Annotated in this window: 45 protein-coding genes and 1 riboswitch (2 of these 46 only partly in view); of the genes, 34 read left to right on the top strand and 11 right to left on the bottom strand. The window is 66.4% G+C overall.

Features of this window, described 5'->3' with window-relative positions; translation table 11 throughout:
- From ODR01_RS15530 to ODR01_RS15500, 7 genes are all read left to right on the top strand, one after another.
- Positions 1–77, top strand: partial view of an ABC transporter substrate-binding protein gene (locus tag ODR01_RS15530; RefSeq protein WP_316978598.1) — the 3' portion only. Its footprint begins 1,096 nt before the window's first position; the window shows 77 of its 1,173 coding nt (coding positions 1,097–1,173); its start codon lies off the left edge, out of view; the stop codon is at positions 75–77.
- A 55-nt stretch (positions 78–132) separates the two neighbouring features.
- Positions 133–1,056, top strand: coding sequence for a branched-chain amino acid ABC transporter permease (locus ODR01_RS15525; RefSeq protein ID WP_316978597.1), 924 nt, complete (start codon positions 133–135; stop codon positions 1,054–1,056).
- Between the two features lie 2 nt (positions 1,057–1,058).
- A complete protein-coding gene (locus ODR01_RS15520) occupies positions 1,059–2,048 on the top strand; it encodes a branched-chain amino acid ABC transporter permease (protein WP_316978596.1) in 990 nt (329 codons plus the stop codon).
- Positions 2,041–2,787 (top strand): ABC transporter ATP-binding protein, encoded by a 747-nt coding sequence (locus tag ODR01_RS15515; RefSeq protein WP_316978595.1) that lies wholly within the window; start codon positions 2,041–2,043, stop codon positions 2,785–2,787. The genes ODR01_RS15520 and ODR01_RS15515 overlap by 8 nt, the downstream gene beginning before the upstream one ends.
- Entirely contained in the window at positions 2,787–3,497 is a 711-nt protein-coding gene (locus ODR01_RS15510) for an ABC transporter ATP-binding protein (protein WP_449441452.1), read from the top strand. The genes ODR01_RS15515 and ODR01_RS15510 overlap by 1 nt, the downstream gene beginning before the upstream one ends.
- 11 nt (positions 3,498–3,508) lie before the next feature.
- Positions 3,509–4,351 (top strand): alpha/beta hydrolase, encoded by an 843-nt coding sequence (locus ODR01_RS15505; protein ID WP_316978594.1) that lies wholly within the window; start codon positions 3,509–3,511, stop codon positions 4,349–4,351.
- A gap of 114 nt (positions 4,352–4,465) precedes the next feature.
- Positions 4,466–5,986, top strand: a complete 1,521-nt coding sequence (locus ODR01_RS15500; protein WP_316978593.1) for an MmgE/PrpD family protein — start codon at positions 4,466–4,468, stop codon at positions 5,984–5,986.
- Between the two features lie 12 nt (positions 5,987–5,998).
- Here ODR01_RS15500 and ODR01_RS15495 read toward each other — a convergent pair whose 3' ends face one another.
- The 3 genes from ODR01_RS15495 to ODR01_RS15485 are packed head-to-tail and all read right to left on the bottom strand — an operon-like array spanning position 5,999 to position 9,139.
- Positions 5,999–7,087, bottom strand: coding sequence for an ABC transporter substrate-binding protein (locus ODR01_RS15495; RefSeq protein ID WP_316978592.1), 1,089 nt, complete (start codon positions 7,085–7,087; stop codon positions 5,999–6,001).
- Positions 7,084–8,493: a sensor histidine kinase gene (locus ODR01_RS15490; protein ID WP_316978591.1), complete on the bottom strand. Its 1,410-nt coding sequence runs from the start codon at positions 8,491–8,493 to the stop codon at positions 7,084–7,086. Before ODR01_RS15490 ends, ODR01_RS15495 begins: the two co-directional genes overlap by 4 nt.
- The gene (locus ODR01_RS15485) at positions 8,471–9,139 is read right to left on the bottom strand and encodes a response regulator transcription factor (protein ID WP_316978590.1); all 669 of its coding nucleotides are present in this window, start codon (positions 9,137–9,139) and stop codon (positions 8,471–8,473) included. Before ODR01_RS15485 ends, ODR01_RS15490 begins: the two co-directional genes overlap by 23 nt.
- Positions 9,140–9,459: 320 nt before the next feature.
- Here ODR01_RS15485 and ODR01_RS15480 point away from each other — a divergent pair, with 320 nt between their 5' ends.
- The 3 genes from ODR01_RS15480 (at position 9,460) to ODR01_RS15470 (ending at position 14,549) form a co-directional block, all read left to right on the top strand.
- Positions 9,460–10,038, top strand: a complete 579-nt coding sequence (locus tag ODR01_RS15480) for a UbiX family flavin prenyltransferase (RefSeq protein WP_316978589.1) — start codon at positions 9,460–9,462, stop codon at positions 10,036–10,038.
- A gap of 301 nt (positions 10,039–10,339) precedes the next feature.
- Positions 10,340–12,916 (top strand): diguanylate cyclase, encoded by a 2,577-nt coding sequence (locus tag ODR01_RS15475; protein WP_316978588.1) that lies wholly within the window; start codon positions 10,340–10,342, stop codon positions 12,914–12,916.
- A gap of 121 nt (positions 12,917–13,037) precedes the next feature.
- Positions 13,038–14,549 (top strand): ATP-binding protein, encoded by a 1,512-nt coding sequence (locus ODR01_RS15470; protein WP_316978587.1) that lies wholly within the window; start codon positions 13,038–13,040, stop codon positions 14,547–14,549.
- A 12-nt stretch (positions 14,550–14,561) separates the two neighbouring features.
- Here the strand turns inward: ODR01_RS15470 and ODR01_RS15465 are convergent, their stop codons facing one another.
- Complete coding sequence (locus ODR01_RS15465; RefSeq protein WP_316978586.1) at positions 14,562–17,075, bottom strand: GGDEF/EAL domain-containing response regulator; 2,514 nt, start codon at positions 17,073–17,075, stop codon at positions 14,562–14,564.
- A gap of 577 nt (positions 17,076–17,652) precedes the next feature.
- Between ODR01_RS15465 and ODR01_RS15460 the strand changes: the two genes are divergently transcribed.
- On the top strand, positions 17,653–18,546 hold the full coding sequence (locus ODR01_RS15460) for a crotonase/enoyl-CoA hydratase family protein (RefSeq protein ID WP_316978585.1): 894 nt from the start codon (positions 17,653–17,655) through the stop codon (positions 18,544–18,546).
- 50 nt (positions 18,547–18,596) lie between these two features.
- Here ODR01_RS15460 and ODR01_RS15455 read toward each other — a convergent pair whose 3' ends face one another.
- Positions 18,597–21,164 (bottom strand): ATP-binding protein, encoded by a 2,568-nt coding sequence (locus tag ODR01_RS15455; protein WP_316978584.1) that lies wholly within the window; start codon positions 21,162–21,164, stop codon positions 18,597–18,599.
- 247 nt (positions 21,165–21,411) lie between these two features.
- Here ODR01_RS15455 and ugpQ point away from each other — a divergent pair, with 247 nt between their 5' ends.
- Positions 21,412–22,152: a glycerophosphodiester phosphodiesterase gene (gene ugpQ / locus ODR01_RS15450; RefSeq protein WP_316978583.1), complete on the top strand. Its 741-nt coding sequence runs from the start codon at positions 21,412–21,414 to the stop codon at positions 22,150–22,152.
- On the opposite strand, the gene glpD is transcribed toward ugpQ, so the two are convergent.
- Positions 22,056–23,633 (bottom strand): glycerol-3-phosphate dehydrogenase, encoded by a 1,578-nt coding sequence (glpD, locus tag ODR01_RS15445; RefSeq protein ID WP_316978582.1) that lies wholly within the window; start codon positions 23,631–23,633, stop codon positions 22,056–22,058. The two genes, ugpQ and glpD, sit on opposite strands and share 97 nt — an antisense overlap.
- A 189-nt stretch (positions 23,634–23,822) precedes the next feature.
- Between glpD and ODR01_RS15440 the strand changes: the two genes are divergently transcribed.
- The 3 genes from ODR01_RS15440 to ODR01_RS15430 are packed head-to-tail and all read left to right on the top strand — an operon-like array spanning position 23,823 to position 26,907.
- Positions 23,823–25,259 carry an NAD(P)/FAD-dependent oxidoreductase gene (locus ODR01_RS15440; RefSeq protein ID WP_316978581.1) on the top strand — a complete coding sequence of 479 codons (1,437 nt, stop codon included), beginning with the start codon at positions 23,823–23,825 and terminating at the stop codon, positions 25,257–25,259.
- Positions 25,256–26,518 carry an NAD(P)/FAD-dependent oxidoreductase gene (locus ODR01_RS15435; RefSeq protein WP_316978580.1) on the top strand — a complete coding sequence of 421 codons (1,263 nt, stop codon included), beginning with the start codon at positions 25,256–25,258 and terminating at the stop codon, positions 26,516–26,518. Before ODR01_RS15440 ends, ODR01_RS15435 begins: the two co-directional genes overlap by 4 nt.
- Before the next feature lie 17 nt (positions 26,519–26,535).
- Positions 26,536–26,907 (top strand): DUF1667 domain-containing protein, encoded by a 372-nt coding sequence (locus ODR01_RS15430; protein ID WP_316978579.1) that lies wholly within the window; start codon positions 26,536–26,538, stop codon positions 26,905–26,907.
- Here the strand turns inward: ODR01_RS15430 and ODR01_RS15425 are convergent.
- Positions 26,904–27,674: a DeoR/GlpR family transcriptional regulator gene (locus tag ODR01_RS15425; RefSeq protein ID WP_316978578.1), complete on the bottom strand. Its 771-nt coding sequence runs from the start codon at positions 27,672–27,674 to the stop codon at positions 26,904–26,906. The genes ODR01_RS15430 and ODR01_RS15425 overlap by 4 nt on opposite strands.
- Before the next feature lie 344 nt (positions 27,675–28,018).
- Between ODR01_RS15425 and glpK the strand changes: the two genes are divergently transcribed.
- From glpK to ODR01_RS15375, 10 genes are all read left to right on the top strand, one after another.
- Positions 28,019–29,527, top strand: a complete 1,509-nt coding sequence (gene glpK, locus ODR01_RS15420; protein WP_316978577.1) for a glycerol kinase GlpK — start codon at positions 28,019–28,021, stop codon at positions 29,525–29,527.
- 208 nt (positions 29,528–29,735) lie between these two features.
- The gene (ugpB, locus tag ODR01_RS15415) at positions 29,736–31,055 is read left to right on the top strand and encodes a sn-glycerol-3-phosphate ABC transporter substrate-binding protein UgpB (protein WP_316978576.1); all 1,320 of its coding nucleotides are present in this window, start codon (positions 29,736–29,738) and stop codon (positions 31,053–31,055) included.
- A 61-nt stretch (positions 31,056–31,116) separates the two neighbouring features.
- A complete protein-coding gene (gene ugpA, locus ODR01_RS15410; protein ID WP_316978575.1) occupies positions 31,117–31,998 on the top strand; it encodes a sn-glycerol-3-phosphate ABC transporter permease UgpA in 882 nt (293 codons plus the stop codon).
- Entirely contained in the window at positions 31,998–32,843 is an 846-nt protein-coding gene (gene ugpE / locus ODR01_RS15405) for a sn-glycerol-3-phosphate ABC transporter permease UgpE (protein WP_316978574.1), read from the top strand. The genes ugpA and ugpE overlap by 1 nt, the downstream gene beginning before the upstream one ends.
- A gap of 24 nt (positions 32,844–32,867) precedes the next feature.
- On the top strand, positions 32,868–33,956 hold the full coding sequence (locus ODR01_RS15400) for a sn-glycerol-3-phosphate import ATP-binding protein UgpC (RefSeq protein WP_316978573.1): 1,089 nt from the start codon (positions 32,868–32,870) through the stop codon (positions 33,954–33,956).
- 207 nt (positions 33,957–34,163) lie between these two features.
- A complete protein-coding gene (locus tag ODR01_RS15395; protein WP_316978572.1) occupies positions 34,164–35,843 on the top strand; it encodes a methyl-accepting chemotaxis protein in 1,680 nt (559 codons plus the stop codon).
- 401 nt (positions 35,844–36,244) lie between these two features.
- A complete protein-coding gene (locus ODR01_RS15390) occupies positions 36,245–37,933 on the top strand; it encodes a methyl-accepting chemotaxis protein (RefSeq protein WP_316978571.1) in 1,689 nt (562 codons plus the stop codon).
- A 344-nt stretch (positions 37,934–38,277) separates the two neighbouring features.
- On the top strand, positions 38,278–38,865 hold the full coding sequence (locus ODR01_RS15385; protein ID WP_316978570.1) for a PDC sensor domain-containing protein: 588 nt from the start codon (positions 38,278–38,280) through the stop codon (positions 38,863–38,865).
- An 82-nt stretch (positions 38,866–38,947) separates the two neighbouring features.
- Positions 38,948–40,603 (top strand): methyl-accepting chemotaxis protein, encoded by a 1,656-nt coding sequence (locus tag ODR01_RS15380; protein ID WP_316978569.1) that lies wholly within the window; start codon positions 38,948–38,950, stop codon positions 40,601–40,603.
- Between the two features lie 83 nt (positions 40,604–40,686).
- Positions 40,687–41,370: an RraA family protein gene (locus tag ODR01_RS15375; protein ID WP_316978568.1), complete on the top strand. Its 684-nt coding sequence runs from the start codon at positions 40,687–40,689 to the stop codon at positions 41,368–41,370.
- A 5-nt stretch (positions 41,371–41,375) separates the two neighbouring features.
- On the opposite strand, the gene ODR01_RS15370 is transcribed toward ODR01_RS15375, so the two are convergent.
- Together ODR01_RS15370 and ODR01_RS15365 are read right to left on the bottom strand one after the other, a co-directional pair.
- The gene (locus ODR01_RS15370) at positions 41,376–42,248 is read right to left on the bottom strand and encodes an energy transducer TonB (protein ID WP_316978567.1); all 873 of its coding nucleotides are present in this window, start codon (positions 42,246–42,248) and stop codon (positions 41,376–41,378) included.
- Between the two features lie 19 nt (positions 42,249–42,267).
- On the bottom strand, positions 42,268–44,334 hold the full coding sequence (locus ODR01_RS15365; protein ID WP_316978566.1) for a TonB-dependent receptor: 2,067 nt from the start codon (positions 44,332–44,334) through the stop codon (positions 42,268–42,270).
- Between the two features lie 210 nt (positions 44,335–44,544).
- A riboswitch (cobalamin riboswitch) is annotated at positions 44,545–44,759 on the bottom strand.
- Between the two features lie 228 nt (positions 44,760–44,987).
- On the opposite strand from ODR01_RS15365, the gene otnI reads away from it, so the two are divergent.
- Positions 44,988–45,767 (top strand): 2-oxo-tetronate isomerase, encoded by a 780-nt coding sequence (gene otnI / locus ODR01_RS15360; RefSeq protein WP_316978565.1) that lies wholly within the window; start codon positions 44,988–44,990, stop codon positions 45,765–45,767.
- Positions 45,768–45,803: 36 nt separating this feature from the next.
- On the top strand, positions 45,804–46,682 hold the full coding sequence (gene glxR, locus ODR01_RS15355; RefSeq protein WP_316978564.1) for a 2-hydroxy-3-oxopropionate reductase: 879 nt from the start codon (positions 45,804–45,806) through the stop codon (positions 46,680–46,682).
- 69 nt (positions 46,683–46,751) lie between these two features.
- Here glxR and ODR01_RS15350 read toward each other — a convergent pair whose 3' ends face one another.
- The gene (locus tag ODR01_RS15350) at positions 46,752–47,786 is read right to left on the bottom strand and encodes a LacI family DNA-binding transcriptional regulator (RefSeq protein ID WP_316978563.1); all 1,035 of its coding nucleotides are present in this window, start codon (positions 47,784–47,786) and stop codon (positions 46,752–46,754) included.
- 400 nt (positions 47,787–48,186) lie between these two features.
- On the opposite strand from ODR01_RS15350, the gene xylA reads away from it, so the two are divergent.
- The 5 genes from xylA (at position 48,187) to ODR01_RS15325 (ending at position 53,540) form a co-directional block, all read left to right on the top strand.
- Complete coding sequence (gene xylA / locus ODR01_RS15345) at positions 48,187–49,500, top strand: xylose isomerase (RefSeq protein WP_316978562.1); 1,314 nt, start codon at positions 48,187–48,189, stop codon at positions 49,498–49,500.
- A gap of 112 nt (positions 49,501–49,612) precedes the next feature.
- A complete protein-coding gene (xylF, locus tag ODR01_RS15340) occupies positions 49,613–50,665 on the top strand; it encodes a D-xylose ABC transporter substrate-binding protein (protein ID WP_316978561.1) in 1,053 nt (350 codons plus the stop codon).
- Between the two features lie 85 nt (positions 50,666–50,750).
- The gene (locus tag ODR01_RS15335) at positions 50,751–51,983 is read left to right on the top strand and encodes a sugar ABC transporter permease (protein ID WP_316978560.1); all 1,233 of its coding nucleotides are present in this window, start codon (positions 50,751–50,753) and stop codon (positions 51,981–51,983) included.
- Between the two features lie 12 nt (positions 51,984–51,995).
- The gene (locus ODR01_RS15330) at positions 51,996–52,772 is read left to right on the top strand and encodes an ATP-binding cassette domain-containing protein (protein WP_316978559.1); all 777 of its coding nucleotides are present in this window, start codon (positions 51,996–51,998) and stop codon (positions 52,770–52,772) included.
- Positions 52,773–53,540 (top strand): SDR family NAD(P)-dependent oxidoreductase, encoded by a 768-nt coding sequence (locus ODR01_RS15325; protein WP_316978558.1) that lies wholly within the window; start codon positions 52,773–52,775, stop codon positions 53,538–53,540.
- Between the two features lie 44 nt (positions 53,541–53,584).
- Here the strand turns inward: ODR01_RS15325 and ODR01_RS15320 are convergent, their stop codons facing one another.
- Positions 53,585–55,036, bottom strand: a complete 1,452-nt coding sequence (locus ODR01_RS15320; RefSeq protein WP_316978557.1) for an N-acyl-D-amino-acid deacylase family protein — start codon at positions 55,034–55,036, stop codon at positions 53,585–53,587.
- Positions 55,037–55,214: 178 nt separating this feature from the next.
- Here ODR01_RS15320 and ODR01_RS15315 point away from each other — a divergent pair, with 178 nt between their 5' ends.
- Entirely contained in the window at positions 55,215–56,096 is an 882-nt protein-coding gene (locus tag ODR01_RS15315; RefSeq protein WP_316978556.1) for a MurR/RpiR family transcriptional regulator, read from the top strand.
- A protein-coding gene (locus tag ODR01_RS15310; protein WP_316978555.1) for a bifunctional 5-dehydro-2-deoxygluconokinase/5-dehydro-2-deoxyphosphogluconate aldolase crosses the window boundary here: on the top strand, positions 56,089–57,671 show its 5' portion. Its footprint extends 322 nt past the window's final position; 1,583 of the gene's 1,905 nt are visible here — the first part of the coding sequence; the start codon lies at positions 56,089–56,091; the stop codon falls past the right edge of the window. The genes ODR01_RS15315 and ODR01_RS15310 overlap by 8 nt, the downstream gene beginning before the upstream one ends.

Here is a 57,671-nt window from a genome sequence, read left to right as displayed (position 1 = left end):
ATACGGTGACCAACAAGACCATCCGCAAGGTGTTCACCGACCACCAGGACGCCTACGCCGCCGAGTGCAAGATGTAAGGACCCCGTGGCGGGGGTTCGCCCCCCCGGGCTCCCGTCCACGAATGAGTTGCCGATGACCGCCCAGCTTTTCCTCGAGCAGACGCTGAACGGCCTGCAGCAGGGCGTCATGCTGTTCCTGCTGGCCGCCGGGCTGACGCTGGTGTTCGGCATCATGCACCTGATCAACCTGGCGCACGGCACCCTCTACATGGTGGGGGCCTATGTGGCGGCCACGGCGACCAAGGCCTCGGGCAGCTTCACGATCGGCGTCCTGGCGGCCTTGGCGGCGGCCGGGCTGGTGGGGGCGACGATCGAAATGACGGCGCTGCGCAAGCTTTATAAACGCGACCACCTGGATCAGGTGCTGGCCACCTTCGGCGTCATCCTGTTCTTCAACGAGCTGGTCAAGATCATGTGGGGGCCGCAGGCCCTTTTCCTGTCGCCGCCGGCCGCCCTCTCGGGCACCGTCGAGATCATCCCCGGCATTCCCTATCCGGCCTATCGGCTGTTCATCATCGGGGTGGGCCTCGCGGTCGGGCTCGGCCTGCGCTACCTCATCGTCAACACCCGCACCGGCATGTTGATCCGTGCTGGGGCGACGCATCGCGACATGGTGGGGGCGCTGGGCGTCGACATCGACCGCCTGTTCACCGTGGTGTTCGCCATCGGCGCCATGCTGGCCGGGCTGGCCGGCGCCCTGGCCGGGCCGATGCTGGCCGTCGAGGTGGGCATGGGCGAGCAGATCCTCATCCTCACCTTCGTCGTCATCATCATCGGCGGCATCGGCTCGGTGCGCGGCGCGCTGGCCGGCGCCCTCCTGGTCGGCCTCGTCGACACTTACGGCCGGGCCTTCCTGCCGCTGGCCATGCGCGCCGCGCTCGACCCGGCGGCGGCCGACAGCATCGGCGCCTCCATCTCCAGTGTCGCCATCTACCTGCTGATGGCCGCCGTCCTCATCTGGCGGCCGCGCGGCCTGTTCCAGGCCTACGGGGGTTGACGGTGACGGGGGGCCGCAAACGCATCGTCAATACGGCCGGCCTTGCTTTGCTGCTGGTGCTGCCGGCGCTCGCCCAGGCGGCCGACAGCCCCTTCTTCGTCAGCGTCGCCACCCGGGTGCTGATCTATGGATTGGCGGCCCTCAGCCTCGACCTCATCCTGGGCTACGGCGGCATGGTCAGCTTCGGCCACGCGGCGTTCGTCGGGCTCGGCGCCTACGCGGTCGGCATCCTTGCCCACCACCACGCCGACGGTTCCCTCATCCCCTTCCTGCCCGGCGCCTGGGAGGGCAGCGCCCAGGCCCTGATCCAGTGGCCGCTGGCGATGCTGGTGGGCGGCCTGTTCGCCCTCGTCATCGGGGCGCTCAGCCTGCGCACCAGCGGCGTCTACTTCATCATGATCACGCTGGCCTTCGCCCAGATGCTCTATCACTTCATGGTGTCGCTGCCGACCTATGGCGGGCAGGATGGCTTGAGCCTGTGGCAGCGCAGCGAATTGCCGCTCATCGATCTCAACGACGACGTCGCCTTCTACTACGTGGCGCTGGTCCTGCTGCTCCTCGCCCTGGTAGTGGTGCGCCGCCTGATCGCCAGCCCGTTCGGCATGGTGCTGCGCGGCGCCAGGCAGAACGAGGCCCGGCTGGTTTCCCTGGGCGTGCCGGCCACCCGCTACAAGCTGACCGCTTTCGTCATCGCCGGCGCCATCGCCGGCCTGGCCGGGGCGCTTCTGGCCAACCATACCGAGTTCGTCGGCCCCGGCATGATGCATTGGACGCGCTCGGGCGAGATCCTGATCATGGTCATCCTGGGCGGCGTCGGCACGCTTTACGGCGCCATCGTCGGTGCCGCCACCCTGCTGCTGCTCGAAGAGGGGCTGGCCGGCCTCACCGAGCACTGGATGATCTTCTTGGGTCCCTTCCTGGTGTTCGTCGTGCTGTTCGCCCGGCGCGGCATCTATGGCTGGCTGGCCGGCCGGGAGGCGGGCGATGACTGACGCCATCCTGGAAGCCATCGGGCTGACCAAATGCTTCGGCGCAGTGACCGCCAGCGACGGGCTCAACCTGGCCATTCGGCGTGGCGCCATCCATGCGCTGATCGGCCCCAACGGCGCCGGCAAGTCGACGGCGGTGGCCCAGCTGTCGGGCGAGATGGCGCCCGATGCCGGGCGCATCCGCTTCGAGGGCCGCGACGTCACCGACTGGCCGACCCACCGGCGGGCCCGTGCCGGGTTGCAGCGCTCCTATCAGATCACCAGCGTGTTTCCCACCTTCTCGGCGCTGGACAACGTGGCGCTGGCCATCCAGGCGCAGCGCCCGCACAGCTTCCGTTTCTGGACCGACGCCCGGCTGGACGACAGCTTGCGGGCGCCGGCCAGAGCCGTCCTGGAACGGGTCGGCCTGGGGGAACGCGCCGCCATCAAGGTCACCGACCTCGCGCATGGCGAGCAGCGGCAGCTGGAAATCGCCATGGTGCTGGCCACCGGGCCGACCATGCTGCTGCTCGACGAGCCGATGGCTGGCATGGGCCAAGCCGAAAGCCGCCGCATGATGGAGATCCTGAAGCCCCTAAAGGGCGAGGTGACTATCCTTCTGATCGAGCACGACATGGACGTGGTGTTCGCGCTGGCCGACGTCGTCACCGTCCTGGTCAAGGGCCGGGCGCTCGCCACCGGCGCGCCCGACGCCATCCGCGCCGACGTGGCGGTGCGCCGGGCCTATCTGGGGGACTACTGATGGCGATGCTCGAACTCACCGGCGTCGAGACCTTCTACGGCCCCAGCCAGGTACTGTTCGGCGTCGACCTTGTCATCGACTCGGGCGAGGTGGTGACCTTGATGGGCCGCAACGGTATGGGCAAGACGACGACGGTGCGCTCGATCATGGGGCTCTTGGCCCCGCGCCGCGGCACCATCCGTTTCGCCGGGCACGACGTCACCGGGCTGCCCAGCCACAAGGTGGCGCGGCTTGGAATCGGCTATGTGCCGGAGGGCCGCCAGGTCTTCTCCAACCTGACCGTGCGCGAAAATCTGGTGGCCATCGCCGCCAATCACGCGGGCGTCGCCCGGCCGTGGACGGTGGATCGGGTGTTCGGGCTGTTTCCCCGGCTGGCCGAGCGGGCCGGCCAATACGGCCGCACACTGTCGGGGGGCGAGCAGCAGATGCTGGCCATCGGCCGGGCGCTGATGACCAACCCGCAGTTCATCATCCTGGACGAGGCGACGGAAGGGCTGGCGCCCCTGATCCGCGAAGAGATCTGGACGGTGCTGGAAACCAACCTCAAGGAATCCGGCCAGGCCATCCTGGTGATCGACAAGCATCCCGAGGTCATGGCCCGACTGGCCGATCGCCATTGCGTGATGGAGCGGGGGCGTATCGTGTGGACGGGCACGTCGGCGGAGCTTTCGGCCAACAAGGCCATGCAGCACCGCTATCTGGGCGTGTGACGGGGCCGGCCATGGTCCTCGATCCGACCTTCGAGCGGCACTATAACGTCAGGGCGGCGATCCCGGAGCATCCGGCCATTTTCGCGGCGTGGAAGGCCCGCTCCGAGGCTTTCCGGAAACGGACGGGCGGCATTTTCGACGTCGCCTACGGGCCGTCGGCGGCCGAGACGCTGGATCTGTTTCCCGCCGGCGTGCGTGGCGCGCCTGTTCACCTGTTCATTCACGGCGGCTATTGGCAGGCGCTGGACAAGGCCGATTCCAGTTTTATCGCCGAGGCCTTCGTCGAGGCCGGGGTGACGGTGGCCGTCGTCAACTACGCGCTGTGTCCGGCGGCGACGATCGAGGCCATCGTCGAGCAGATGCGCCGCGCGCTTCTGTGGCTGTGGCGGCATGCCGCCGAGCACGGGGGCGACGCCCAGCGCATCCAGGTTTCCGGCCATTCGGCCGGCGGTCATCTGGTCGGCATGCTGATGGCCACCGACTGGCCGGGGCTCGACGCCAAGGCGCCGCGCCGGCTGATCAAAAGCGGCGTCGCCATCAGCGGCCTTTTCGACCTGGGCCCGCTCGTTCAGACCACCATCAACGACAAGGTGGGGATGGATGCCGCGACGGCCGGGCGCCTGAGCCCGCTTTTTCTCGATCCGGCGGCGCCGGAAAGCCCGCTGCTGCTGGCCGTCGGCGGCCTGGAGAGCGAGGGTTTCCACGGTCAATCCGACACCATGGCCGCCGCATGGCGGGCGAAGGGGGTGGCGGTGGAACGCCTGACGCTTCCCGGGCGGCATCACCTGTCGGCGGTGGAGGCCCTGGCCGATCCGGCGACCGATCTGTTCCGTCGCGCCCTCGCCCTCGTCTGAGTGGCCGCCCTCGCGTTGCGAAACGATCGGCGGGGACGCCGACGAATCGCTGGACGAATCCCTCTCCCGGAGTATCCTCGCCGAAACGCCAGAAGGCGGAACCGGAGAAGTGCGATGCTGGAATACGTGGTACGTGTCAGTTCGTCGGCGGCCCATCTGCCGCGCGAGGACCAACTGGCTTGGAAGATCGCCGAGTTCGCCGCCGGCCGGCAGCCCTTCGACGCCGCGGCGTCCGAGATCGCCTGTTGCCGGATCGTCGATAACGCCGCCGTCGCCCTGGCCGCCCTCGCGCGCCCGCCGGTCGCCTGTGCCCGCGCCCAGGCCCTCGCTCACCTGCGGCCGGGCGGCGCCACCTTGATCGGCCTGTCGGGCAAAACCACGGTCGATTGCGCCTGGGCGGCCTGGGCCAACGCCACCGCGGTGCGCGAGCTCGACTTTCACGACACCTTCCTTGCCGCCGACTATGCCCATCCCGGCGACACCATCCCGCCGCTGATCGCCGTCGCCCAGCAGTGCGGACGGACAGGCGCGGACCTTTTGCGCGGCATCCTGGTCGCCTACGAAGTGCATGTGGCGCTGGCCAAGTCGATCTGCCTGCACAGGTACCGCGTCGACCACGTAGCACACGTGGCGCCGGCCGCGGTGGCCGGCATCGGCGCCCTGCTCGGGCTGCCGGCCACGGTGATCTATCAGGCGGTCAACCAGGCGGTCCATCTGGCCTTTTCGACCCGACAGTCGCGCAAGGGCGAGATCAGTTCGTGGAAGGCCTCGGCGCCGGCCCACGCCGGCAAGCTGGCCGTCGAGGCGGTGGATCGGGCGATGCGCGGCGGCACCGCGCCGTCGCCCATTTACGAGGGCGAGGACTCGGTCATCGCCTGGATGCTGGACGGCCCCGACGCCCACTACACCGTGCGCCTGCCGGCTCCCGGCGAGGCGCCGCGCGGCATCCTGGAAACCTATGGCCGGGCCCATTCGGCGGAGTACCAGGCCCAGGCCATCATCGACCTGGCCATCGAGATGAGCGGCCAGGTCGACCTCGCGCGGGTACGCGAGGTCGTGCTGCACACCAGCCATCACACCCACTCGGTGATCGGCAGCGGCTCCAACGATCCGCAGAAGGCCGATCCCGACGCCAGCCGCGAGACGCTCGACCATTCCATCATGTACATCCTGGCGGTGGCCCTGGAAGACGGCGCCTGGCACCACGAGCGAAGCTACGCCCCCGAGCGGGCGCACCGCCCCTCGACGGTGGCGCTGTGGCGCAAGGTACGCACGGTCGAGGACCTCGACTGGACGCGGCGCTACCACGATCCCGATCCGGGGCGCCGGGCCTTCGGCGGCCGGCTGGAGATCGTGCTCGACGACGGCTCCGTCGTTTCCGGCGAGAAGGCGGCCGCCGACGCTCATCCCAACGGCGCCTCGCCGTGGTGGTGGGACGACTACGTCGGCAAGTTCGACCGCTTGGCCCTGCCGCTGGTCGGGCCGCAGGAACGCGACCGTTTCATCGACCTGGCGGGTCGCCTGGCGGGGCTCACTCCCGAGGAGGTGAGGGGGCTCAACCCCGGCGTCGCCGGTGGGACCGTGCCGGCGGTCGGGGAAACCAACGGGATCTTCGACTGGCCCGCCGCCGGCTGACGGCGGGGCCCGTCAATCGGCACCGACCCGGTTGCTGCCCATGGCGGTGCGCCAGTCGGCGAGGAAACGCTCCTGCTTCATGCGGTCGAGATAGGCCAACAAGCCAGGGCTCAGGCTGATCGGCCGCAACGGGCCCTCGACCTCTTTGTGCAATCCCTCCGCTGTCCCCGGACCCGTGAGATCGGGATGGATGGCATAGAGACTGGATTCCCTGGCCAGCACCTCCTGGCCGGCGCGCGACAGCAGATAATCGAGAAAGGCGCGGGCGGTGGCGGCATTGGCAGATTGCCGGTGGATGAACGCGATGCGCGACACGACCATCGTGTAGTCCTTGGGCAGTACCGTCACCAGCGACGAGCCGTGGGCGATGCGCTGGCGGGTGTACGAGCCGAGCATGTTGTAGCCGATCAGCACGCGACCGTCCTCGATGGCCTCCAGGACGTCCACGGTGCAGCAGGCCAGACGCACGGCATTGCGCCCGAAGCTTTCGATCAGGCGGCCAAAGGTGTGGGCCTGGCGGGCGTCCTGGGTGGCCAACAGATAGCCGACGCCGCTTTGCGCGATGTCGTAGGTGGCGATGCGGCCCTGGTAGAAATCGGACTTCTCGCGCAGCAGGCGCACCAGGTCGAAGCGGGTGGACGGCACGTCCTCGGGCGGCAGGGTGAGGGGATTGTAGACCATCACCACGGGTTCGAAGGTGAAGCCGAACGCCTCGTTGCGCCAATTGGCCCAATCCGGCAACCGCTCCGTCTCGGCCGACTCGTGGGGTTGGGCGAAGCCGTCGTTGACCAGCTTGACCTGCAGGTCCATGGCCGAGCTGATGACGATGTCGGGGCGCATGCCGTTCCAGTCGGCCTCCTTCAACACCGCGTCGTAGACCTCGGCGGTATGTCCGTCGAAATAGTCGATGGCAAGGTCGGGCCGGAGCCCATGGAAATGTTCGATGACCGCCTGCATGGCGGCCAAATCGGTGGCGCCGAACAGCACGAGATGCCCGGTCTCCCGGCCCGTGGTTCCAAAGGTGGTGCGTTCGGCGGCATTGGCGGCGGCCAGGGCCGATACCATGGCCAGCGTGCAGGCGGCGATGCGGAAGACCTTCATGGCACGGGCTCCGTTGCAGACCGGATGGTGAGGCGGGCAATCAGGCCGCCGCCGGGGCGGTCGATCAAGGCGACGCTGCCATGGCGCTCGGCAACGCGCTGGACAATGGCGAGACCCAGGCCGGACCCCGTGTCGTCGGTTCGCCCGGCGCGGTGGAAGCGCTCGAAGGCCCGGCTCTTTTCGGCTTCGGGAATGCCGGGGCCGCGGTCGCGGATTTCCAGGATGACGTTGCCGTCCGCCGGATCGGTGGCGATGGCGACCTCGACGGTGGCGTCGGCGGGGCCGTATTTGATGGCGTTGTCGACGAGGTTGCGCACGGCTTCGCGCAGGGCGACGGGGTCGCCGAGACCGTGCGTGTCGCCGCCCGAATCGTCCACCACCAGTTCGATTCCGCGCTCCTCGGCGGCGAAGGCGGCATCGGACAGGACCCGCTGTACGACGTCGCGGATCTCGACGCGCACGAAGGGGATGGTGTCGGTCCGGTGGGTGACGGTGGCGTGGCTGAGCAGTTGCCCGGTCAGCCGGGTGGTCAGGGCGGCGTTGCGCCGCGCCTTGTCGAGAAACCGTCGGCGGGCGTCCGGGTCGGGCTCGTCGGCCGCCAACTCCATCTGGGCCCGCAAGCTGGCCAGCGGGGTGCGGATCTGGTGGGCGGAGTCGGCGATGAAAGTCTGCATGGTCTCGACGCTGGCCCGCAGGCGATCGAGGAAGTGGTTGATGGCAACCACCAGGTGGCGCACCTCGCGCGGCACCGACATTTCCAGCGGCTTCAAGTCGGTCGGCGCCCGGTGGCGCAGATTGCGCTCGATGGCGGCCAGCGGTCGCAGCGCCACGTTGATGCCGATCCACACGAACAACAGGATCATCGCCATCAGGATCAGGATGAGGACCAGCGCGTTGACCGTGATGTCGCGGGCCAACTCGGCCCGCTCCACACCGGACTGGCCGACCTGGACGACGGCCCAACCCTGCATACGCGGTTCGGCCAGCAGTCGGCCCAGCACGACGAAGCGCAAGTCCTCGCCGGCATAGACGGCGTTGAAGAAGCGGGGCGTCGTGGCCGTGATGGGCGGGCTCGGCAGCGGCAGCCCGTCGTAACCGGTGACGGTCTCTCCGGCCGGCGAGATGACCCGATAGAAAATGCGGTCGCGCCGGGCCAGCGAGAGCATTTCAAGCGCCGAGTTGGGCAGGTCGACCTCCAGGCGGTCGTCGACGACGTAAATCTGGTCGGCGATGGCCAGCGCCGAGGCGGTCAACAGTCGGTCATAGGCCCGGTCGGCGGCGCGGTTGCCGTACTCGGCCGCGGCCAGCAGCAGCAAAGCCGTGGTCAACAGGAAGACCATGCCGATGACGGTGAACAGGCGCCGCCGCAGCGAGTAATCGGTTTTAACCTTCCAGGTCGGCGACATAGCCTATTCCGCGCAGCGTCCGGATGGTGACGGACGACCCTTTCAACTTTTTGCGCAGGCGCGCGATGTAAAGCTCGATGGCGTTGGGCCCGGGCGCATCGTCGAAGCCATAGAGCTGGTCGGTGATGTCGTCTTTGGTGATCACCCGGCCGAGATTGCCCAAAAAGATCTCGAGGATGCGGAACTCGCGGTTGGGAAGGACGATCGGGTCTCCGCCGACGGTGACGCGCCGGCTCGACCGGTCGAAGGTCAAGTTGCCATGTTCGGTGACGCCCGAGGCGATGCCTTGACGCCGGCGCAGGAGCGCGCGCGCGCGGGCCTCCAACTCCCGGAAGTCGAAGGGTTTCGTCACATAGTCGTCGGCGCCGATGTCAAGCGCCGACACCCGGTCGTCGATCTCGGCGCGCGCCGTCAGCACGAGGACCGGGGTGGTGTCGTGGCGCAGCCGGAGCGCCCGCAATACCGCGTAGCCGTCCATGCCCGGCAGCATGATGTCGAGGATGACCAGATCGTAGGTATTGCCTTCCAGAAACTCGATGGCCTCCTCGCCGGAGGCCGCCCGGTCAAGGGCGTGCCCCGAGCGCCGGAAGCGAAGGACGATCGCCTCGGCCAGATCCGCGGCGTCCTCGACCACCAGGATACGCATGTTGCCCCTTCTCCACACGCCATCCGATTTCCGGCACGCCGGACTTTTTGAACGCGACGGGCCCGCGACGGCTCTGCTTGCTATTGTTGCAAACGGGCGGGCGCATCACGAAACAAAAGAATAGAGCGTCCCGGTGCTCCACGGCGGGTGAGTCTAGCGTAACAGGGGGCCAAAACCATGCTCAAATTCATCCCCTCTCAGCGGATCGTCCGCACGTATGGCTCCGCGGCCTGGCCTTTGCGACACGCTCTTGCGGCGCGGCCCGCCGTATGCTTAGTCAATTCCTGGCTGCGGCGAAGCCGTGCGGGGAGGGATTTGGCATGACGGCACCGGTTCTGGTCGGCATCACGGGCGCCACCGGCGTCATCTACGGCGTGGAACTGTTGCGCGCTCTTCGGGCCTTGGGCCAGCCCGCCCACCTGATCCTCAGCGAGTGGGGCGCCCAGACCCTGGCGCTGGAGACCGATTTCGACCTCGACGAGGTGCGCGGTCTGGCCGACGAGGTTCACGCCAACAAGGATCTGTCGGCGGCGGTAGCCAGCGGTTCGTTTCCCACCCGCGGCATGGTCGTCGCCCCGTGTTCGGTGAAGACGCTGTCGGGTATCGCCAACTCGTTCACCTGCAACCTGATGATCCGCGCCGCCGACGTGACGCTCAAGGAACGCCGGCCGCTGGTCCTGGTCTTCCGCGAAACGCCGCTGCACAAGGGGCATATCGACCTGATGGCGCGCGCCGCCGACATGGGGGCCGTCCTGCTGCCGCCGGTGCCGGCGTTCTACACCCGCCCGGCCAGCGTCGCCGATATCGTCCGCCACACCGTCGGCAAGATCCTCGACCAGTTGGGCATCGACCACGAGGTGACGCCACGCTGGAACGGCCCGGCGCGCAACGCACCCTGAACGTCCCGAAGTCCCATCGCCGCCATACGTCCGCCGCTGCCCCGAAATGACGTTTCGGCCGGCGTGACGCGCCCCGCCTTCTGTGCCCGGATGTCATCAACTCGATACAAACTGAAACCGAATGCCGGGCTTGGGACACAAACCCGAAACACGGCGTAGGTATCCTGTGGATGGACGGACGGATACCGGCCGATCCAAGAAAACGGGGAACGTATTGAATGCCTCGACCGAACGGGAGAAGCGCCAGGACGGCAACGCTGCCATGCCTGGTCGGCCAGAGATGGCGGATGTGAGAAAAAGAGTGACGTCGTTCATGCGCATCGGCAGGGCGGAGTTTTTTGGCCTTCTCGTCATCGCGGTCTCGGCGACGATGGCCGGTTGGCAGACCTACGAACAGTACCAGGGGATGCGGACACAGACGGTCGAACTGCTCCAGCAGTTGGCGCGTACCGGCGACGCGCACATCGACGGCAGCCTGCGCAACGTGGACAGCCTGCTGCGCGACATCGGCGCGCACACCTTGCGGGGCGAACAGCCACTCGAACCCGGCGATGCGGAATTCATCCGCATACGGGCCCGGCCCTATCCGGAAATTCGTCAGATCTGGATTGCCGATGCCGCCGGTGTCATCCGGTTCTCCACCTGGCCCGGGGTGGAGGGATACGACGCCAGCCGGCGGGACTATTACCTCGAACCCAAGAACAATTCCGGCGAGGACCGGATGTTTCTCACCGGGCCCACCCAGTTGATCACGGGATCGACCCTGTTCATTGTATCGCGAGCGATGCACAACGCGGACGATTCGTTCGCCGGCGTCGTCGCCGCTTCGCTGTCCCCCGCGTTCTTCGATGTCGTCCTGGCGTCGATCCTGCCTCAGGGCCGCAGTTCCAACAGCATGCTGACCCTGAAAGGCGACATTCTCTCGCGCATGCCGGAACCGGGAAGTTTCAGGGGAACTTCGGTTTTCCACGAGCCGGCGTTCCGCCGCCACGCGGAGTCGGGCGTGGCGGCGACCGTACAGTCCCTGCCGGCGAGTCCGGGTGGCGGGGAGGGTATCGGTGTTTTCCGGACGCTGGCCAATTTCCCCCTGATCGTCGGCGTCGTCGGCGATCGCCAGGATATCGTCGATGCCCTCGCGCCGACCATGGCCATGCACGCGGCTTTCTTCCTGGTCGTCGTCATCGTGACGCTCTTTTCGGTGATGGTCGCCCGTCGCATCCGCCAGCAGGAGGCCGAGCGTGGCGCCAGGCTCGAGGCTTCGCGCAATTTCTTCGACCGCTTGCTGGAAACCGCCAACACCCTGATCGTCGGCCTCGACGACGACGGGCGCGTCGTTCTCTGCAACTCGACGACGGAACAGGTGACCGGCCTCAAGCGCGGCGAACTTTTGGGCCGCAAATGGTCGGATTCCGTGGTGCCGCGCGACGTCTATCCGCAGTCGTGGGAAATCTTCGAGGCGCGCAGCCGGGACGGCCGCGATCAGGATCAGTTCGAAACGCCGATCCGCCGGCATCCGGACGGCGAACGGATCGTTTCGTGGAGCCAAAGCCGGATCGCCGATCCCGACGGCCGTCCCGTCTCGTTCTGGTTCGGCATCGACGTGACCCACCGGCAGAGCGTGCAGGCCGAGCTGGAAACGGCCAACCGGCAGCTGCTGGCGACCGTGAAAACGCTGGAGCATCGCAATCGCCAGATCACCATCCTGCGCGGCATGGCCGATCGCCTGCAGTCGTGCCACGAACCCCGCGAGGCATTCCAGATGGCGGCGGAATGCGTGCGAGACCTCTTTCCCGGCCGCGCCGGCGGCTTCTATTCGTTGAACGGGGCGCGAACCGCCCTGACCCTGGAGGTAGTCTGGCCCGAGTCCATCCGCATGGCCCCCTCCATCGACCATCGGCACTGCGGGGCCGTTCTTCGCGCCTGCTCGCACCGCTGGGATAGCAACCATGCCGATTCTTCGTGTTCGCACTTCGGCGAGGACTATGCGGGCACCGGCCTCTGCGTACCGTCGATGGCCCATGGCGAACTCCAGGGAATGCTGGTTCTGCGCAACGCGATGGAGGTGCCGCAGCCGGTCTCCTGCGAACCCGTGACCCGGGGGGGCAACGGCGACGAAGCCGCGCTGGCCATGGCGGTGTGCGAGAACCTGGGGCTTGCGGTTTCGGCGCTGCGTTTGCGCCAGCAGCTTCAGGACCAAGCGACGCGCGATCCGCTCACCGGGCTTCACAACCGGCGGATCATGTCCGAGATGTTCGAGCGTGAACTGATAGTCGCCGGCCGCAAGGGGCGCTCGCTGGCCGTCATGATGATCGATATCGATCACTTCAAGCTGTTCAATGACCGCCATGGGCACGAGGCCGGGGACGTCGTGCTGAAGGCGGTCGGCGACTTCTTCTGCCGCCAGTGCCGGGCGTCGGACATCGTCTGCCGGCATGGCGGCGAGGAGTTTGCCATTCTGTTGCCGGAATCCGACGTCGCGGGGGCCGTGCAACGGGCCGAGTACCTGCGCGAGGGGACCAAGCGGCTGGCGGTGAGCAATCGCGGTTTTGCGCTGGAAGCGGTGACGATCTCCGTCGGAATCGCCGTCTACCCCGACCATGGGATGGACGCCCGCGCCCTGTTGCGGGCCGCCGACGAGGCGCTCTACCAGTCGAAAAATCTCGGGCGCGACCGGGTGACCATGGCCAACCAAGGCACGCAAGGGCTGTTCAAGACCCTGGCCTGGAACGACCGGCTCGGCTCTTCGCCCGAGGCGGCGGCCAACCGGACGTTTCCGGAGCCGGACCGTTCTGATAAAGTCGGCCGCCCAAGGGTGGCCGACGCGACCGACGGGGGCAGGGAGGAAAGCCGACCCGACGGTGCTCTTCCATCGGAATAGCCTTTGAAGCCAGGAGCCGAGCCGGCAGTCGTGCGGCACGGCGGCTATGGGTGGCGCGAGCGGCGCCGAAAGGGCTGACATGGTCGGGAAAGCGGAGCGGACCCGGGGCGGGAAGCAAGAAATGCACATCCTGCTGGCCGAGGATTCGCCCGCCGACGCCCTGCTGATCGAACGGGCGGTCAGCCGCGAGTTTCCCGGCGTCCACGTCCGGCGGGCGATGAACGCCGAGGACTTCGCGGCGGCGCTCGGCTTGCGGCGATGGGACATCGTGCTGGCCGATCACAAGCCGCCGACATTTTCTTCATGCGCGGCCATCGAACAACTGGCCCGGAGCGGCCGCGACATCCCGCTGATCGTCGTTTCCGGGGCGATCGGCGAGGAGGAAGCCGTCGATCTGCTGAAGACTGGCGCCCACGACTTCGTGCGCAAGGACAACCTCGGGCGCCTGGGTCCGGTTCTGCGCCGCGAACTGGCCGATGCCGGAAACCGTCGCCGTCGCCGCGAGGCCGAGGCCGCGCTGGCTGAAAAGGAGCGCAGGCTGTCGACCCTGATGGACAACCTGCCGGGCATGGTCTTCCGGGCCGGTATCGGGCCCGATCTGCCGATGGAGTTCGTCAGCGAGGGGTGTCGCGAGATCACCGGATACGACCCGCAACGGCTGGTCGGGGACGGCGCCACCTCCTATCGCGGGGCCGTCGTCCACGCCGACCATCGGGACTTCGTGCGGCGGGGGATCGAGCAGGCGGTGCGCTGGAACGAGCCCTATCAGCTGACCTACCGGATCACCCGGCCCAGCGGCGAAACCCGCTGGGTTTGGGAAAAGGGACGGCTGGTGTGGTTGCCGCACGGCGGGGCGACGGCGGTCGAGGGCTTCATCGCCGACATCACCGAGCGCAAGGCCGCCGAGGAAAGGGTGACGGAACTGCAATCGCGGCTTATGGGCGCCTCCCGACTCATGCTGATGGGCGAACTGGCGACCGGCATCGCCCACGAGGTCAAGCAACCGCTTTCGGCGATCCGCATCTATGCCGAAGGGTTGGCCGAGCAGACCCGGGCCGGCGGTGCCGTCGGACCCGACCTGGCGCCGATCCTCGATCGCATCGTCGATCAGAATCGCAAGGCGCAGGCGGTGATCGACCGCATCCTTGCCTTCGTCCGCCGGGCGGCCCCGCGGATGTCCGATCTCGACGTCAATCAGACGGTTCGCGACGCGGTCAAGTTTTTCGAGGTGGAGGCCGGCGACGCCAATGTCCACCTCAACCTCAGCTTGGCTCCGGACGTTCCGCCGGTCGTCGGCGATGCCGTCCAGATCCAGCAGGTGATCGTCAATCTGCTGCACAACGGGCTCGACGCCGTCATCGAGGCGGCGGTGCCGCGCGGCGAACTGCGGGTGGAAACGGCAAAAGCCGCGGACGGTGGCGTCGACGTCGCCGTCACGGATAACGGTCCCGGCATTCCGCAAGCGGTCATCGCCCGCGCGTTCATCCCGTTCTTCACGACCAAGCCCGACGGTTTCGGCCTTGGCCTGACCATCTGTTCGAAGGTGGTCGAGGATCATGGCGGGCGGCTGTCGATCGACGCTCCGGCCGGCGGCGGAACGGTCGCGCGCTTCCATTTGCCGCCGCGGCCATGACCGCGGGCGCCGTCAGATCGCGGCACCGAGGCGGGTCTGTTCCTTGAGAAGCTGCCAGAAGACATCGGCGGGCATGGGCTTGCCGACGAAGTAGCCCTGCACGAAATCGCAGCCGTTTTCCTTGACGAAGGCCATCTGTTCGGGCGTTTCCACCCCCTCGGCGACCACCAGCAGCTTCAGGCTGTGGGCCATGGTGATGATGGCTCCCACAAGCGCCGCATGGTCGGCGTCGTCGGTGACGTCCTCGATGAAGGAACGGTCGATCTTCAACGAGGTGACGGGGAAGCGCTTGAGGTAGCTGAGCGACGAGAACCCGGTCCCGAAATCGTCGACCGAAAAGCGCACCCCCATCGCCGTCAGGCGCTCGAAGGCGGCCGTGGTTTCGGGCAGATCCTCCATCAGCAGGCCTTCGGTGATCTCGAGGTCCAGATCGTCGGCCGGGAGGCCGGTGTCGCTGAGCGCCCGGGTGACGGCGTCGATCAGGGTCGGCCCGCGGAACTGGCGGCTGGAGACATTCGCCGAAATGCGGATCGGCGGTGCCCCGGCGCGGCGCCACTCGGCGGCCTGCCGGCAGGCCGCCTTGATCACCCAGGCGCCGATGATGTTGATCTGCCCGGTATCCTCGGCCATCGGAATGAACTGGCCGGGCGGCACGTTGCCGAGTTCCTCGTTGTGCCAGCGCAGCAGGGCCTCGGCACCGACCAGCCGGCCGGACTTGAGGTCGACGATCGGCTGGTAGTGCAGCGTCATCTCGTCGCGTTCCAGGGCGTGCCGCAGATGGGTTTCGATGCGAACCCGCTCCATGGCCTGCTCGTTGAGTTCGCGGGTGAAGAACTGGGCGCGGTTGCGGCCCAATTCCTTGGCCTGGTACATGGCGGCATCGGCATTGCGCATCAGGGCATGCGGATCGTGGGCGTCGAGCGGGTAAAGCGTGATGCCGATACTGGCCGTTGTGAACAGTTCCTGGCCGTCGATGACGATAGGCTGGGCGAACACCTCGAGGATCTTCTCGGCCACCACCTCGGCATGCTTCGGCGCGCTGATATCGGGCAGCACCACCGTGAACTCGTCGCCTCCCAGACGGGCGACCGTGTCGCCTTCGCGGGTACACTGCGACAGGCGTTGGCCGACCTCCTTGAGAAGACGGTCGCCGACCGAATGGCCCAAGGTATCATTGACGACCTTGAAACGGTCGAGATCGATGAACAGCAGCCCGACCATCGATTTCTGGCGGTGCGCCCGGGCCAGCGCCTGGGACAGGCGGTCAAGCGCCAGCACCCGGTTGGGCAGGCGGGTAACGTCGTCGTAGTTGGCCTGGCGCAGGACCTGTTCTTCGTACTTCTTGCGAACGGTGATATCTTCCTTGACGGCAAGATAATGCGTCACCTCGCCGCCGGCGTCCTTGATGGGCGAGACCGAGGCGAACTCCCAGTACAGCTCGCCGTTCTTCTTCTTGTTGTAGAATTCGCCCCGCCATTCGCCGCCTGCCTTGATGGTTTCCCACATGGCGCGATGGGTTTCGGCGGGCGTATAGCTCGATCTCAGCATCCGCGGATTGCGCCCGATCACCTCTTCCGGCCGATAGCCTGTCACCTCGGTGAACTTGGCGTTGACGTATTCGATCTCGCCGGCGGTGTTGGTGATCAGCACGGAGGCCGGGCTCTGCTCCACCGCCATCGACAGCTTGCGGACGTTTTCCTCGGCCCGCGCCCGCTCGGTGATGTCGAGCGACACGGTGACCACCAGGGTGGTCGCCCCGGTCTCGTCGCACAGCGGCGCCTTGGTGGTCAGGAACTGGCGGGAGATGCCGTGGCGGTCGACCAGCCGCTCCTCGAAACCGGGTGGCGTGCGGCCGGTCTCGAAGATCTGGATTTCGAGGTCGCGGTGGCGCCGGCCATACGCCTCGTCGAAGAGAATGCCGAGGGGCTGGCCGATGGCCCGCGTCGCGTCGAAGGCGAGCACGGTCTTGTGGTAGCTGTTGAGGTAGACGCAATGGCCGTCGGCGTCGCTGGCCCGGACCAGGGCCGGCACCGTGTCGATGACGTTGCGCAGCTTTTCCTCGCTTTGGCGGAGATCGCGGGCGTGCTGGTCGGTCGCCGCCCTGAGCTCGTTTTCCAGCGACAGTGCGCGCTGCCGGATGATCTGCTTCTGGCGCCACATCGTCAGCAGATTGATGGCGCGGGTGCGGAACTCGTGATGGTCGATGGGGCTGCGCAGGAAGTCGGTGGCGCCGGCTTCGAGCGCGCTATAGCGATAGTCGCGGTCCTCGTAGGCGGTGATCACGATGATCGGGACGTCGAAGCACTTGAGCTTGCGCCGGCACTCGCGGACGAACTCGGCCCCGTTCATCTCCGGCATCTGGAAATCCGTGATGATGAGGTCGACGTCCTTGTCGATCATCCATTCGTAGGCGATCCTGGCGCTGTCGAAGGCGTGAACGTCCGCCTGGGGCTCCACGGCCCGCGCAAGCTGGGCCAGGATATTTCTGTTGGTCACCCGATCATCGACGACGACGATTACAGACATCCGATTGTGCCGTTCCTTCCCCAGGTGTCTGACAGGTTTCCTTCCCGATGGATTTCTTTTCTGATGGGGAGGCGTACGCGACTCCCGCGCCGCCGCCTTCGGGACCTCGCGGTCCGCGTGTTGCCTCTTTGGCGTCTATAATCCGCCGGCTGTCCTTTCGCCTAATGCTTTTTCATGGCACCGGCGGCATTTCTCGGCCCGGGGGGCCGTCCAATCGATGGCGGCCGACGGGGCGCAGAGGCGACGGCTCCGTCTTCTCCTCAACCCACACTTTAAACGCTCTCGCCAGTCTCCTCCGAAAAAGTTACTCTTTTCACGGTTGTGGAGCACGATTGGGGAGGGACAATCGAGGCGACCAAAACGGGGGATACCTTACTCCCCGCGCGTGGATGCGGTGAAAAATAACACCGAATCCGCGGGGCGGGGTCATGCAACGGCTCTGGAGGAAGAGATGTCGAATTCCTTGCTATCCCAGCTCCTTCACGACGACAACCATGGCGGTAGGTTTGGTGAACCGGAGAGGCAGGCCACCGAAAGCGGACAGCCTCGCTTTCAAAATCCGCCGGACGATGAACCGATGGCCGCCGGTCCAGCGCCCCTTGACCTTGAATGGTGGTTGCGCACGACGCCGTTCAAGGAGGTCGAGGTGGCCTATGACATGAAGGAAAAAATCGTCTGGCAATTCATGAAATTTCGTCGGCGGCCCAGCGTCACCCTGGAGCTGCTGAGCGAGATCAAGAAGATCCTGGCGATGATCGAACGGGCCTTCGGCGAGCCGCAGGCCGAGGCCGATCCGCCGGTCCGCTATGTCATCCTGGCCTCGAAGCTGCCCGGCGTCTTCAACATGGGGGGCGACCTGCCGCTGTTCGTCGATCTGATCCGCAATCGTGACAGCGAAGGCCTGCGTCACTATGCCCACGCCTGCGTCGACGTTCAGTACCGGCGCAAGACCAAGCTGGGACTTCCCATCCAGACCATCTCGCTGGTCCAGGGCGACGCCCTGGGCGGCGGCTTCGAGGCGGCGCTGGCCGACGACCTGATCGTCGCCGAGGAAAGCGCCAAGTTCGCCCTGCCGGAGATTCTCTTCAATCTGTTTCCGGGAATGGGCGCCTACAGCTTCCTGCAACGCCGCCTCAACGCGGTGGAGGCCGAGCGTCTGATGCTGAGCGGCAAGATCTACTCGGCCGGGGAACTGTATGAGCTGGGCGTCGTCGACGAACTGGCCGGCGACGGAAAGGGCATCGAGGCGGTTTACCGGCTGATCGACGAGCGGGCTCGCTCCTACGCCACGCGGCGCGCCGTCTTCCGTTCGCGCGAGGTGATCAATCCGATTACCCGCGAGGAACTGGTCGAGATCACCGACCTGTGGGTGGAGGCGGCCCTGACGCTGGCTCCGGCCGACCTGCGCAAGATGGAACGGCTGGCCGCCGCCCAGGACCGGCGCCGGATCCGGGCCCGCGTCGCGGCGTAATGGGGGTGACCGGCTGGGGCGGGAGGCGGCGATCTTGCCGCGTTCCCGTCTCAAAGCTGCCCGGAATTCTCGGCCCGCTCGGCGAGATAGGCGGCGATTGCCCGGCGGTAGCGCTCGATCTCGTCGTCGATCCTGGCGACGTGGGCAGCGCCGGACCGCCGAAGGTCGTCGGGGGTGATGCCGCTGAGTTGCTGGCAGTACTGGTGGATCATCCGCGCGCCGACGTTGGCCGAGCTGCTGCGCAGCGCGTGGCCATTCTCGCGGAAGGCTCGGGCGTCTCCTCGGATGGCGGCCATCCGCATGGTGGTGGCCAGCCGTTCGGCGTCGGCCAGGAACTCGCGGACCAGGGACGGCAGAAATTCCCCGCCCGGCCCCAGGCTTTCCAGGTCGTCGATGACCATGCGATCGATGGCCGGCGCTGCCTCGCCCTTGAAGCGCGGATGGGTGAAGATTTCGGTGACGGCGGCGGTCTGCGCCGGTGCCGGATCGGCTTCCTTGTCCGGCCGGCCGTGGGCCGCGACCACCGCCTCGATCTCCGCCAGTAGCTTCTTGGCGGCGACCGGCTTGGTCAGGTAGCGGTCCATCCCCGCCTCTTCGCAGGCTCGGCGGGTTTCGACGGTGGCGTCGGCGCTGAGCCCGATGATTGGCATGTAGGTATCGCCGAGATGGGTCAGCCGGTAGAGTTTGACGACGTCGAGCCCGCTGGTGCCCGGCATGTTGACGTCGACGATGGCCAGGTCGAAGGAGGCTTCTTCCAGCGCGTCGAGGGCCTCGTCGCCGTCGACCACCAGCGTCGGCCGATGGCCGGCGCGGGCCAGGATCTTCTCGGTGACCATGCGGTTCACCTGATTGTCCTCGGCGACCAGGATGGACAGCGAGCGGCCGGCCGCGCGGGCGATGCCGAAATCCCGCTCGGCCGCCTCGGTTCCCGAGCGGATGGCGATGAAGACGCCCGCCAGGTGCGTCGCGTTGACCAGCGCCTGGGCGTCGAACGGGACGTCCAGCGAACACAGGAAGACGCTGTCGGCCGACGGGCCCTGCAAGGGGTTCTTGATCTGCACGAAGGCAAAAGTGCAGGCCGGCCGGAAGGTTTCCAGGCTGTGGGCGACGTCGGCGGCCCGCCATCCGGCGTCGCGGGCGTCGATGAGGACGATGGGGCTGGCGCTGCCCCGCATGGCGCCGGCGGCGGCGTTCTGGGCCTCGAAGGGGCTGGAGACGCCGATCACGTCCATGTGCAGGGCGGCGAGGCCATGGCGGATGGAATCGACCATCGAGGTGTCGCGCGACACCACCAGCACCGCCAAGTCGGGCGCCGTCTGGGTCGAGACCGTCGCGGCTTGGCGGGCCAGCGGAACCTCCACCCAGAAGGTGCTGCCCTTGCCGAGCGCGGTCTGGACCCCGATGCGGCCGCCCAGCAGTTCGGTCAGGTGCTTGGAAATGGCCAGCCCCAGCCCGACCCCCTCGTTGCGGCGGTTCACCCCCTCATCGGCCTGGGTGAAGCTGTCGAAGATGATGTCGATCTGTTCGGGCGCGATGCCGATGCCGCTGTCGATCACCTCGAAGCGCAGGCGCACGGTCTCGGGCGTTTCCGGACCGGCCAGCCCGACCCGCAGAAGGACGTGGCCGTGCTCGGTGAACTTGATGGCGTTGCCGATCAGGTTGGTCAGGATCTGCTGGAGATGCGGCCAGTCGCCGGTGAGGGCATAGGGCACGCGGGGCGAGATGTCGACGCCGAGCGCCAGCCTCCGGCGGTCGGCCTGGACGCGCAGGATGGCGATCAGATCGACGATGGCGGCGTGCAGGTCGAAGTCGTCGGCGATGACCGAGACCTTGTTGGCCTCGATCCGCGAGAAGTCGAGGATGCCCTCGATCAATGACAGCAGGGCCCGGCCCGACGACTTGACGGTGCGCACCATCTCGCGCTGGTCTCGGTCCATGGCGGTGCCGGAAAGCAGGTCGCTCATGCCGATGACGGCGTTCAGGGGCGTGCGCAGCTCGTGGCTCATCCGGGCCAGGAAGCGGTTCTTGGCCTGGTTGGCTTCCTCGGCCTGGGCCTTGGCTTCGGTCAGCTTCTTGATCAGCGTGGCCGAATAGGCCGGAATCGCCACCAGGGCGGCCAGCAGGCCGATTCCCAACGGCAGCTTGTCCTGCCACCAGTCGGTGGTCGCCAGCACGGCGGTGAAGCTGGCGGTGGCGGCGACGGTGGCGGCGACCAGGTAGAGCAAGCCGTAGCGGAACCCGAAGCCCAGCGTCACCCACAGGTAAATGGGATAAAACGGCGCCGTGTATTCGCCGCCCAGCCGAAGGACGGCCAGCAGCGCCGCCACATCGGTGATCATGAAGATCACACGGCGGGCCGCCGATTTTCCCGGCTGGACCAAAATCAGGACGACATGGATGCACGAAAGCGCCAGATAGATGAGTGCCGTCCACACCAGAAGGGCGCCGGCCGGGGCGGGCAGCGGCGTCTCCCAGGCGACCAGCCCATAAAAATAGGCCAGCAGCGCCGTCACGATGACGACGCGCACGATCGCCTGCTCGTGTTCGCTGTCGGGCCGGTCCCGGAATCGCTGGCCGACCGTCGCGATGACTCGCCCGATGGTGCCGGTCTTAAGCATATCCGCCCCCGGGGTCATCTCAACTCAGCCGCGGGTCGGCGGTCGGTCGGGCGCACCGTCGTTCCCCGAATTGAAGCAACCAACCATTTCCAAAGTCAGTGGTGGAAAGCCGAATGATGAAGGGTTTGGGCCCAATATGCAATTATGACGATTGAAAGACGTCGATTCGGCCCGGCTTGCGCCACCCGTCGGGACGGTGGATGATGGCGCTCTGATCGGCCGGCCGGCCTTGAAGGGATGAGACGAAATGACGCCCAAGGACAATCGCGTTCCCCGGATCATTTGTCACCGGGGGGCCTGCGGCTATGCCCCGGAAAACACCCTCGTCGCCATGCGCAGGGCCGCCGAAATGGGCGGCCGGTGGGTGGAATTCGACGCCAAGCTGACGCGGGACAATCACCTCATCCTTTGCCATGACGACAACCTGGAGCGCACCACCAACGGCCATGGCAAGGTGGCGGAAGCCGACTGGGAGGCGATCCGCCGGCTGGATGCCGGAAGCTGGTTCGGCGAGGCCTTCCGCGGCGAGCCGGTGCCGACCCTCTCGGAAACCGTCGTCGAACTGGCCCGCCTGGGATTGGGGGCCAACATCGAGATCAAGCCGTGCCCGGGACGCGACGAGGAAACCGGCCGCATGGTGGCGGCCCTGCTGCTCGAGGAATGGCCGGACAGCTTGCCGACGCCGCTGCTTTCGAGCTTCAGCGCGGCGTCGCTGGCGGCGGCCCTTCGGGTGGCGCCAAGCCTGCCCCGCGCCTTCCTGGTTTCCCGCATTCCCGCAGATTGGCGCGAGCGGGCGCAGGAACTGCGCTGCGCGGCGATCCATACCAGCCACCGGCATCTGACGAAAGACCAGGTCGCCGCCATTAAGGCGGCCGGTCTGGCCGTACGGGTCTACACGGTGAACGACCGCGCCTTGGGCGAATCCTTGTTCGCCTGGGGGGTGGACGGTGTGTTCACCGACTTCGCCGACCGGTTGCTGGCCATATAGCCGGCCACCGCCTGGCGTCCCGCCTCGTCCATGTGCAGGCCGCATTTGGTGCGCCGCCATAGCACGTCCTCGGGCGTGCGCGCCCATTCCTCGGCCACCAGGTAGTCGATCTCGCGGGCGGTGAGCGCGGCCCCGAAATCGGCCCCCAGGTCGGCGGCCTCCTTGGCGTCGCCGAGGACGCGATAGGCGTGCGTGCCATGGCGCCGGGCGACGGCCGCCAGGAACGACGGCTCGAGGCGCGGGTAGGCCTTCCCCAGATCGTCGAGCAGGTGCGTGAAGCTGGCCCCGGGCATGTCGCCGCCGGGCAGCGGCGCCGACCACGTCCAGGCCTGCCCCATGGCGGGGAAGAACCGGCGGATCTTGTCCATCACGTTCTCGGCCAGCGAGCGGTAGGTGGTGATCTTGCCGCCGAACACCGAAAGCAGCGGCGCGGCCCCGTCGCCGAGGTCGAGTTCCAGCACGTACTCGCGGGTCACCGCCGAGGGGTTGTCGGAGGCGTCGTCGTAAAGCGGCCGCACGCCGGCGTAGGACCACACGACGTCGGCGGGCGAGATCGGCTTGGCGAAGTAGCGGTTGACGGCGGCGCACAGGTACTCGGCCTCGGCGGCGTCCATCGCCACCTTGGCGGGATCGCCGGTGAACGAAACGTCGGTGGTACCGATCAGCGAAAAATTCCCCTCGTAGGGCAGCACGAAGATGATCCGCTTGTCGACGTTCTGCAGGATGTAGGCTTGCTCGCCGTCGTGCAGCCGGGGCACCACCAGATGGCTGCCCTTGACCAGACGCACGCGCGAGGCCGAGGGAAGGTGGGCGACGTCGTCCAGGACCGTGCGCACCCATGGCCCCGCCGTATTGACGACCAGCCGGGCCCGCACGGTTTCCTCGTGGCCGTCCTCGCTGTCGGTCAGGCGGGCCTCCCACAGACCGTCGACCCGCTTGGCCGCCGTCACCCGGGTGCGGGTGCGGATGCGCGCCCCCCGTTCCGCCGCCGCCATGGCATTCAGCACCACCAGGCGGGCGTCGTCGGTCCAGCAGTCTGAATAGACGAAGCCCTTGCGGATGGTGTCCTTCAGGGGCTTTCCCGCCGGATGGCGGCGCAGGTCGATACCTTGGGAATCGGGAAGCTGCTGGTTGCGGCCCAGGTAGTCGTAGATGAACAGCCCGGTGCGGATCAGCCAGGCGGGGCGCGCCGTCATCTGGTGGGGCAGCACGAAACGCAGCGGCCAGATGATGTGCGGCGCCTTGGCCAGCAGCACCTCGCGTTCCAGCAGCGCCTCGCGGACCAGGCGGAATTCGCCATACTCAAGATAGCGCAGGCCGCCGTGGATCAGTTTGCTGCTGGCCGACGAGGTGGCACCGGCGAGGTCGCCCTGCTCGGCCAGCAGGACCGAAAGCCCGCGGCCCGCCGCGTCGCAGGCGATGCCGGTGCCGTTGATGCCGCCGCCGATGACCAGAAGGTCGAAGATCGGATTGTCTTGCATGATTGTGATGCTCGATCAGGGAGCCCCAAACGACGCACAGGTGGTTCTGGAATTTTCGTAATAGAAAATATATGATCGTTTTCGCAAATCTCCAACTCCCGTTTGCGAACGGCGCCGGCGCGCCGGGAATCGGCGGGGGAAAGCCGGTCGGTCAGGGCGGCGGCAACGAGGCGGGGCGGAACCGGGGCCATGAACTACGACGTGACGATCATCGGAGGCGGGGTCATCGGCTGCGCCATCGCCCGTGAACTGGCGCGGTATCGCCTGCGCGTCATTCTGCTGGAGAAGGAATGCGAGGTCGGCTTCGGGACCAGCAAGTCGAACAGCGGCATCATCCACGCTGGCCACCACAGCGCCACCGACACCCTGAAGGGCCGCCTGGAATGGGCCGGCAACCAGAAATGGGACGCCCTGTGCGCGGCGCTCGGCTTCGGATTCGAACGGATCGGCGAACTGACGGTGGCCTTTACGCCCGAGGAACGGGCCACGTTGGAGCGGCTGCTGATTTCCGGCCGGGCCAAGGGCGTTCCCGGCCTCGAAATCTGGGAGCCGGACCGGCTGCGCCGCGAGGAGCCCAACCTGTCCTCCGACATCGTTGCCGCCCTGCACGCGCCGACCGCCGGCGTGGTGAACCCCTACGAGGCCTGCTTCACCCTGATCGAAAGCGCCCGGGCCAATGGCGTCGATGTCGCCGTCGACTATCGGGTCGAGGCGCTGTCCAGGGGCGGGGACGGCTGGACGGTCACGGGCACCGGCCCCGATGTCGCCAGCCGTTTCGTCGTCAACGCCGCCGGCATCTTCGCTGACAGGGTGGCCGCGATGGCGGGCGTCGGCACCTTCCGCATCCATCCGCGAAAGGGCGAGGAGTACCTGCTGGACAAGCGGCTTAGGGGCTTCGTCAAGCGCGTCATCTTCCCGCTGCCGACCGCCACCTCGAAGGGCATCCTGGTCATCCCCACCTTCGACGGCACGCTGATGGTCGGCCCCACCGCGCACGAGACCGAGGACCGCAGCGACATCACCACCACGCTTCCCGGCTCCGACGAGGTGTTCGAGAGCGTGCGCCGCGTCGTGCCGGGTATCAGCGAGCGCGACTGCATCGCCGAATTCGCGGGCTTGCGGGCGGCGGCCGAGGGCGAGGATTTCATCATCGGACCCACCGCCGCCAAGGGCTTCATCAATGTCGCCGGCATCCAGTCGCCGGGCCTCACCGCCGCCCCCGCCATCGCCGAGATGGTGGCCGGGATCCTGGAGAACGAGGGGTTGAAACTGACGGCCCGCGACGACTTCGTTGCCGCCGTTCCGCCGCACGTCCGCTTCGCGGCGTTGCCGCTCGATGAACAGGTGCGACTGGCCGGCGAGGACCCCCGCTACGGGCGCATCGTCTGCCGCTGCGAACACATCAGCGAGCGCGAGACGGTCGATGCCATCCAACGGGGGGCGCACACGCTGGACGGCATCAAGTTCCGCACCCGGGCCGGCATGGGGCGCTGCCAGGGCGGCTTCTGCTCGTGGCGGTGCATGGAACTCCTGGCCCGCGAGCGCGGCGTGCCGATCACCGAGATCACCAAGCGGGGCGGCGGCTCCTGGGTCATCCGGCGGCGCGACGACGGAGACCAGCCATGATCACCGGGCGGGCGACGCAGCTTCAGGGGCTCTACGACGTGGTGGTGGCCGGTGGCGGCCCGGCCGGCCTGGCGGCGGCGCTGGGCGCGCGCGAGCAGGGGGTGGAACGCATCCTCGTCCTCGATCGCGAGCGCGAGGCCGGCGGCATCCTCTGGCAGTGCATCCACGCCGGCTTCGGGCTCCACCATTTCAAGGAGGAATTGACCGGCCCCGAGTACGCCCAGCGCTACCTCGAACAGGTGCTGGAAAAGGAAATCGACGTCCTGACCGACACCTTCGTCGCCGACATCGACCGCGACCGGCGCTTGAAGCTGATGACCGGGCGCGAGGGCATCCGCGTCATCGAGGCGAAATCGGTGGTGCTGGCCATGGGCGCGCGCGAACGCACCCGCGGCGCCGTGCGCATCCCCGGCACCCGGCCGGCCGGCGTGATGACGGCGGGCTTCGCCCAGAAGGTGGTCAATCTCCACGGCTACCTGCCGGGGCGGAAGGTGGTCATTCTGGGGTCCGGCGACATCGGCCTCATCATGGCCCGCCGCCTGACGCTGGAAGGGATCGAGGTGGCCGGCGTCTTCGAGATCATGCCGCACGCCAATGGCTTGAGCCGCAACATCGTGCAGTGCCTGCACGATTTCGACATCCCGCTTTACCTATCGCATACGGTGGCCGAGATCCACGGCCGCGAGCGTGTCGAGAAGGTGACGGTGGCGCCGGTCGACGAGCGCATGCGGCCGATTCCCGAAAAGGCCTGGGATATCGAGTGCGACACCCTGCTGCTGTCCATCGGCCTGATCCCCGAGAACGAGTTGTCGCGCCAGCTGGGCGTGCGCCTCGACCCGGTGACCAACGGCCCCATCGTCAGCAGCGGCATGGAGACCACCATGGACGGGGTGTTCGCCGGCGGCAACGTGGTGCACATCCACGACCTGGTCGATTTCGTCAGCCAGGAATCGCTGCTGGCCGGGCGCAACGCCGGCCTCTACGTCACCGGCAACCGGCCGCCGGCCGACAACATCCGGCTTTCGCCGGGCGAGAACGTCGCCTACTGCGTGCCGCACACCATTTCCAGCGAACGGCCGCACACCATCTATCTTCGGGTGCGCCGGCCGCTGGAGAAATGCTCGATCCGCTTCGGCACGGTGCTGGAGAAGAAGCTGAGTTATGTCTTTCCCGCCGAGATGGTGACCTTGACCGTGCAGCCGAAATTCCTTGAAAACTTCCACGGCGACGCCCTTTCCGTCGACGTGGTGGCGCGCTAGCCGATGGGGAAGCTTGGATGACCGAAGACAGGATTTCCCACTATCTGTGCATCGGCTGCCCGCTCGGCTGTCGCCTGGAGGTCGAGGAGGACGCGCGCGACACCATCGTCGAGGTGCGTGGCTGGTCGTGCAAAAAGGGCGAGCGGTACGGCCGCCAGGAGCACACCGATCCCCGCCGCATGGTGACGACGACGGTGGGCATCGACGGCGCCACCCTGGCCCGCCTGCCGGTCAAGACCAGTCAGCCGGTGCCCAAGGACCAGGTCCGCGAGGTCTGCCGCCTGCTGCGCACGCTCAAGGTGGCGGCGCCGGTGCGCATGGGCGACGTCGTGCTGGCCGACATCGCCGGCAGCGGCGCCGATGTGGTGGCGACGCGCGATCTCACTTAGGCCGGGTCGGCGACGAACAGGGCCACCCCGTGGTCGGCCAGCAGCTTGCGGATCGGCCCCGGCGGCGTCTGGTCGGTGAACAGCGCGGTGATCTGTTCGATATTGCCCATCCTGACCATGGCGTTGCGCCCGAACTTGGTGTGGTCGGCGGCGAGATAGACGCGCCTGGAATTCTCGACGATGGCCTTGGCGACGCGCACCTCGCGGTAGTCGAAATCCAAGAGGATGCCCTCGGAATCGATGCCGCTGATGCCGATGATGCCGAAATCCACCTTGAACTGGGTGATCAGGTCGATGGTCGCCTCGCCGATGATGCCGCGGTCGCGGCTGCGCACGGTACCGCCGGCCACCACCACCTCGAACTCCGGGTTCGAGCACAGGATGGTGGCGACGTTGAGGTTGTTGGTGATGATGCGCAGGCCCCGGTGGCCGAGCAGCGCCTTGGCCACCTCCTCGGTGGTGGTGCCGATGTTGATGAAGAGGGACGCATGGTCGGGAACGTGCGAGACCAGCAGGCGGGCGATACGCCGCTTTTCCTCCTGGCACAGCACCTGGCGGGTGGTATAGGCGACGTTTTCCACGCTGGACAGCACGCCGGCGCCGCCGTGATGGCGTTGCACCAGCGCCATGTCGCTCAACAGATTGATGTCGCGCCGCACGGTCTGCGGGGTGACGCCGAAGCGCTGCGCCAGCGTGTCGACGCTGACGTAGCCGTGGCGCTGCACGAGCTCGACGATCTCGCTTTGCCGGGGAGTCGGTTTCGGCATGGGGCGGTTTCCCTCAAATGGCGGCCAAGGCGGCCACGGCAACATCGGCGCGGCCACCGATTTCGGATTCAAAAGGACCAAGGGTTCGCTTCCGAACCGACGCCGACGCCGCTCGGGGGCCCATGTTTGTCCCTAATCGTCTGGAATGCAAAGGAATAATGGCGACAGGGGCGGGTACGACTGGACAGGCCATGCGTCGCTTCCCAACGCTGGACGTCGGCCGATCTTCGCTTTCCATCGTCGATTTTCGGTTGCGAAAATATGGACCTTGACTCCCAACCGGGAGGGCAACATCATCGGGCACAAGGGAGCAAAAAAACATAACGACAGGGAGCTGGGAAGCCGTGACGCGCCGCCCATATCTGCTGGCCATCGACCAGGGGACGACCAGCACCCGGGCCATTCTGTTCGACTCCGAATGCTCGCCGCAGGCGGCCGCCCAGAGGGAACTGCCGCAGATCTTCCCCAACGACGGCTGGGTCGAGCACGATCCCGAGGCCATCTGGGCCGCCACCGTCGAGGTGTGCCGCCGGGCGATGGCCGAGGGGGGCGCAAGCGCCGCCGACATCGCCGCCATCGGCATCACCAACCAGCGCGAGACGACGGTGGTGTGGGAGAGGGCCGGCGGCCGGCCCATCCACAACGCCATCGTCTGGCAGGATCGCCGCACCGCCGAGGTCTGCCGGCGGCTGACCGCCGACGGCCACGCCGAAACGGTCAGCCGCAAGAGCGGGCTGGTCATCGACCCCTATTTCTCGGGCACCAAGATCGCCTGGCTGCTCGACAACGTGACCGGGGCGCGTGCCGCCGCCGAGGCCGGCAAGCTGGCCTTTGGCACCATCGACAGCTTTCTTCTGTGGCGGCTGACCGGCGGGCGGGTCCACGCCACCGACGCCACCAACGCGTCTCGCACCATGGCCTTCAACATCCACACCCAGGAGTGGGACGACGAACTGTTGGAGATGCTCCGCATCCCCAGGGCCATCCTGCCCGAGGTCATGGACAACGTGGCCGATTTCGGGACCACCGAGGCCGGCCTGCTCGGCGGCGGCATCACGGTGGGCGGCATGGCCGGCGACCAGCAGGCGGCGACCGTGGGCCAGGCCTGCTTCGCGCCCGGCATGATCAAGAGCACCTACGGCACCGGCTGCTTCGCCCTGCTGAATACCGGCGACAAGGCGGTGGCGTCGCACAACAAGCTGCTGACCACGGTGGCCTACCGCATGGCGGGCAAAACCACCTATGCGGTGGAGGGCAGCATCTTCGTGGCCGGCGCCGCCATCCAGTGGCTGCGCGACGGCCTGAAGGTCATTACCAGCGCTCCCGAATCGGAGAAGCTGGCGCGCAGTGTCGCCGATGCCGGCGGCGTTTACATGGTGCCGGCCTTTACCGGGCTCGGCGCCCCCTACTGGGACCCCGACGCCCGCGGCGCTCTTTTCGGCCTGACGCGGGACACCGGCATCGCCCAGGTGGTACGCGCGGCGCTGGAGGCGGTCTGCTACCAGACCCGCGACCTCATGCGGGCCATGGAGGACGACGGGGCGGCGCGGCCGATGGCGCTGCGCGTCGACGGCGGCATGGTCGCCAACGATTGGCTGGTCCAGCATCTGGCCGACATCCTGGGCCTGCCGGTCGAGCGCCCGACCGTCATCGAGACGACGGCGGCGGGCGCCGCCTTCCTGGCCGGCCTCAAGGCCGGGGTGTTCGCCTCGCTCGACGACATTTCGGCCCGCTGGAAGCGCGATTGCCGCTGCGAGCCGAAGATGGAGGCGGCGATGCGCGATCGCCTGTACGCCGGCTGGCAGGACGCCGTGCGCCGGGTGCGCTGTTCGGCACCGCCGCCACAAAAGTGAAATCTCCCTGTCATCGGAGTATCATGGGGAACCGCTAAAAGCCCAATCGTCGTTCTTTTCGAAGCCGCTCCCGGAAGGAGGACCGCGCGTTTCGTTCGATGACGTTTCCGAAGCGTTTCTAAAGAGGGGGTCCCCCAAGGGAATCCCCGGCCGGAAGGGTCGGCCGCCCATGGCACGACCCAGGGTGTGTCAGCAACGGAGGAGGCTTATGAACTTCAAACAAACCGCGATTTTCGCTGCCGCGGCGGCGTTGGTCGCAGGCACTGCAAGCAGTGCAAGCGCCGTGACCGAGATCCAATGGTGGCATGCGCAGGCCGGTGCGCTGGGCGAGCGTGTCAACGCGATCGCCGACAACTTCAACCGCTCGCAGGAAATCTACAAGGTCGTCCCCGTCTTCAAGGGCAGCTATTCCGAAACGATGACGGCGGGCATCGCGGCGTTCCGCGCTGGCAAGGCCCCGCATATTCTGATGGTCTTCGAGGTCGGCACGGGGACGATGATGGCGGCGAAGGGGGCCGTCATTCCGGTCTACAAATTGATGGCCGACACCGGCGTTCCGTTCGATCCCAAGGCGTACCTGCCGGCCGTGACCGGCTATTATTCGACGCCCGACGGCAAGATGCTGTCGATGCCGTTCGCCTCCTCGACGCCCGTCCTGTGGTACAACAAGGACGCTTTCGTCAAAGCCGGGCTTGATCCCAACAAGCCGCCGAAGACGTGGCCCGAAGTTGCGGAATACGCCAAGAAACTGGTTGCCGCGGGCTCCAATTGCGGGTTCAGCACCGCTTGGTTCACGTGGACCCAACTCGAGAACTTCAGCGCCTGGCATAACGTGCCGTTCGGCACCAAGGCGAACGGCCTTGGCGGCTTCGACACCGAGTACGTGTTCAATGGCCCCTTGCAGGTCAAGCACATCCAGCAGTTGGCCGACTGGCAGAAGGACAAGACCTTCGTCTACGGCGGCCGCGACAACCTCGGCAACCCGAAGTTCATCAGCGGGGAATGCCCGATCTACGTCGAATCGTCGGCCGGCTACGGCTCGTTCAAGGCGGGCGCCAAGTTCGCGTTCGGCGCCAGCACGCTTCCCTATTGGCCGGACGTCCAGGGCGCGCCGCAGAACACTATCATCGGCGGCAACAGCCTGTGGGTGATGTCGGGTCACAGCAAGGTCGAAAACAAGGGCGTGGCGGAGTTCTTCCGTTTCCTGTCGCTGCCGCTTATCCAGGCCTACTGGCATGCCTACACCGGCTATGTGCCGATCACGACCGGGGCCTATGAAGAGATGAAGAACGTAAAGTTCTACAACGACTACCCTGGCCGCGACATCCCGATCATGGAATTGAGCGGCAAGCCGACGACCGAGAACTCGATGGGCTTGCGTTTCGGGTATTTCGCGCAGGCGCGTGATTTCATCTACGAGGAAATCGAGAACATCTTCGCCGGCAAGAAGACGGCCAAGCAGGGCCTCGACGACGCTGTGACGCGCGGCAACGCCCTGCTGCGCAAATTCGAGAAAGAGCAGAAATAGATCCATCAGCGAGGGGGCCGTCCGATCCTAAGGACGGTCCCCGCCACTTCCGGGCCAGCCCATGGAAAAACGCGTCGTCTTTCAAAGCCGGATTCTGCCCTATCTGCTTCTCGCGCCGCAGATCGTCGTGACGCTCGTCTTTTTCATCTGGCCGGCTTCGCAGGCGGTTTTCCAGTCGGTGCTGCAAGAGGATGCGTTCGGGCTCAGCACCACGTTCGTCGGGCTGGAGAACTTCGAAGTCCTGTTCACCGACTCCCATTATCTCAGCTCGTTTTACGTGACGGTTTTCTTCAGCACGTCGGTGGCCGTGGTCGCGATTGCCTGCGGCCTTTTCCTGGCGGTGCAGGCCGACCGGGTGATCCATGGGGCCACCGCCTACAAGACTCTTCTCATCTGGCCGTACGCGGTGGCGCCCGCCGTCGCCGGTGTGCTGTTCCTGTTCCTGTTCAATCCGAACCTCGGTCTTTTCGTCTTCGCCCTGCGGAGCCTGGGGTACAACTGGAACCACGCGCTCAATGGCGAGCAGGCGATGAGCCTGGTGATCGTCGCCGCTGCATGGCGCCAGATCAGCTATAATTTCCTCTTTTTCCTGGCCGGCCTGCAATCGATCCCCAAGTCGCTGATCGAGGCCGCGGCCATCGACGGCGCGCAGCCGGTGCGGCGGTTCTGGACCATCATCTTCCCGATGCTGACCCCCACCACCTTTTTCCTGCTCATCATGAACATGGTCTATGCCTTCTTCGATACCTTCGCCATCATCCACCAGGTCACGATGGGCGGGCCAGGGGGGGCCACCAACATCATGGTCTACAAGGTCTACCGCGACGGCTTCGTGGGCCTGGACCTCGGCGGATCGGCGGCGCAATCGGTGGTCCTGATGATCATCGTCATCGGCTTCACCGTCATCCAGTTCCGTTATGTCGAGCGAAAGGTGCATTACTGATGGTCGAGAACCGGCCCTGGATGACCGTCTTGACCCACATGGTGCTGGTCCTCGGCATCGCCCTGGTTGCCTTTCCCATCTGGGTGGCCTTCGTTGCCTCCACCCACACACTGCAGACGCTGCTGAACCCGCCGACCCCACTGCTGCCCGGAGGCGAGTTCTTCGAGAACTATTACCGGGCGCTGACCGAAGGGGCCAAGGCGGTGGGGGCGCCGGTCTGGTCGATGATGGTCAACAGCCTGGTCATGGCCCTGGGGATTTCGCTGGGCAAGATCGTCATCTCGTTGATGGCCGCCTTCGCCATCGTCTATTTCCGCTTCCGGGGGAGAATCTTCTTCTTCTGGCTGATCTTCATCACCCTCATGCTGCCCGTCGAGGTGCGCATCCTGCCCACCTACAAGGTGGTCTCCGACCTCGGCATGTTGGACACCTATCCGGGCCTGATCATCCCGCTGATCGCCTCGGCGACGGCGACTTTCCTGTTCCGCCAGTTCTTCATGACAGTTCCCGATGAACTGGTGGAAGCCGCGAGGGTCGACGGCGCGGGCCCGTTGCGCTTCTTCAAGGACATCCTGTTTCCGATGTCGCGCACGTCGATTGCCGCCCTTTTCGTCATTCTTTTCATCTATGGCTGGAACCAGTACCTGTGGCCGCTGCTGATCACCACCGACGAAAGCATGTACACCATGCTGATCGGCATCAACCGCATGCTCGCGGCGGGCGACTCTCAGGCCGAATGGCAGGTCATCATGGCCACCACCATGCTGGCCATGCTGCCGCCGGTGGCGGTGGTGGTTCTCATGCAGAAGATGTTCGTCCGCGGCATGACCGAGACCGAAAAATGACGGCGCCTTGCAAGGAAAAGAACCATGAGTGAAGTCACGCTGCGCGGAGTGCGGAAAAATTACGGCGATACCGAGGTCATTCACGGCGTCGATTGCACCATCGCCGACGGCGAACTGATCGTCATCGTCGGTCCCAGCGGCTGTGGCAAGTCGACGCTGCTGCGCATGATCGCCGGGCTGGAGCGCATCACGGCGGGCGAGATCTCCATCGGCGGGCGGGTGGTCAACGAGCTGGAGCCGGCCCAGCGCGACATCGCCATGGTGTTCCAGAACTACGCGCTCTACCCGCACATGACCGTCTACAACAACATGGCCTACGGGCTGAAGATCCGGGGCATGTCCAAGGCCGAGATCGAGCAGCGGGTGCAGAAGGCGGCCGACATCCTCGAACTGGGCGAACTGCTGAAACGCAAGCCGCGCCAGCTTTCCGGCGGCCAGCGCCAGCGGGTCGCCATGGGCCGGGCCATCGTGCGCGAGCCGGCGGTGTTTCTGTTCGACGAGCCGCTTTCCAACCTGGATGCCAAGCTGCGCGTCCAGATGAGACTGGAGATCAAAAAGCTGCAGCAGCGGCTGCGCATCACCAGCGTCTACGTCACCCACGACCAGGTCGAGGCGATGACGTTGGGCGACCGACTGATGGTGCTTGCCGACGGCATCGTCGAACAGGTGGGCACGCCGCTCGACCTCTACGATGCGCCGCAGACGGTGTTTGTTGCCGGCTTCATCGGCTCGCCGGCCATGAACTTTTTCGAAGGCCGCATCCGCGACGATGCCTCCGGCATCGAGTTGTCCGGCGGCGATGTGCTGCCGCTGCCCGACCACGGCACGAAAACGGCGGCCGGCCGGCCGGTCACCGTGGGTGTGCGGCCCGAACACTTCGAGATCGCCGCCGAGGGCAAGGGCATGGTGCGCCCGACCGTCGATGTCATCGAACAACTGGGGGCCGACACCATCATCCACGGCCAGTTCGGCCGCGATGGCGCAGCGCTGGCCGTGCGTGTCCAGGGCTTCCGCGAGGCCCGCCAGCAGGCCATCCTGTCGCTGCGGGTGGACCCGGCCCACATCCATGTTTTCGACAAGGAAAGCGGCAAGCGCCTGAACACGCCGGTCTGACCCGGCGGGCCTGTGGGCTCTCGACGCGATCGCCACACCCGGGATATGCTACCGGGCGTTGGGGATGACGAAGCGTCACGTCAGCCGTACCTCCTCATCATAAGCCTCGCCTAGCGGGAGATCCGTTGCGAGCGGGTATGGAAATGACGTCCGCCCTCGGAAAACCACGGGCGGATAACAAACGAAAAATAGTGTTTGGGGGGTAAGATGACGTCCTGGCTTCGCAACATGTCGCTGACGGGCAAGGTCACGCTCGTCAACACATGGGGAATTCTCGTGGCTGCCGTCGCCATTGCCGCGGTGTCGGTGTTCCTGATCCAATCCGAGATGCTGCGTCAGGCCGGTCTGCGCGCCGAGACCAACATGCGCGTGGCCTGGGAGGTTCTGCACAACAGAGGCAAGGACATCCGCGCGGCCGACGGCGTTCTGTTTGCCGGCGACTACAGGATCAACGACGGCGTCGAGGTGGTCGACCGCGTCAAGGCGCTGGTCGGCGGCACCGCCACCGTCTTCATGGGAGACCAGCGGGTTTCCACCAACGTCATCGGCGCCGACGGCAAGCGCGCCATCGGCACCCGTCTCGCCCGTGGAGAGGTCTATGATGCGGTCCTCGTCAACGGAAGGTCCTTTCGCGGCGAGGCCGACATCCTGGGCAGCCGCTATTCCACGGCCTACGACCCCATCAAGTCGGCGTCGGGGCAGGTCATCGGTGTCCTTTACGTCGGCCTGAAGCAGAGCGAACTTCTGGATTCCGTGGCGGGCATCCGAAACCTCATCATCCTGGTGGCCTTCGTCGTCAGCCTGATCTCGGTGATCACCGGATTTGTTTTCATGCGCTTGCGGATGCGCCCCTTGGGCGCGATCACCGGCGTCGTCGGCAAGCTGCGGGCGAACGACTTGGCCGTCGAGATTCCGGCCCAGGACCGTAGCGACGAGATCGGAACGCTGGCCCGCGCCATCCAGGCGTTCAAGGAGGGCATGATCGAGGCCGAGCGGGTCGCCGCGACGCAGCGCCGGGAGGAGGAGACGCGGGCCGAGCGGGCCAGGCGGATCGAGGCGTTGTGCCAATCCTTCGACGCCACCTCGACCAAAGCGGTGACGTCGGTGGCGGAGGCGGCATCGCAGATGCGGTCCTCTTCCGAAGCCATGGGGGCGACCGCGGAGGAGACGACGCGCCAGGCTTCCGCCGTGACCGCCGCCTCCGAACAGGCTTCGGCCAACGTGCAAACCGTCGCCTCGGCGGCCGAGGAGTTAGCGGGCTCGATTTCCGAGATCGGCCGGCAGGTGACCCAGGCGTCTCAAATCGCCGCCGCGGCGGTGACCGAAGCCGAGAAGACCAACGTCAAGGTGCAAGGGCTGGCCCAGGCCGCCAACAAGATCGGCGAAGTGGTGGCCCTGATCACCGATATCGCCGAGCAGACCAACCTGCTGGCCTTGAACGCCACCATCGAGGCGGCCCGGGCCGGCGACGCCGGCAAGGGCTTCGCCGTGGTCGCTTCCGAGGTCAAGAACCTGGCCAACCAGACGGCCAAGGCAACCGACGAGATCGGCGCCCAGATCGCCGGCATCCAGTCGGCCACCCGGGAAGCCGTGGCGGCCATCGAGGAGATCACCCGCACGATTTCCCAGATCAACGAGGTCAACTCGGGCGTCGCCTCGGCGGTCGAGGAGCAGGGGGTGGCCACCCAGGAGATCGCGCGCAACGTCGAGCAGGCGGCGGTGGGCACCCAGGAGGTTTCGGCCAATATCGGCGGCGTCAGTAAAGCTGCCAACGAAACCGGTGCCGTGGCCGGCCAGATTCACAAGGCGGCCGGCGACCTGTCGCAGCAGTCGGAAAAGCTGCGCGCCGAGGTCGACCATTTCCTGACCGGCGTACGGGCCGCCTGACCGGACGAATAGTCCCCCAACAACGGCTGAAAAAATCGCCCCGCCTTCCGATGGGAAGACGGGGCGATGCCTTTCCATGGAAAGGGTATGCATCGGCGCCACCCGGGGGTTTTGTCCCGGCGCCGCCGCCATTGCCGAATGGTCGTTTCTGTTAAGCTGTAACGATCCCGCGACAATTCGTTACAAAATAGTCGCGGCCAGTCATCCTTTATTTACACGACTCCTGTATGAATTGATCTCGATCGTCGGGAACCCTTTTTCTTTTCGTCCAGGTTCTCGACCGACGAGTACCACCCGCGATGGCCAGGGCCGACGAAAATCTTCCCGGCGATCGCGAAGTGGATTCCATCCAAGGCGGCATGAAGAAAAGCAAGAAGCCGCAAACTTGTAAGAGGCAACAGATGGTCCTGGATCGACTGAGATTGGCATCACGCCTGCTTTTGATTGTTGCGGGCGCGGGCATCGGCATTGTGGCGGTTGGCGGTTTTGCGCTTTTCGAAATCCGCCAGAATTTGCTGGAGGACCGCAAAATCAAGACCGAACACGTGGTCCAGGTGGCGGAAAGCCTCCTGGGCTATTACCAGTCACTCGAAAAAGCGGGCAGCATGACCCGCGAGCAGGCCCAAAAGGCCTCGATCGCGGCTCTCAACAAGCTGCGCTATGACGAGCAGGAATACTTCTGGGTGCAGTCCTTCGACAATGTGATGCTCATGCATCCGTTCAAGCCGGAGATGGATGGAAAGTCATTGGCGGGAAGCGCGGACCCGAACGGCGTCAAGCTGTTCGACGAGATGGTCTCCGTCAGCAAGAAAGCCGGCCACGGGTTTGTCGCGTATGCTTGGCCGAAGCCTGGTTTTCAAAAGCCGGTCCCGAAGATTTCATACGTCAAGGCCTTCGCGCCGTGGCAGTGGATTGTCGGCTCGGGCATCTATATCGACGACGTCGATGACATCTTCATGCGCGTGCTGGCCATCGTCGGCGCCGTCTCTGCCGTCATCCTGGCGGCGGTGGTGGGGATGTCCTGGGTCATCGGGCGAGGCATTACCAAACCGCTGGCCTTTATCACCGGCGGCATGCAGCGCCTGGCCGGGGGCGACAAGTCGATCGAGGTCAAGTTCACCGACCAGAAGAACGAGATCGGGGACTTGGCGCGGAGCATGGGCGTCTTCCTGGAAAAGACCCACGAGATGGAGCGTATGCGCGAGGAACAGGAGGAGAAGGATCGCCGGGCCGAGGCGGAAAAGCGCCAGGCCATGCTGACGATGGCCGATACCTTCGAGGCTTCGGTCGGCCACGTTGTCGGCCAGGTGTCCTCGGCGGCGACCGAGATGCGCTCCTCCTCCGAGGCCATGAGTGCCACTGCCGAGGAAGCCACCCGGCAGGCTTCGGCCGTGGCCGCGGCCTCGGAACAGGCCTCGGCCAACGTGCAGACGGTGGCCTCGGCGGCCGAGGAGCTATCCTCCTCGATTTCCGAGATCAGCCGCCAGGTGACCCAGGCGTCCCAGATCGCCTCGGCCGCGGTGACCGAGGCCGAACAGACCAACGTCAAGGTCCAGGGTCTCGCTGCGGCCGCCCAGAAGATCGGCGAGGTGGTGGCGCTGATCACCGACATCGCCGAGCAGACCAACCTGCTGGCCCTCAACGCCACCATCGAGGCGGCCCGGGCCGGCGACGCCGGCAAGGGCTTCGCCGTAGTTGCCAGCGAGGTCAAGAACCTGGCCAACCAGACGGCCAAGGCGACCGACGAGATCGGCGCCCAGATCGCCGGCATCCAGTCGGCGACCCGGGAAGCGGTCTCGGCCATCGAATCGATCACCAAGACCATCTCCCAGATCAACGAGGTCAACTCGGGCGTTGCCTCGGCGGTCGAGGAACAGGGCGCGGCGACGCAGGAGATCGCCCGCAACGTCGAACAGGCGGCGGCAGGAACCCAGGAGGTTTCGGCCAACATCTCCGGCGTCAGTCAGGCCGCCAACGAAACCGGGGCGGCGGCCACGCAGATCCAGTCGACGGCGGCCGACCTGTCCCGCCAATCCGAGACGCTGCGCGCCGAAGTCGACAAATTCCTGGCCAGCGTGCGGGCCGCCTGACCGGGCTTGGCCGCGGCGCGTTCCACGTCGATCCATAAAGCGCCCCCGCCTCCAATGAGGCGGGGGCGTCTGTTTGCTGGGGAAAAGTGCCGCCCTGGCCGGCAATGGCATCGACGGGGGCCCAGCGAATTCCGGAAAGTGCGGTATAAACCAATCCCATGGGCTGGTTTGTATATTTGTTTCATTTTGACGTCGAATAACAACAATTCGTTACAAACTTCCTCGAATTGGAAATCATCCTGAAACACGCCGCCGACTAACCTGGAATGGCTCGTATTCCCGGATCGCCTTCGTCCATCCCGGGCCTACAGACGAAATGATCACCAGCTTCCAGGAGAGATCTGATGAGGAAATCCGCTTTTAAACTGTTCGCTCTTCTCGCTCCGTTGGCCCTGATTGCGAGCCCGGCCATGGCTGCCGGCCCCCATGAGGCGCCGATGGCCGAGTATGCCAAGACCAAGGCTCCGGCTTGGGTGAACAACGCCGTCGTTGTCGACGCCATCAAGGCGCAGAACGCCAAGAACGCGTCACTGACCCAGGCCGACATCGACAAGATGGACAAGCAGTGGATGGCCGAGACCAAGGCGTCCGCCAAGCCGCTGATCGATGCCGTTCTCGGCAACGGACTGTCCAAGTACCTGAAGAAGGTGGAAGCCGACAGCCAGGGCCTGATCACCGAAATCTTCGTCATGGACGACAAGGGACTCAACGTCGGCCAGAGCCAGGTCACCTCGGACTACTGGCAGGGTGACGAGGCCAAGTGGCAGAAGACTTTCAAGGTCGGTCCCGACGCCATGCATATCAGCGACGTGTCGCAGGACGAATCGACCCAGCGCTTCCAGAGCCAGTTGAGCCTTCCGGTGATCGACCCCGACACCAAGAAGGTCATCGGCGCGGTGACCGTTGGCCTGGACGTCGAAAACCTCAAGTAGGACGAAACGGCCAGCAACGTTCCCGGTCGGCAAGGGGGTCCACGGGGTGACCTTGCCGACCGGCTAAACCGGAGGGAAAACCATGAATGGCACGCGGCAGTTTTTCACCAAGGGGCGGTCGATCGGCTTCAAGGTGTCGTCCATGCTGGGAGTCGCCGTTCTTGTCGGCTTCGCCACGACTGCCGGCATTCGGGCGGTCGACATGAAGGACCATCTCTTCGGTCAGTTCCAGAACGACGTGGAGAAAATCACGCAGCTTCTGGCGATCCAGGTGGCGGGCGGCCTGCAGTGGAAGAAGACGGACGCCATCGAACGGGCCTACGCCGACTTCGCCGCCGATACCTCGACCAATCTGGCCGCTGTCAGCACGTTCGACGCCGAAGGCAAGGTGTTCACCAGCTTCGCGTCCCCCCATTTTCCGGCCCATGATCTGAGCGGCGCTCTTAAAATACAGCCCGACGCCCTGGCCAAGGGCGAAAGCGTGACGACGGAGACGGCCCGTCACATCGTGGTCGTGGTTCCGGTCGTTTCGGGCAAGAACAAGGACCGGGCGGGCACCCTGGCCATCGCCTGGAGTACCGATCCCCTGCAAGAGCTGATCGCCGGCGCCCTTTGGGGCGAGGTGCTGGTGGCGGGGACGGCCGTCATCATCCTGATCGGCGCCCTGATCGTTCTGCTGTCGCGGATCGTCAGCAGGCCCCTTTTGGTCATGACCCAGGCGATGAGCCGTCTGGCCGGCGGCGATCTGGAGGTCGAGGTGCCGGCCCGCGGACGCCGCGACGAGATGGGCGAAATGGCGGCCGCCGTCCAGGTGTTCAAGGACAACGCCATCGAGAAGGTAAAACTCGAGTCCGAAAACGAGGAAAATCAGCGCTGCGCCGAGAAGGAGAAGCGCCAGGCCATGGAGACGATGGCCGACGCCTTCGAGGCTTCGGTCGGCCAGGTGGTCAACCAGGTATCCTCGGCGGCGACCGAGATGCGCTCCTCCTCCGAGGCCATGAGTGCCACTGCCGAGGAAGCCACCCGGCAGGCTTCGGCCGTGGCCGCGGCCTCGGAACAGGCCTCGGCCAACGTGCAGACGGTGGCCTCGGCGGCCGAGGAGCTATCCTCCTCGATCTCCGAGATCAGCCGCCAGGTGACCCAGGCCTCGCAAATCGCCTCGGCCGCAGTGACCGAGGCCGAGCAGACCAACGTCAAGGTCCAGGGTCTCGCTGCGGCAGCCCAGAAGATCGGCGAAGTGGTGGCGCTGATCACCGACATCGCCGAGCAGACCAACCTGCTGGCGCTCAACGCCACCATCGAGGCGGCCCGGGCCGGCGACGCCGGCAAGGGTTTTGCGGTGGTTGCTTCCGAGGTCAAGAACCTGGCCAACCAGACGGCCAAGGCGACAGACGAGATCGGCGCCCAGATCGCCGGCATCCAGTCGGCGACGCAGGAGGCCGTGGCGGCCATCAACTCGATCACCAAGACGATCTCGAAGATCAACGAGGTCAACTCGGGTGTCGCCTCGGCGGTCGAGGAGCAGGGCGCCGCCACCCAGGAGATCGCCCGCAACGTCGAACAGGCGGCGGCAGGAACCCAAGAGGTTTCTGCCAATATCGGCGGCGTCAGTCAGGCGGCCAACGAGACGGGGGCGGCGGCCACCCAGATCCAGTCGACGGCGGCCGACCTGTCCCGCCAATCCGAAACGCTGCGCGCCGAGGTCGACAAGTTCCTGGCCAACGTGCGCGCCGCCTGACGGCCTTATCGCCCATTTGCCCTGGGGCGTTTGCGGAGGCATGATCGTGTCCGTTGGGCAACGATCAGGAAAGGACCTCACCCATGGCAGGCGACCAGGCCGTGACCATCCACCGCCACATCAAGCGGGCCGACCCCGCCCTTCTCAGGGCGTTGACCGGCTACCCGACCGGCAACTTCACCGATATTCAGGGCCGTCGGGGGGCGCTGAACCCTGCCATCAAGCCGCTGTTTCCATCGGCGCCCATCATCGGCTCGGCGCTGACGGTGCGGGCGGGGCCCGGTGACAACCTGGCGCCGTATCTGGCGGTCGGCGTGCTGGCCCCCGGCGACGTTCTGGTCATCACCACCGGCGGCTGGACCGGATCGGCGGTGCTGGGCGACCTGATGGCCGGCTTCTTCAAGAATGCCGGCGCGGTGGCGGTTGTCACCGACGGCATGGCGCGCGACCTCAAGGGCTTGACCGGTGTCGGTCTTCCCATCTTTGCCCAGGGGCTGAATCCGAATGCGCCGCAGAAAACCGGTCCCGGCGAGATCGGCGGCGAGATTTCGATCGGCGGCGTCATCGTACGGGCGGGCGACATCGTGGTCGGCGACGCCGACGGCGTGGTGATCCTGCCGCAGGCGCATTTTGCCGACGCCGTCAGGGCCGTCGAGGCCATCAAGACGAAGGAGACCGGGGTCGAGCGGGAAATTGCCGCCGGCGTCGTGCAGCCCGCTTGGGCGCAGAAGTTCCTGGCCGGCGACGGGGTCGTCTACGTCGACTGAACCGCTCAGTCGTTGAGCCGGAAGGTGATCGGGATGTCGACCCACGCCGCCACCGGCACGCCGGCCCGGCGGGCCGGCTCGAACCGCCAGCGGCGCAGCGTCTCGATGGCGGCTTCGTCGAGGAGCGGATGGGGGCTGGCGGTCCGCACGCTGACCGACCCGGCCCGGCCGTCGGTGGTGACGAAGACGCGCAGCACGACCCGGCCTTCCAGGCCGCGCCGGCGGGCAGCCGTCGGATAGCGGGGAAGCGGATTGCCGGCCGAACCGATGGCGAAACGCGGACCCACCTGCGGCAGTGCGGCGACGTCCCCGCCCGCTGGCGTATCGCCGCCGGTCGCGATTCCCGAGGAGGGGGATTCGCCGGCGAGGGCGGCGATCGCCGTTCCATCGGCCGTCTTGTCCAAAACTGTCGGCGGTTCGCGACCGCCGGGCGTGGCGCTTGCGTCTTCCGCAGGGGGCGTGACCGGACGGCGGGCGGGCCGTGGAATGACCGGGGCGGCGGCTGGCGGCGCCGGTGGTTCGGTCTGGGTGGCGGCTTCCCGGGAATGGTCCGGCGCCGCCGCCCCGCCTTCCGAGGGGGGGACGTCGTCAGGACCGGATTGGACGCTCATCGCTATGTCAATCTCGGCGGCCGGGCCGTCGTCGGGCGCGGCGGCGCCCATTGCCGCCGCCGCGGCCGACGCGCCGTTCTGCGGGGCCGCGACCACCAGTTCGACGACGATGGGAGCGCCGGCGGAATAGGGGACGGGGCCGGCCGGCCACAGGAACACGCCGGCCGCCAGCGCGCCGTGCAGGGCGGCGGAGCAGACGGCGGCGACGATCGTCGCGCCGCGGCCGGCGGTCGCTTGTCCCTGGCTGCTGGCTGAAACCGTCCCCATCCTCAGGCGCGTCCTCCGCTCAGAAGGTCACCCCGGCTTCCAGCCAGTAGGTGCGGCCGGGCAGGGGATAGGCGTTGAAGGTTCCGTAGGCGGTCGAACTGGCCACCGCATAGTTGTAGTAGTCGACGTCGAGCACGTTATTCACGGTGGCCGACCAGGTCAGCGCGTTGTATTCGCCGCCCAGCTTCAGGTCGACGAGCGTGTAGCCGGGCATTTCCGGCTGAAAGTTGGCCTCGTCGTTCTCCATGTTCTGGGAACTGTAGTAGCTGACCGTCGCCGTGCCCGTCAGGTACTTCTCGACCATGTCCCAGGAAAGGCTGGTGCTGGCCGTCCAGTCCGAAACCAGGGGCACGGTGTTGCCCTTGTAGGGGCCGTCGGTGAACTCGGCCTTTGTGTAGGTGAGGTTGGCCTTGACGCCGACGGTCTCGGTGGCCCGCCAGTCCAGGCTGTTCTCGACGCCGTAGCGGCGGGTCGGGTCGAAGTTCTTGTTGACGCCGGAGTCGGGGTCGTAGTGCAGCTCGTCTCGCAGCGCCATGTAGTAGGCGCTGGATTGTACCTCGACCTTGCCGAAGCTCAGCCGGGTGCCGACCTCGGCGTCCCGCGATGTCTGGGTCTTGAGCACGAAGGACTTGTGGCTGGGGTCGGAACCGACGCGTTCGTCGACGGTCGGCGCCCGGAAGCTGCGGGCCACACGGCCGAACAGGGCCACGCTGTCGGTCAGCCGGTAATCGAGGCCGGCATTCAGGGCGAAGTCGTTACTGGTGTCGGTCAAGGACTCGCGATGACCGTCGAAGGCCGGAAAGGCCAGCAGGCTGGGATCGTAGATGTCTCCCGCGGTGAAGCGGGTGGACTGGACGCGGCCGCCGGCCGACAGGTCGAGCGTGTCGGAGAAAGCCAGCGTGTTCTGCGCATAAAGGGCGGCACTGTGCTGCTTGCCGTCGTAGCGGTGATAGGCGGCGCCGTCGGGGGACAGCTGGCGGTCCGAATTGTAGTCGGAGTAGTAGTAGTCGATGCCGAGGGTGGTGTCGGTCGGCCGCCGCCACAGGTCGGCGTCGATATTGAGCCGGGGCGTCAGCGAGAAGGTCGCCAGCTCGGTATCGACGTAGGCATCGAATTGCGGGCCGAAGTTGCTGACCGTACGCGCCTCGGTGTCCTTGATGCGGTAGCCGGCATCGAGGACGGCTTCGACATTCTTGGTGATCCGGCGGGTGCCGCCGACGGTCAGCGCGACGCCGTTCTGCCGGGTGTAGTCGTCGGGCGTGGTGGCTTGGCGCCGTACGCTTTCGGGTTCCAACTGGGTGCTGGTCAGGGTGACCCGCCGGGCGCCCGGTGTGCCCAGGCGCTGATCGTCGACGCCCAGGTTGACGTAGACCTGGCCCTCGTCGGTGCGTCGCCTTGCCTCGGTGACCAGGTTGCGCTGGGTCAGATCGTTGTTGTCGCGATAGTTCTGGGCGTCGATGAGGGTGCCATAGGCGCTGAGCGATACGTCGCCGGCGCCGTGGGTTGCCGACACGTTGGTCTCGCGGTGCTGGTAAGAGCCGTATTTGGCGCTGACCTTGCCCGAGGGGCCCTGCGGGACCGCCGTCTTGGTGACGATGTTGACGACGCCGCCCACCGCGCCGTCGCCATAAAGCACGGCGCCGGCGTTGCCGCGCGTGATCTCGATGCGCTCGATGCTTTCGAGCGGGATGTTGCTCCAGTCGACGCCGGCCAGATCGAAGTCATTCAGCCGGCGGCCGTTGACCAGGACCAGGGTGTTCGACGACGCCGTCGCGCCGAAGCCCCGGATGTCGACCGCCGAATCGGCGCCCGACGCACTGTAGAAGTCGCGGCTCTGCACCCCCGCCTCGCGGGACAACAGGTCGGGCAGCGTGGTGGCCGGCGAGCGGGCGATGTCCTCGGCCTCGATCACCGTCGTCGAGGTGCCGGGCAGGCCGACGCCCAAGCGGCTGGCGGTGACCACCACCTCCTCCAGTTGGCCGTCCGGTTCCTGGGCGGCCGCAGTGACGAAGCCGGCGGCGGCAAGCGCGCCGGCGAGCACCAAGGTTTCAACAGCGTTTCGATAGCGATTTCGATAGTTTCTCATGAGTCCTGCCTCCTTCGACGGAAAGGGAAAGAAGCACGCACGAGAAAGACGTCGGGAACCGGCACGCACCCCTGGCGTCCGGCGTTCCCTTCACGGGTCTTGACTGAAAGATATCCATGATCCGCGGTCCGATTTTCCCATGCGGCCACACCAAAAAGCGGCGTCACCGCACTCGGAATACCGGACCACTGGAAAGACCCCGTCCACTGGTAGGTGACGCAGGTGGCGGCAGGTCTCCTGGCTTGCGGGTCATTGTCCTGGCGCCCCGCCTTCCCAGTTTCCCAGTGGCTTCTTGGGGCACAGACTCGCCGCTCACAGTTGCGGGGGCAGCCACGGACTGAATCCGATTTGGGATCGCACCGTGTTCCCTTTTTTCCATCCGCCGGCCGAGGCTTGCGGATGAAACCGTCACCTTGAACTTTCCCAGGCTAAGGGAGCGGCGATTTTGCGTCAAGAGCCGGTGGGCCACTCAATCGTTTGCCCGCCGGGCCGCCGGCCGGTATACCTGGGGGCGGGTGACTTTCAGAATCTTTCGTGTTTTTTCTCCTGGCGAAACGTTTTCGAGGCGAGAGTTCTTGTCGTCCGCTCTCCGAGGAATTAGGAGGGGTGCGAGAGACGATCCGGGATCGGGTCGGAGCCCAAGGGAGTGTGCCATGCCGAAATTCGCCGCCAACCTGTCGATGCAGTTCAACGAGGTCGATTTCCTCGATCGCTTCAAGGCCGCCGCCAAGGCCGGCTACCAGGGGGTCGAGTACCTGTTTCCCTATGCCTACGCCAAGGACGACCTGGCCGCCAAGCTGGCCGAGAACGGGCTCACCCAGGTGCTGTTCAACATGCCGCCCGGCGACTGGGCCAAGGGCGAACGCGGCCTGGCATGCCTGCCCGACCGGGTCGGCGAGTTCCAAGATTCGGTTGGCAAGGCCATCGACTACGCCAAGGCGCTCAAGTGCTCGCGCGTGCACGCCATGGCGGGTCTCAAGCCGAAGGGCGTCGCCGAGGACAAGTTGCGCGCCACCTATGTCGCCAACATCAGGTTCGCGGCGGCGGAAACCGCCAAGGCCGGCCTGATGCTGGTGATCGAGCCGATCAACTTCCGCGACATGCCGGGCTTCTATCTGAACTATTCCAAGCAGGCGATCGACATCATCGCCGAGGTGGCGGCGCCGAACCTCAAGCTGCAGTACGACATCTACCACATGCAGCGCATGGAGGGCGAACTGGCCAACACCATCAAGGCCAACATCGGCGTCATCGGCCACATGCAGCTGGCAGACACCCCCGGCCGGCACGAGCCGGGCACCGGCGAGATCAACTATCCCTTCCTGTTCAAGGCCATCGACGAGGCCGGCTACGACGGCTGGATCGGCTGCGAGTACGTGCCGGCGGCCGGCACCGAAGCCGGGCTCGGCTGGTTCGCGCCCTACAGGAAGTAAGCCATTTCTCAGGATTTGAAGGAAAAGGAGAAGACCATGAAGATCGGTTTCATTGGGGTCGGAATCATGGGCGCGCCGATGGCGGTTCACCTGCTGGAGGGGGGCCACGAGGTTGTCGTCTACGACGTGGGGACCATCCGCCAGGAGGTTCTGGACAAGGGGGCGAAGAAGGTTGGTTCGTCGAAGGAAGCAGCCGCCTTCGGCGACGTGATCATCGTCATGGTTCCGGACACGCCGCATGTGGCGGCGGTACTGTTCGGCGAGAATGGGGTGGCCGAGGCCAACCTCAAGGGCAAGATCGTCGTCGACATGAGCTCGATCGCCCCCGTCGAGACCAAGGAGTTCGCCAAGAAGATCAACGCGCTGGGCGCCCAGTACCTGGATGCCCCGGTGTCGGGCGGCGAGGTCGGCGCCAAGGCGGCGAGCCTCACCATCATGGTGGGCGGCGAGCAGGCGACGTTCGACAAGATCAAGCCGCTGTTCGACCTGATGGGCAAGAACATCACGCTGGTCGGCGGCAACGGCGACGGCCAGACCTGCAAGGTGGCCAACCAGATCATCGTCGCGTTGACCATCGAGGCGGTGGGCGAGGCGCTGCTGTTCGCCTCCAAGGCGGGGGCCGATCCGGCCAAGGTTCGCCAGGCCCTGATGGGCGGTTTCGCATCCTCCAAGATCCTGGAGATCCATGGAGACCGGATGGTCAAGCGGACCTTCGATCCGGGCTTCCGCATCGAGCTGCATCAGAAGGACTTGAACCTGGCCCTTTCTTCCGCCCGCAAGCTGGGCGTGTCGCTGCCCAACACGGCGACGGCGCAGGAACTGTTCAACGCCTGCGCCGCCAACGGCGGTTCGGCCTGGGATCATTCGGCCATGGTCAAGGCTCTCGAGATGCTGGCCAATCACACCGTCGCCTAAGTCCAATCTCGCATAACGGGGGCCGGTACCGCCGCGGGCGGCGCCGGCCCTTTCTTTTTGGGAATTGCCTTACGGCATGTTCTCGCGCACGAAGATCTCGATGCGCGGCGCACCCAGCCGCGGCGAGGGCAGCGGCCGGTTGTGGAAGGCCAGCAGATGCTGCAGCGCCGCCGTCGCCTCGTGGGTGACGTCCTGGTTGATCACCGCGTCCATGACGCCGTCGATCAGGAACTGGCGGGTGAAGCGGGTGATGTCGTGGCCGATGAAGATGACCCGGCCGGCGACGCCGCGCTCCTTCAGGGCGGCGGCGATGCCCCGCGTGCCGCCGCCGATGTTGTAGATGCCAAGCAGGTCGGGGAAGCGGTCGAGGATGATGTTGGTCTGCTCGTGGCCCTTCTGGAAGTCGTCCAGGTCCTCGAAGCGGTCGGCGATGGTCAGATTGCTGAAATGCTCGTACAGCGCGTCGCGAAAGCCCAGTTCGCGTTCTTGATGGTCGCGATAGCTGAGCCCGATGCTGCCGGCGATCAGCGCCACCGGGCCGGCCCGGCCGCCGGCGAAACGCCCCATCAGATAGCCGGCGGTGCGCCCGGCGGCCCGGTTGTCGAGGCCGACGTAGCCCACCGTGCGGGCGTTGGACAGGTCGCACACCAGGGTGACCACCGGCACCCCCCGTTCGGCCAACAGGTTGACCGCCTCGCGCACGACGGGATTTTCCAGGGCGGCGATGGCCAGGCCGTTCGACGTCTCGCCAAGATCGAGGAGGGTGGCGGCAAGAACGGCCGGATTGAACCCCTCGATCCGATGGCAGGTCACCGTTGCGTCCTGGGCCGACAGTTCGCGGCCGAGGGCCACCACCTGATCGTCGAGGTTCTGCATGAAGGTGTTGTGGCCGGCCGGCAGGACGACGTCGAAATGAAGCGGGCACCGGCCCGCCGCCGATTGCCCCGGCAGCGGCGTCGACTCGAGGCGCTGGATGGTGTCCCAGATATGGTCGGCGGTGCGCCGCCGCACGCCGGGGCGCTCGTTGACTACCCGATCCACGGTGGCAAGGCTGACGCCGGCCTCGCGGGCGACGTCGGCCAGCCGCACGCCGACCCGTCTCACCTTGCGTCTCTCTGCGGCCCCTTGCGTGCCGGCATGATTTCCCCCGCGTCGCTTGCCTGAAAGCCTGGTGATCAACGGCAAAGATCCTTCTCCTGTCAAGGCGGAAGGCCTTACCCGGAACGTCTATCCTATGCCGCCCGACGTTTCCTGGCAACGTCGAAAACCCTCAAAATGATGGCAAAAACATCATTTTGGGTGGGACCGGTCAGGCGGGTCAATAACCCAAAATTTCCGGCGTTTACTGAAAAGACAAGAGGGCGGAAACGGGACGGCAAAAAAACGATGTTGACATCAGCGAGAGGAAAAAACATCATTTTGAGGCATTCGACATCAGGCAAAATGCCTCATGCCGATGCCAACGATAGCAAGACCGCCAACGTGCGGAAAAAGGGACTGGGCCGTGACACCATATTTTTCGACTGTGGACAAGATCGCCTACGAAGGACCGCAGGCGAGCCATCCGCTGGCCTTCCGCTGGTACGACCCGGAGCGCCGGGTGCTGGGCAAGCGGATGGAGGATCACCTGCGCTTCGCCGTTGCCTACTGGCACAGCTTCTGCGGAGACGGCCTCGACATGTTCGGCGCCTCCACGTTGGCCCGGCCGTGGATGGGGGCCGGCGATCCGCTGGCCCTGGCCGAGTGCAAGCTTGCCGTCGCCTTCGAATTCCTGGGCAAGCTGGGCGTACCCTTCTTCTGCTTCCACGACCGCGATCTGGCGCCGGAAGGGGCGACGCTCGCCGCAAGCAACGCCAATCTCGCCCGCCTGGTCGATCTCGCCGCCGCCGCCATGGAGAAAACCGGCATCCGGCTGCTGTGGGGCACCGCCAACCTGTTCAGCCATCCGCGCTACATGGCCGGCGCCGCCACCAACCCCGATCCCGAGGTTTTCGCCTACGCCGCCGGGCAGGTGAAGGCGGCGCTGGAGGCGACGCACCGGCTGGGCGGCGTCAACTACGTGCTGTGGGGCGGTCGCGAGGGCTACGAGACGCTGCTCAACACCGACATGAAGCGCGAACTCGACCAGTTGGGCCGCTTCATGGCCCTGGTGGTCGAGCACAAGCACCGCCTCGGCTTTGCCGGCACCATCCTGATCGAACCCAAGCCGCAGGAGCCGACCAAGCACCAGTACGATTTCGATGCCGCCGCCGTCTATGCCTTCCTCCAGAAGTACGGCCTGGACGGTGAGATCAAGCTCAACATCGAGGTCAACCACGCCACCCTGGCCGGCCATGCCTTCGAGCACGAACTGGCTTACGCGACGGCCAACGGCATCCTGGGCAGCGTCGACATCAACCGCGGCGATCCGCAGAGCGGCTGGGACACCGACCAGTTCCCCAACGACGTCCGCGCGGTCGCGCTGGCCCTCTACATCGTTCTCAAGGCCGGCGGCTTTACCACCGGCGGCCTCAACTTCGACGCCAAGATCCGCCGTCAGTCGATCGACCCCGAGGACCTGTTTCACGCCCACATCGGCGGCATGGACACCTGCGCGCGGGCGCTGCTGATTGCCGCCGACATGATCGAGGACGGCCGGCTGGCGGCGGCGGTGGAGGAGCGCTACGCCGGCTGGAACGGCGCCCTGGGCCGGCGGATCGCCGCCGGCGAGGCGTCGCTGGCCGAACTGTCCGAACACGTCCTCGCCGGCGCCGTCGAGCCCAGGCCCCGCTCGGGCCGCCAGGAGGCCCTGGAGAATTTGTTCAACACCTTCGGGTGAAGGAGGTCCCGCCCCGCGGAACGCGGTCGGTGGAAAAGCCGGCGAAGTCCAGGTAGTATGCCACTAACGCACGAAAAACGTGTCCGTCTTGTATAATATAAGGAGAGGTATCATGTCGTTGTTATCGAGAGGGCGCTATGCCGTAGGACTGCTCGGTCTTGGCTTCGGTCTCGCCGTGGGCGGGCCCGCCATGGCCGCCGACCTTGTCGTCGGGGTCAGTTGGTCGAACTTCCAGGAGGAGCGCTGGAAAACCGACGAGGCGGCGATGAAGGCGGTCATCGAGAAGATGGGTGGCAAATACGTCAGCGCCGACGCCCAAAGCTCCAACGAAAAGCAGATCGCCGACATCGAAAGCCTGATCACGCGGGGCGCCAACGCCTTGATCGTGCTGGCCTGGGACGCCGACGCGGTGCTGCCCGGCGTCGCCAAGGCCACGGCCGAGGGCATTCCGGTGGTCGGCTACGACCGCCTGATCGAGCAGAAAGGCGTCTTCTACCTGACCTTCGACAACAAGGAGGTCGGGCGCATGCAGGCGCGGGAAGTCTTCAAGGTTCAGCCCAAGGGCAACTACGTCTTCATCAAGGGCTATGCCTCCGACCCCAACGCCGACTTCCTGCACGCCGGCCAGCTCGAGGTGCTGAAGGCCGCCATTGCCAAGGGCGACATCAAGGTGGTGGGCGAACAGTACACCGACGGCTGGAAGCCCGAAGTGGCACAGTCCAACATGGAGCAGATCCTGACCGCCAACAACAACAAGGTCGATGCCGTGGTCGCCTCCAACGACGGCACCGCCGGCGGCGTCGTCGCGGCGCTGAGCGCCCAGGGCATGGCGGGCATCCCGGTGTCCGGCCAGGACGGCGACTTCGCGGCGCTGAACCGCGTCGCCAAGGGCCTGCAGACGGTCAGCGTCTGGAAGGACGCCCGCGAACTGGGCAAGGCGGCGGCCACCATCGCCATCGACCTGGCCAAGGGAAAGAAGCCGAGCGAGATCCAGGGCGTGACCACCTTCAAGGACGGCCCGAAGAAGGTGCCGATGGACGCCGTGCTGCTGAAGCCGGTGCCGATCCGCAAGGACAATCTCGACGTCGTCATCAAGGCCGGCTGGGTCAAGAAAGAGGTCGTGTGCCAGGGCGTAACCAAGGACGTGCCCGCGGCCTGTAAGTGACCGATCTTCCAGGAAGGAGCGTGCCGGGCCTTGAGGGACCGGCACCCTCCGTCTTCCTTTCGGTGCATCACCTTTTCGGGGAGCGATGATGCCTGACCAGACCCATAGCGCCGAGACCGAAGCGAACCTCTTTCGCCGCTTCATCCAGGTGACCAAGCTCGACACCCGCATGCTGGCCATGACGGGGGCGCTCTTCGTCATCTGGCTGGTCTTCACCATCATGACCGACGGCATCTTCCTGACCCCGCGCAACCTCTTCAACCTGACCGTCCAGAGCACGGTGGTCGGCATCATGGCGACCGGCATGGTGCTGGTCATCGTGGCCCGCCATATCGACCTGTCGGTGGGGTCGCTGTTGGGCTTCACCGGCATGATCATCGCCTGGCTCCAGGTCGAGGTGTTTCCCCTGGGTGCGGCCTGGAACTGGCCGCTGACGGTCGCCATCGGGCTGGTGTTTGGCGCCCTGCTGGGCGCCTGGCAGGGCTACTGGGTAGCCTATCGCGGCGTCCCGGCTTTTGTGGTCACCCTGGCCGGCCTCTTGATGTTCCGCGGCGGCGCCTGGCTGGTCACCGAGGGCCGCACCATCGCCCCCATGGACCCCGACTACCAGATGCTGGGGGGTGGCATCGACGGTTCCATCGGCGCCACCTGGAGTTGGATTTTGGGGGTCGTCGCCATCGTCGCCCTGATCGGCGGCAGCCTGTACGCGCGCATCCGCCGCCAGCGTTTCGGTTTCGGCGTCAAGCCGATGTGGGCCGAGGTCGGGCTGATCGTCGTCGGTGCGGCGCTGGTCGTCGGCTTCGTCATGGTCATGAACGCCTACACGCTGCCGCGCACCGACATCCCGCGCGGCATCCCGGTGCCGGTGCTGATCCTGATCGTCGTCGTCATCGCCATGGCGCTGATGGCGCGGATCACCCGCTTCGGGCGCTATGTCTTCGCCATGGGCGGCAATCCCGAGGCCGCCGACCTGTCCGGCATCGATGTCAAAAAGAACACGCTGATGGTCTTCGTCGTCATGGGCGTGCTGTGCGGCATCGCCGCCGTGGTCACCACGGCGCGCCTCAACGCCGGGGCCAATTCCATGGGTCTTATGGCCGAGCTCAGCGTGATCGCCGCCGCCGTCATCGGCGGTACCTCGCTGGCCGGCGGCGTCGGCACCATCACGGGGGCGATCCTGGGCGCCGTCATCATGCAAAGCCTGGAGAACGGCATGGTGCTGCTGGGCGTTTCCAGCGCCATGCGCCAGGTAACCATCGGCCTGGTGCTGATCGCCGCCGTCTGGTTCGATTCCGTCTACAACAAGAATCGTCGCTGAGAGGAGCAGATCATGGCCGACGTTCCTCTGGTCGAGATGCGCAACATTCACAAGCGGTTCGGCGGCGTGCACGCCGTCAACGGCGTCTGCGTCGATCTCTATCCCGGCGAGGTGGTGGGCGTGCTGGGCCACAACGGCGCCGGCAAGTCGGTGCTGATGAAGGTGCTGTCCGGGGCCAATCCCCTGGACGACGGCGAAATCCACATCGCCGGCAAGAAGGTCACCATCAGCAACCCGCGCGACGCCCGGGCGCTCGGCATCGAGACCATCTACCAGACCTTGGCGCTGGCCGACAACCTGGATGCGCCGGCCAACCTGTTCCTTGGCCGCGAGATCGTGACGGCCTTTGGCACCCTGAACGACGACGCCATGGAATCCGAGGCGCGCAAGGTGATCCAGCGCCTCAACCCCAATTTCACCAACATCATCTGCCCCGTGAAGACCATGTCGGGCGGCCAGCGCCAGTCGGTGGCCATTGCCAGGGCCATCTATTTCAACGCCAAGATCCTGATCATGGACGAACCCACCGCTGCCCTCGGCCCCCAGGAAACGCGGATGGTCGCCGGCCTCATCAAGCAGCTGAAAAGCGAGGGCATCGGCATCTTCCTGATCAGCCACGACATCCACGACGTCTTCGACCTCGCCGATCGAGTGATGGTCATGAAGAATGGCCGCCAGATCGGCACCCGGCGCACCAGCGAGGTGACCAAGGACCAGGTGCTGGGCATGATCATCCTGGGCAAGCTGCCCGAGGAGGGGACCGAGGAGGATCTGAAGGGGTTCCACTGAATGAGCGGTTTCGCCACCTATCCCAGCTTGCGGGATAGGGTCGTCTTCGTCACCGGCGGCGCCACTGGCATCGGGGCCAGCGTGGTCGAGCATTTCGCCGCCCAGGGCGCCCGTGTCGCCTTCGCCGACGTGGCCGCCGAGGCCGGCCAGGGTCTGGCGGCGCGCATCGCCGGGACGGGGGCACCGCCACCGCTCGCCATGGTCTGCGACCTGCGCAACGTCGGGGGGCTGCAAGAAGCGATCGCGCGGGCCGGCCGCGAGCTTGGCCCCGTCCAGGTCCTGGTCAACAACGCCGGCAACGACGATCGTCACGCCGTGGCCGACGTCACGCCCGCCTATTGGGACGAGCGCATGAACGTCAACCTGCGCCATCAGTTCTTCGCCGCCCAGGCCGTGCATTCGCAGATGAAGGCGGCGGGGGGCGGCGCCATCGTCAACATGGGCTCCATCGTCTGGAAGCTCGGCATGGGCGGGCTGCCCGTTTACAGCGCCGCCAAGGCCGCCGTCTGCGGCCTGACGCGTGCCCTGGCCCGCGACTTCGGCGGCGATGGCATCCGCGTCAACACGGTGCTGCCCGGCTGGATCATGACCGAGCGCCAGATCGCCCTGTGGCTCGACGAGGCGGGGGAGCGGGCGCTGATGGCCGATCAATGCCTGAAGGAAAAGATCTATCCCGCCGACGTGGCGCGCCTGGTGCTGTTCCTGGCCGCCGACGACAGCCGGATGTGCACGAGCCAGGATTTCATCATCGACGGCGGCCGGGTGTGAATTTTCCTTACCCTCTCCGCCTCACCGGCGGGGAGGGTAGAGAATTATTGCCCGCCGTTGCGGCGCAGCAGACGGCCCGGCCGGCTTCCGGTGGCGGCGCCGTCCCGCCACACCGTCTCGCCGTTGACCAGGACGCGATGGATGCCAGCCGACGGCTCGAACGGCTTGTCGTAGGTGGCGCGATCCCGCACGTTGGCCTCGTCAAGCAACACGATGTCGGCGGCGGCCCCCGCCGCGATGCGGCCGCGATCGGCGAGCCCGAAGACGCGGGCCGCGTTGCCGGTCATGCGAAAGATCGCCTCCTCCAGCGAGAACAGGCCGCCGTCGCGGGCGTAATGGCCGAGCACGCGCGGGAAGGTTCCCCATAGGCGGGGATGCGGCCTGACGTCGTGCGGCAAGCCGTCGGAGCCCACCATCGTGCGTTCGAAGGCGAGGATGCGCCGGAGGTCATCCTCGTCCATCTGGAAATAGACGGCCCCGGCCGGCAGCAGACGGTCGATGGCGGCGTCGATCCCCACACCCCAGCCTTCGGCGATCTCGGCCAAGTCGCGCCCGGTCGTTTCCGGATGCGGCCCGGACCACGCGATCAGCACGCGCTCGGCACGCGCCACGAAATCCTTGAGCAGCACGGTGGAACTGGCGGTGTAGGGATAGGTGTCGAGGTCGACCCTGAGACCGGAAGCGCGCGCCGCCGCGATGAGGTCGAGCGTCTTTGCGCTCAGTCCCCAGTTGGCGCGCCCGCAGCACTTGTGGTGCGAAATCACCACCGGCACGCCGCTTTGCCGGCCGATTTCGATGGCCTCCTCGACCGAGGCGACGACGCCCGCCGCCTCGTCCCGCAGGTGCAGCGTGAAGATGCCCCCGGCCGGCCGCAGACGCGCGGCCAATGCCGTCACCTCTTCGGTCGGCGCCGCCTTGGCGGTGGGATAGGCCAGCCCGGCGCTCAATCCCGCGCAGCCGGCCGCCAAGGCCTCGTCCAGCAGGTTCCCCATGCGCGCGATTTCCTTCGCGGTGGCGGCCCGTCCCAAGTCGTCCATGACGGCGGCGCGCAAGGTCGAATGGCCGACCAGCGCCACCGCGTTGATGGCGGCGGGTGCGGCGTCTAGCGCCTCGGCATAGGCAGCGAAGCGGGGAAAACGGAAATCACCCCGCCCGCCCAGCAGGTTCAAGGGCGGCGGCGGGTCGCCGGCCGGGGAAAGCGGCGCCAAGCTGATGCCGCAGTTGCCGACGACCACGGTGGTGACGCCCTGGCTGACCTTGGGCGCCATGTCGGGATGGGCGAGCAGCAGGCGATCGTCGTGGGTGTGGACGTCGATGAAGCCGGGGGCGACGATCAGGCCGCCCGCCTCGATGCGCTCCTCGCTTGCCGTCCAGTTGGAAAGATCCCCCACCGCCGCGATGCGGCCCTCGGCGATGCCGATGTCGGCCCGGATGCGCGCCGCGCCGCTGCCGTTGACGACCTGTCCGCCGGCGATGATCCGCTCGCATTCGCTCATCCTGCGTCCTCCGCTTCCACCGTCAGCATAGCCGAAAGGGCGGGGCGCAGCCACCGGCGACGGCATGAAAAACTTTTTCTAATAGTGGTATTTGAACGAAATTTCATTCTTGTCCGGGCCGCGTTTCCGGGTGCATAGTGGGCTGGCCGCGGTGACGGAGGAAACGGCAGGAAACGTCATGGCAAGACCCGCAGGCGGCCACGCCCGCCCCCCCGAGACCTTCGAGGACCTGTTAACACAGATCACCGATCGCTACGACTCGCTCAGCGGGCAGTTGCAGCGCATCGCCCATTTCGTCGTCGACCACCCGGACGACCTGGCGCTGGAAACCATCACTCGGCTGGCGGCACGGGCCTCGGTGCAGCCGTCCAGCATGGTGCGCTTCGCCCAGGCCCTCGGCTTCGACGGCTTCAGCACCATGCAGCGGCTGTTCCGCGCCCGCCTGATCGAAGGATCGCTCAGCTACCGCGAGCGCATCAAGGGCTTGAAGGAGCAGCACGGCGGCGAGGCCGGCCGGCCGGGTTCCATCCTCGGCGAATTCGTCGACCAGGGCATCGCTTCGCTGGAGTTGTTGCGCGCCCATACGCCGCCCCAGGCCATCGCCGAGGCCGTCTCCCTGCTGGGCGCGGCCGAGGAAATCCACCTGATCGCCCAGCGCCGTTCGTTTCCGGTCGCCTTCTACCTGGCCTACGCGCTGGCCCGGCTCGACAAACGCTGTCACTTGATCGACGGTGTCGGCGGATTGATGGTCGAACAGGCCCGGCTGGCCACGCCCCGGGACGTGATGATCGCGGTGTCGTTCCGCACCTATTCGCTGGACGTCATCGAGGCGGTGGCCGAGCGGGTCGACGCCGGCGTGCCGGTGATCGCCATTACCGACAGCCCCTTAAGCCCGCTGGCCGCCAAGGCCACCCTCTGCTTCGAGATCGCCGATCCGGAAAGCCCGGCCTTCCGCAGCCTGGTCGCCCCCATGTGCCTGGCCCAAAGCCTGGTGGTTGGCCTCGGCGCCCATCTGGAGGCCCAGGCCCCGAAAGCGAAAGGAAGGAGAAAGCATGGCTGAGCGCCGGCTCGACTTCATCGGCCTCGGACGGGCCGCCGTCGACCTTTACGGCGAGCAGGTGGGCGGCCGGCTGGAAGACATGGGCAGCTTCGCCAAATACATCGGCGGCAGCCCCACCAACACCGCCATCGGCGGCGCCCGGCTGGGCCTCAAGACCGCCGTCATCGCCCGCGTCGGCGACGAGCACATGGGCCGCTTCGTGCGCGAAACGCTGGCCGCCGAGGGGGTCGACGTCAGCCATGTGAAGACCGATCCGGCGCGGCTTACCGCGCTGGTCATCCTGGGCATCCGCGACCGCGACACCTTTCCGCTGATCTTCTATCGCGAGAATTGCGCCGACATGGCCGTCTCGCCCGACGATTTCGAGCCCGCCTTCATCGCCGCCTCGAAGGCGCTGTTGACCAGCGGCACCCACTTCTCGACCGAGTCCACCTACAGGACCAGCCGCACCGCCATGGATTACGCCAAGGCGGCCGGCACCCGGATCGTGCTCGACATCGACTACCGGCCGGTCCTGTGGGGCCTGACCGGGCGGGGCATGGGCGAGAACCGCTTCGTCGCCAACGACACCGTGACCCAGCACCTGCAATCCATTGTACCCGACTGCGACCTCATCGTCGGTACCGAGGAGGAATTTCACATCGCCGGGGGCACCACCGACACCCTGGCGGCGCTGGCCAGGGTGCGCGAACTGACCGGCGCGCTCCTGGTGCTCAAGCGCGGCCCCAAGGGCTGCGTCGTCTTCCCGGACGCCATCCCGGATTCGCTGGAAAAAGGCATCGTCGGGCGCGGCTTCGCCATCGAAGTCTACAACATCCTGGGGGCGGGCGACGCCTTCATGGGCGGCTTCCTGCGCGGCTGGCTGCGCGACGAGCCGCTGGAGACCTGCTGCACCTATGCCAACGCCTGCGGCGCCATCGTGGTGTCGCGCCACGCCTGCTCGCCGGAAGCGCCGAGCTGGTTCGAACTGCGGGACTACCTGGAGAAGGGCAGCCCGCATTTCCGTCTGCGCGAGGACGCCCGCCTCAACCACATCCACTGGGCGACCAACCGCCACGGCGAATGGCCCGAGGTCCGGGCGCTGGCCTTCGACCACCGCGCGCAGTTGGAGGAGATCGCCGAGCGCAACGGCGTCAGCCGCGAGCGCATCAAGGATTTCAAGGGCCTGATCGGCTGCGCGCTCGAAGCCACCGACGACGGCACCCCCGGCGTCGGCGCCCTCATCGACGGCACCTATGGCGAAGAGGTGTTGGCCCGCCTGACCGGGACCGGCCGCTGGCTGGCCCGGCCGGTCGAACTCCCGGGCTCGCGGCCGCTCGGCTTCGAGGCCGGCGAGAACGTGGCGCTGGCCTTGCGCGAATGGCCTGTGGAACAGGTGGTCAAGTGCCTGGTCTTCTTCCACCCGGACGATCCCGACGACCTGCGGGCCGCCCAGATCGACAAGCTCAAGGCTTTGCAGACGGCGACGCTGAAGACCCGCCACGAGCTGATGATCGAGGCGATCACGCCGAGCGGCCTGGCGGCGGACGCCACCACCACGGCCCGTACGCTTGCCGCTTTCTACGAAGCCGGGGT

The sequence above is a fragment of the Shumkonia mesophila genome (assembly GCF_026163695.1).
Classification (GTDB): domain Bacteria; phylum Pseudomonadota; class Alphaproteobacteria; order Rhodospirillales; family Shumkoniaceae; genus Shumkonia; species Shumkonia mesophila.
The sequence above is the reverse complement of the archived record's forward strand: the minus strand, read 5'-3'. Positions and strand labels throughout refer to the sequence as shown.

Coding starts and splice junctions, on each gene's coding strand:
- ODR01_RS15515 (WP_316978595.1), top strand. CDS start 2,041: ATGACTGACGCCATCCTGGAAGCCATCGGGCTGACCAAATGCTTCGGC.
- glpD (WP_316978582.1), bottom strand. CDS start 23,633: ATGCAAGACAATCCGATCTTCGACCTTCTGGTCATCGGCGGCGGCATC.
- ODR01_RS15375 (WP_316978568.1), top strand. CDS start 40,687: ATGGCAGGCGACCAGGCCGTGACCATCCACCGCCACATCAAGCGGGCC.
- ODR01_RS15320 (WP_316978557.1), bottom strand. CDS start 55,036: ATGAGCGAATGCGAGCGGATCATCGCCGGCGGACAGGTCGTCAACGGC.
- ODR01_RS15390 (WP_316978571.1), top strand. CDS start 36,245: ATGGTCCTGGATCGACTGAGATTGGCATCACGCCTGCTTTTGATTGTT.
- ODR01_RS15485 (WP_316978590.1), bottom strand. CDS start 9,139: ATGCGTATCCTGGTGGTCGAGGACGCCGCGGATCTGGCCGAGGCGATC.
- ODR01_RS15385 (WP_316978570.1), top strand. CDS start 38,278: ATGAGGAAATCCGCTTTTAAACTGTTCGCTCTTCTCGCTCCGTTGGCC.
- ODR01_RS15430 (WP_316978579.1), top strand. CDS start 26,536: ATGACCGAAGACAGGATTTCCCACTATCTGTGCATCGGCTGCCCGCTC.
- ODR01_RS15325 (WP_316978558.1), top strand. CDS start 52,773: ATGAGCGGTTTCGCCACCTATCCCAGCTTGCGGGATAGGGTCGTCTTC.
- ODR01_RS15380 (WP_316978569.1), top strand. CDS start 38,948: ATGAATGGCACGCGGCAGTTTTTCACCAAGGGGCGGTCGATCGGCTTC.
- ugpA (WP_316978575.1), top strand. CDS start 31,117: ATGGAAAAACGCGTCGTCTTTCAAAGCCGGATTCTGCCCTATCTGCTT.
- ODR01_RS15330 (WP_316978559.1), top strand. CDS start 51,996: ATGGCCGACGTTCCTCTGGTCGAGATGCGCAACATTCACAAGCGGTTC.
- ugpQ (WP_316978583.1), top strand. CDS start 21,412: ATGACGCCCAAGGACAATCGCGTTCCCCGGATCATTTGTCACCGGGGG.
- ODR01_RS15400 (WP_316978573.1), top strand. CDS start 32,868: ATGAGTGAAGTCACGCTGCGCGGAGTGCGGAAAAATTACGGCGATACC.
- ODR01_RS15395 (WP_316978572.1), top strand. CDS start 34,164: ATGACGTCCTGGCTTCGCAACATGTCGCTGACGGGCAAGGTCACGCTC.
- ODR01_RS15370 (WP_316978567.1), bottom strand. CDS start 42,248: ATGGGGACGGTTTCAGCCAGCAGCCAGGGACAAGCGACCGCCGGCCGC.
- ODR01_RS15480 (WP_316978589.1), top strand. CDS start 9,460: ATGACGGCACCGGTTCTGGTCGGCATCACGGGCGCCACCGGCGTCATC.
- ODR01_RS15365 (WP_316978566.1), bottom strand. CDS start 44,334: ATGAGAAACTATCGAAATCGCTATCGAAACGCTGTTGAAACCTTGGTG.
- ODR01_RS15465 (WP_316978586.1), bottom strand. CDS start 17,075: ATGTCTGTAATCGTCGTCGTCGATGATCGGGTGACCAACAGAAATATC.
- ODR01_RS15500 (WP_316978593.1), top strand. CDS start 4,466: ATGCTGGAATACGTGGTACGTGTCAGTTCGTCGGCGGCCCATCTGCCG.
- xylF (WP_316978561.1), top strand. CDS start 49,613: ATGTCGTTGTTATCGAGAGGGCGCTATGCCGTAGGACTGCTCGGTCTT.
- ODR01_RS15460 (WP_316978585.1), top strand. CDS start 17,653: ATGGCCGCCGGTCCAGCGCCCCTTGACCTTGAATGGTGGTTGCGCACG.
- ODR01_RS15510 (WP_449441452.1), top strand. CDS start 2,787: ATGGCGATGCTCGAACTCACCGGCGTCGAGACCTTCTACGGCCCCAGC.
- ODR01_RS15495 (WP_316978592.1), bottom strand. CDS start 7,087: ATGAAGGTCTTCCGCATCGCCGCCTGCACGCTGGCCATGGTATCGGCC.
- glxR (WP_316978564.1), top strand. CDS start 45,804: ATGAAGATCGGTTTCATTGGGGTCGGAATCATGGGCGCGCCGATGGCG.
- ugpB (WP_316978576.1), top strand. CDS start 29,736: ATGAACTTCAAACAAACCGCGATTTTCGCTGCCGCGGCGGCGTTGGTC.
- ODR01_RS15455 (WP_316978584.1), bottom strand. CDS start 21,164: ATGCTTAAGACCGGCACCATCGGGCGAGTCATCGCGACGGTCGGCCAG.
- otnI (WP_316978565.1), top strand. CDS start 44,988: ATGCCGAAATTCGCCGCCAACCTGTCGATGCAGTTCAACGAGGTCGAT.
- ODR01_RS15470 (WP_316978587.1), top strand. CDS start 13,038: ATGCACATCCTGCTGGCCGAGGATTCGCCCGCCGACGCCCTGCTGATC.
- ODR01_RS15335 (WP_316978560.1), top strand. CDS start 50,751: ATGATGCCTGACCAGACCCATAGCGCCGAGACCGAAGCGAACCTCTTT.
- ugpE (WP_316978574.1), top strand. CDS start 31,998: ATGGTCGAGAACCGGCCCTGGATGACCGTCTTGACCCACATGGTGCTG.
- ODR01_RS15315 (WP_316978556.1), top strand. CDS start 55,215: ATGGCAAGACCCGCAGGCGGCCACGCCCGCCCCCCCGAGACCTTCGAG.
- ODR01_RS15525 (WP_316978597.1), top strand. CDS start 133: ATGACCGCCCAGCTTTTCCTCGAGCAGACGCTGAACGGCCTGCAGCAG.
- ODR01_RS15505 (WP_316978594.1), top strand. CDS start 3,509: ATGGTCCTCGATCCGACCTTCGAGCGGCACTATAACGTCAGGGCGGCG.
- ODR01_RS15425 (WP_316978578.1), bottom strand. CDS start 27,674: ATGCCGAAACCGACTCCCCGGCAAAGCGAGATCGTCGAGCTCGTGCAG.
- ODR01_RS15440 (WP_316978581.1), top strand. CDS start 23,823: ATGAACTACGACGTGACGATCATCGGAGGCGGGGTCATCGGCTGCGCC.
- ODR01_RS15435 (WP_316978580.1), top strand. CDS start 25,256: ATGATCACCGGGCGGGCGACGCAGCTTCAGGGGCTCTACGACGTGGTG.
- ODR01_RS15490 (WP_316978591.1), bottom strand. CDS start 8,493: ATGTCGCCGACCTGGAAGGTTAAAACCGATTACTCGCTGCGGCGGCGC.